General features: G+C 64.9%; 60 protein-coding genes (1 of these 60 running past the window's edge). 28 read left to right on the top strand and 32 right to left on the bottom strand.

Annotated elements, in window-relative coordinates:
• The coding region (locus ACV4UZ_RS10920; protein WP_491600861.1) for a protein kinase family protein at nt 1-1618 on the top strand (1618 nt) is incomplete at its 5' end.
• Between the two features lie 12 nt (nt 1619-1630).
• On the opposite strand, the gene ACV4UZ_RS10925 is transcribed toward ACV4UZ_RS10920, so the two are convergent.
• A complete protein-coding gene (locus tag ACV4UZ_RS10925; protein WP_491600862.1) occupies nt 1631-1912 on the bottom strand; it encodes a hypothetical protein in 282 nt (93 codons plus the stop codon).
• A gap of 154 nt (nt 1913-2066) precedes the next feature.
• Between ACV4UZ_RS10925 and ACV4UZ_RS10930 the strand changes: the two genes are divergently transcribed.
• The gene (locus ACV4UZ_RS10930; RefSeq protein ID WP_491600863.1) at nt 2067-2732 is read left to right on the top strand and encodes a recombinase family protein; all 666 of its coding nucleotides are present in this window, start codon (nt 2067-2069) and stop codon (nt 2730-2732) included.
• Nucleotides 2733-2804: 72 nt separating this feature from the next.
• Here ACV4UZ_RS10930 and ACV4UZ_RS10935 read toward each other — a convergent pair whose 3' ends face one another.
• From ACV4UZ_RS10935 to ACV4UZ_RS10950, 4 genes are all read right to left on the bottom strand, one after another.
• Nucleotides 2805-2972, bottom strand: a complete 168-nt coding sequence (locus ACV4UZ_RS10935) for a hypothetical protein (protein ID WP_491600864.1) — start codon at nt 2970-2972, stop codon at nt 2805-2807.
• Nucleotides 2973-3296: 324 nt separating this feature from the next.
• Nucleotides 3297-3587 carry a hypothetical protein gene (locus tag ACV4UZ_RS10940; RefSeq protein ID WP_491600865.1) on the bottom strand — a complete coding sequence of 97 codons (291 nt, stop codon included), beginning with the start codon at nt 3585-3587 and terminating at the stop codon, nt 3297-3299.
• 439 nt (nt 3588-4026) lie between these two features.
• A complete protein-coding gene (locus tag ACV4UZ_RS10945; protein WP_491600866.1) occupies nt 4027-4545 on the bottom strand; it encodes a phospholipase D family nuclease in 519 nt (172 codons plus the stop codon).
• A gap of 91 nt (nt 4546-4636) precedes the next feature.
• Nucleotides 4637-4834 carry a hypothetical protein gene (locus ACV4UZ_RS10950; protein ID WP_491600867.1) on the bottom strand — a complete coding sequence of 66 codons (198 nt, stop codon included), beginning with the start codon at nt 4832-4834 and terminating at the stop codon, nt 4637-4639.
• Between the two features lie 147 nt (nt 4835-4981).
• On the opposite strand from ACV4UZ_RS10950, the gene ACV4UZ_RS10955 reads away from it, so the two are divergent.
• Nucleotides 4982-6058 (top strand): acyltransferase family protein, encoded by a 1077-nt coding sequence (locus tag ACV4UZ_RS10955; protein WP_491600868.1) that lies wholly within the window; start codon nt 4982-4984, stop codon nt 6056-6058.
• Here ACV4UZ_RS10955 and ACV4UZ_RS10960 read toward each other — a convergent pair.
• The gene (locus tag ACV4UZ_RS10960; protein WP_491600869.1) at nt 6055-6591 is read right to left on the bottom strand and encodes a hypothetical protein; all 537 of its coding nucleotides are present in this window, start codon (nt 6589-6591) and stop codon (nt 6055-6057) included. The genes ACV4UZ_RS10955 and ACV4UZ_RS10960 overlap by 4 nt on opposite strands.
• Before the next feature lie 115 nt (nt 6592-6706).
• On the opposite strand from ACV4UZ_RS10960, the gene ACV4UZ_RS10965 reads away from it, so the two are divergent.
• Complete coding sequence (locus ACV4UZ_RS10965; RefSeq protein WP_491600870.1) at nt 6707-7687, top strand: mitochondrial fission ELM1 family protein; 981 nt, start codon at nt 6707-6709, stop codon at nt 7685-7687.
• Nucleotides 7684-8475, top strand: coding sequence for a trypsin-like serine peptidase (locus ACV4UZ_RS10970; RefSeq protein ID WP_491600871.1), 792 nt, complete (start codon nt 7684-7686; stop codon nt 8473-8475). Before ACV4UZ_RS10965 ends, ACV4UZ_RS10970 begins: the two co-directional genes overlap by 4 nt.
• 61 nt (nt 8476-8536) lie before the next feature.
• On the opposite strand, the gene ACV4UZ_RS10975 is transcribed toward ACV4UZ_RS10970, so the two are convergent.
• The 9 genes from ACV4UZ_RS10975 to ACV4UZ_RS11015 form a co-directional block, all read right to left on the bottom strand.
• Nucleotides 8537-8998, bottom strand: a complete 462-nt coding sequence (locus ACV4UZ_RS10975; protein WP_491600872.1) for a VOC family protein — start codon at nt 8996-8998, stop codon at nt 8537-8539.
• The gene (locus ACV4UZ_RS10980; protein WP_491600873.1) at nt 8998-10224 is read right to left on the bottom strand and encodes a hypothetical protein; all 1227 of its coding nucleotides are present in this window, start codon (nt 10222-10224) and stop codon (nt 8998-9000) included. Before ACV4UZ_RS10980 ends, ACV4UZ_RS10975 begins: the two co-directional genes overlap by 1 nt.
• A 286-nt stretch (nt 10225-10510) precedes the next feature.
• Nucleotides 10511-11230 (bottom strand): SDR family NAD(P)-dependent oxidoreductase, encoded by a 720-nt coding sequence (locus tag ACV4UZ_RS10985; protein WP_491600874.1) that lies wholly within the window; start codon nt 11228-11230, stop codon nt 10511-10513.
• Nucleotides 11230-12690, bottom strand: coding sequence for an amidophosphoribosyltransferase (gene purF / locus ACV4UZ_RS10990; RefSeq protein ID WP_491600875.1), 1461 nt, complete (start codon nt 12688-12690; stop codon nt 11230-11232). Before purF ends, ACV4UZ_RS10985 begins: the two co-directional genes overlap by 1 nt.
• Nucleotides 12691-12701: 11 nt before the next feature.
• Nucleotides 12702-13421 carry a CvpA family protein gene (locus ACV4UZ_RS10995; RefSeq protein ID WP_491600876.1) on the bottom strand — a complete coding sequence of 240 codons (720 nt, stop codon included), beginning with the start codon at nt 13419-13421 and terminating at the stop codon, nt 12702-12704.
• Between the two features lie 21 nt (nt 13422-13442).
• Entirely contained in the window at nt 13443-14825 is a 1383-nt protein-coding gene (radA, locus tag ACV4UZ_RS11000) for a DNA repair protein RadA (RefSeq protein WP_491600877.1), read from the bottom strand.
• Between the two features lie 4 nt (nt 14826-14829).
• Entirely contained in the window at nt 14830-15144 is a 315-nt protein-coding gene (locus ACV4UZ_RS11005; protein WP_491600878.1) for a helix-turn-helix domain-containing transcriptional regulator, read from the bottom strand.
• A complete protein-coding gene (locus tag ACV4UZ_RS11010) occupies nt 15141-15467 on the bottom strand; it encodes a type II toxin-antitoxin system RelE/ParE family toxin (protein ID WP_491600879.1) in 327 nt (108 codons plus the stop codon). Before ACV4UZ_RS11010 ends, ACV4UZ_RS11005 begins: the two co-directional genes overlap by 4 nt.
• Before the next feature lie 6 nt (nt 15468-15473).
• Nucleotides 15474-16547, bottom strand: a complete 1074-nt coding sequence (locus ACV4UZ_RS11015; protein WP_491600880.1) for a pentapeptide repeat-containing protein — start codon at nt 16545-16547, stop codon at nt 15474-15476.
• A gap of 372 nt (nt 16548-16919) precedes the next feature.
• Here ACV4UZ_RS11015 and ACV4UZ_RS11020 point away from each other — a divergent pair, with 372 nt between their 5' ends.
• A complete protein-coding gene (locus ACV4UZ_RS11020) occupies nt 16920-18164 on the top strand; it encodes an ISL3 family transposase (protein WP_491599533.1) in 1245 nt (414 codons plus the stop codon).
• Nucleotides 18165-18312: 148 nt separating this feature from the next.
• On the opposite strand, the gene ACV4UZ_RS11025 is transcribed toward ACV4UZ_RS11020, so the two are convergent.
• From ACV4UZ_RS11025 to ACV4UZ_RS11065, 9 genes are all read right to left on the bottom strand, one after another.
• Complete coding sequence (locus ACV4UZ_RS11025) at nt 18313-19086, bottom strand: ABC transporter ATP-binding protein (protein WP_491600881.1); 774 nt, start codon at nt 19084-19086, stop codon at nt 18313-18315.
• A gap of 2 nt (nt 19087-19088) precedes the next feature.
• A complete protein-coding gene (locus tag ACV4UZ_RS11030; protein ID WP_491600882.1) occupies nt 19089-19865 on the bottom strand; it encodes an MlaE family ABC transporter permease in 777 nt (258 codons plus the stop codon).
• Nucleotides 19862-20980, bottom strand: a complete 1119-nt coding sequence (gene alr / locus ACV4UZ_RS11035; RefSeq protein ID WP_491600883.1) for an alanine racemase — start codon at nt 20978-20980, stop codon at nt 19862-19864. Before alr ends, ACV4UZ_RS11030 begins: the two co-directional genes overlap by 4 nt.
• 111 nt (nt 20981-21091) lie before the next feature.
• Nucleotides 21092-22609 carry a replicative DNA helicase gene (locus ACV4UZ_RS11040; RefSeq protein WP_491600884.1) on the bottom strand — a complete coding sequence of 506 codons (1518 nt, stop codon included), beginning with the start codon at nt 22607-22609 and terminating at the stop codon, nt 21092-21094.
• Between the two features lie 136 nt (nt 22610-22745).
• Entirely contained in the window at nt 22746-23291 is a 546-nt protein-coding gene (gene rplI / locus ACV4UZ_RS11045; RefSeq protein WP_491600885.1) for a 50S ribosomal protein L9, read from the bottom strand.
• 1 nt (nt 23292) lies between these two features.
• A complete protein-coding gene (locus ACV4UZ_RS11050) occupies nt 23293-24246 on the bottom strand; it encodes a DUF2232 domain-containing protein (RefSeq protein ID WP_491600886.1) in 954 nt (317 codons plus the stop codon).
• Between the two features lie 22 nt (nt 24247-24268).
• Nucleotides 24269-24541 carry a 30S ribosomal protein S18 gene (gene rpsR / locus ACV4UZ_RS11055; RefSeq protein WP_068434148.1) on the bottom strand — a complete coding sequence of 91 codons (273 nt, stop codon included), beginning with the start codon at nt 24539-24541 and terminating at the stop codon, nt 24269-24271.
• Nucleotides 24541-24975 (bottom strand): 30S ribosomal protein S6, encoded by a 435-nt coding sequence (gene rpsF, locus ACV4UZ_RS11060; RefSeq protein WP_491600887.1) that lies wholly within the window; start codon nt 24973-24975, stop codon nt 24541-24543. Before rpsF ends, rpsR begins: the two co-directional genes overlap by 1 nt.
• Before the next feature lie 153 nt (nt 24976-25128).
• Nucleotides 25129-27294: a methyl-accepting chemotaxis protein gene (locus ACV4UZ_RS11065; RefSeq protein ID WP_491600888.1), complete on the bottom strand. Its 2166-nt coding sequence runs from the start codon at nt 27292-27294 to the stop codon at nt 25129-25131.
• Nucleotides 27295-27566: 272 nt separating this feature from the next.
• Here ACV4UZ_RS11065 and fabD point away from each other — a divergent pair, with 272 nt between their 5' ends.
• The 8 genes from fabD to ACV4UZ_RS11105 all read left to right on the top strand — a co-directional run bounded on the left by fabD (nt 27567) and on the right by ACV4UZ_RS11105 (nt 34145).
• Nucleotides 27567-28508, top strand: coding sequence for an ACP S-malonyltransferase (gene fabD, locus ACV4UZ_RS11070; RefSeq protein ID WP_491600889.1), 942 nt, complete (start codon nt 27567-27569; stop codon nt 28506-28508).
• Nucleotides 28509-28606: 98 nt separating this feature from the next.
• Nucleotides 28607-29344: a 3-oxoacyl-[acyl-carrier-protein] reductase gene (fabG, locus tag ACV4UZ_RS11075; RefSeq protein WP_491600890.1), complete on the top strand. Its 738-nt coding sequence runs from the start codon at nt 28607-28609 to the stop codon at nt 29342-29344.
• Between the two features lie 297 nt (nt 29345-29641).
• A complete protein-coding gene (locus ACV4UZ_RS11080; RefSeq protein WP_008615764.1) occupies nt 29642-29875 on the top strand; it encodes an acyl carrier protein in 234 nt (77 codons plus the stop codon).
• 80 nt (nt 29876-29955) lie between these two features.
• Nucleotides 29956-31209: a beta-ketoacyl-ACP synthase II gene (gene fabF / locus ACV4UZ_RS11085; RefSeq protein WP_491600891.1), complete on the top strand. Its 1254-nt coding sequence runs from the start codon at nt 29956-29958 to the stop codon at nt 31207-31209.
• A gap of 77 nt (nt 31210-31286) precedes the next feature.
• Complete coding sequence (mltG, locus tag ACV4UZ_RS11090; protein ID WP_491600892.1) at nt 31287-32261, top strand: endolytic transglycosylase MltG; 975 nt, start codon at nt 31287-31289, stop codon at nt 32259-32261.
• A 225-nt stretch (nt 32262-32486) separates the two neighbouring features.
• Complete coding sequence (locus ACV4UZ_RS11095) at nt 32487-32906, top strand: putative toxin-antitoxin system toxin component, PIN family (protein ID WP_491600893.1); 420 nt, start codon at nt 32487-32489, stop codon at nt 32904-32906.
• Entirely contained in the window at nt 32903-33130 is a 228-nt protein-coding gene (locus ACV4UZ_RS11100; RefSeq protein ID WP_491600894.1) for a ribbon-helix-helix protein, CopG family, read from the top strand. Before ACV4UZ_RS11095 ends, ACV4UZ_RS11100 begins: the two co-directional genes overlap by 4 nt.
• A gap of 100 nt (nt 33131-33230) precedes the next feature.
• Nucleotides 33231-34145 carry an HNH endonuclease gene (locus ACV4UZ_RS11105; protein ID WP_491600895.1) on the top strand — a complete coding sequence of 305 codons (915 nt, stop codon included), beginning with the start codon at nt 33231-33233 and terminating at the stop codon, nt 34143-34145.
• Nucleotides 34146-34517: 372 nt separating this feature from the next.
• On the opposite strand, the gene glgC is transcribed toward ACV4UZ_RS11105, so the two are convergent.
• Nucleotides 34518-35807, bottom strand: coding sequence for a glucose-1-phosphate adenylyltransferase (glgC, locus tag ACV4UZ_RS11110; protein ID WP_491600896.1), 1290 nt, complete (start codon nt 35805-35807; stop codon nt 34518-34520).
• A 174-nt stretch (nt 35808-35981) separates the two neighbouring features.
• On the opposite strand from glgC, the gene glgA reads away from it, so the two are divergent.
• From glgA to ACV4UZ_RS11135, 5 genes are all read left to right on the top strand, one after another.
• Nucleotides 35982-37460: a glycogen synthase GlgA gene (glgA, locus tag ACV4UZ_RS11115; protein WP_491600897.1), complete on the top strand. Its 1479-nt coding sequence runs from the start codon at nt 35982-35984 to the stop codon at nt 37458-37460.
• Complete coding sequence (gene glk, locus ACV4UZ_RS11120; protein ID WP_491600898.1) at nt 37457-38413, top strand: glucokinase; 957 nt, start codon at nt 37457-37459, stop codon at nt 38411-38413. The genes glgA and glk overlap by 4 nt, the downstream gene beginning before the upstream one ends.
• A gap of 62 nt (nt 38414-38475) precedes the next feature.
• Complete coding sequence (locus ACV4UZ_RS11125; RefSeq protein ID WP_491600899.1) at nt 38476-42081, top strand: CHAT domain-containing protein; 3606 nt, start codon at nt 38476-38478, stop codon at nt 42079-42081.
• Between the two features lie 100 nt (nt 42082-42181).
• The gene (locus ACV4UZ_RS11130) at nt 42182-42721 is read left to right on the top strand and encodes a hypothetical protein (RefSeq protein ID WP_491600900.1); all 540 of its coding nucleotides are present in this window, start codon (nt 42182-42184) and stop codon (nt 42719-42721) included.
• 112 nt (nt 42722-42833) lie between these two features.
• Entirely contained in the window at nt 42834-43004 is a 171-nt protein-coding gene (locus ACV4UZ_RS11135; protein WP_491600901.1) for a hypothetical protein, read from the top strand.
• A 59-nt stretch (nt 43005-43063) separates the two neighbouring features.
• On the opposite strand, the gene ACV4UZ_RS11140 is transcribed toward ACV4UZ_RS11135, so the two are convergent.
• Nucleotides 43064-44140: an IS5 family transposase gene (locus ACV4UZ_RS11140; protein WP_491598929.1), complete on the bottom strand. Its 1077-nt coding sequence runs from the start codon at nt 44138-44140 to the stop codon at nt 43064-43066.
• 77 nt (nt 44141-44217) lie between these two features.
• On the opposite strand from ACV4UZ_RS11140, the gene ACV4UZ_RS11145 reads away from it, so the two are divergent.
• The 6 genes from ACV4UZ_RS11145 to purL all read left to right on the top strand — a co-directional run bounded on the left by ACV4UZ_RS11145 (nt 44218) and on the right by purL (nt 48323).
• Complete coding sequence (locus ACV4UZ_RS11145; RefSeq protein WP_491600926.1) at nt 44218-44487, top strand: RebB family R body protein; 270 nt, start codon at nt 44218-44220, stop codon at nt 44485-44487.
• Between the two features lie 10 nt (nt 44488-44497).
• Nucleotides 44498-44767, top strand: a complete 270-nt coding sequence (locus ACV4UZ_RS11150) for a RebB family R body protein (RefSeq protein ID WP_491600902.1) — start codon at nt 44498-44500, stop codon at nt 44765-44767.
• A gap of 36 nt (nt 44768-44803) precedes the next feature.
• Nucleotides 44804-45034 (top strand): hypothetical protein, encoded by a 231-nt coding sequence (locus ACV4UZ_RS11155; RefSeq protein WP_491600903.1) that lies wholly within the window; start codon nt 44804-44806, stop codon nt 45032-45034.
• A complete protein-coding gene (locus ACV4UZ_RS11160; RefSeq protein WP_491600904.1) occupies nt 45031-45342 on the top strand; it encodes a hypothetical protein in 312 nt (103 codons plus the stop codon). Before ACV4UZ_RS11155 ends, ACV4UZ_RS11160 begins: the two co-directional genes overlap by 4 nt.
• Nucleotides 45343-45432: 90 nt before the next feature.
• Nucleotides 45433-46122, top strand: a complete 690-nt coding sequence (gene purQ, locus ACV4UZ_RS11165) for a phosphoribosylformylglycinamidine synthase subunit PurQ (protein ID WP_491600905.1) — start codon at nt 45433-45435, stop codon at nt 46120-46122.
• Nucleotides 46119-48323: a phosphoribosylformylglycinamidine synthase subunit PurL gene (gene purL / locus ACV4UZ_RS11170; protein WP_491600906.1), complete on the top strand. Its 2205-nt coding sequence runs from the start codon at nt 46119-46121 to the stop codon at nt 48321-48323. Before purQ ends, purL begins: the two co-directional genes overlap by 4 nt.
• A gap of 115 nt (nt 48324-48438) precedes the next feature.
• Here purL and ACV4UZ_RS11175 read toward each other — a convergent pair whose 3' ends face one another.
• The 3 genes from ACV4UZ_RS11175 to ACV4UZ_RS11185 all read right to left on the bottom strand — a co-directional run bounded on the left by ACV4UZ_RS11175 (nt 48439) and on the right by ACV4UZ_RS11185 (nt 50429).
• The gene (locus ACV4UZ_RS11175) at nt 48439-48684 is read right to left on the bottom strand and encodes a hypothetical protein (RefSeq protein ID WP_491600907.1); all 246 of its coding nucleotides are present in this window, start codon (nt 48682-48684) and stop codon (nt 48439-48441) included.
• A 244-nt stretch (nt 48685-48928) separates the two neighbouring features.
• Nucleotides 48929-49204: a hypothetical protein gene (locus ACV4UZ_RS11180; RefSeq protein ID WP_491600908.1), complete on the bottom strand. Its 276-nt coding sequence runs from the start codon at nt 49202-49204 to the stop codon at nt 48929-48931.
• A 166-nt stretch (nt 49205-49370) separates the two neighbouring features.
• The gene (locus tag ACV4UZ_RS11185; RefSeq protein WP_491600909.1) at nt 49371-50429 is read right to left on the bottom strand and encodes a hypothetical protein; all 1059 of its coding nucleotides are present in this window, start codon (nt 50427-50429) and stop codon (nt 49371-49373) included.
• 283 nt (nt 50430-50712) lie between these two features.
• Here ACV4UZ_RS11185 and ACV4UZ_RS11190 point away from each other — a divergent pair, with 283 nt between their 5' ends.
• Both ACV4UZ_RS11190 and grxD read left to right on the top strand, forming a co-directional pair.
• The gene (locus tag ACV4UZ_RS11190) at nt 50713-50970 is read left to right on the top strand and encodes a BolA family protein (protein ID WP_491600910.1); all 258 of its coding nucleotides are present in this window, start codon (nt 50713-50715) and stop codon (nt 50968-50970) included.
• Between the two features lie 82 nt (nt 50971-51052).
• Complete coding sequence (gene grxD / locus ACV4UZ_RS11195) at nt 51053-51382, top strand: Grx4 family monothiol glutaredoxin (protein ID WP_491600911.1); 330 nt, start codon at nt 51053-51055, stop codon at nt 51380-51382.
• Between the two features lie 541 nt (nt 51383-51923).
• Here grxD and ACV4UZ_RS11200 read toward each other — a convergent pair.
• The 3 genes from ACV4UZ_RS11200 to ACV4UZ_RS11210 all read right to left on the bottom strand — a co-directional run bounded on the left by ACV4UZ_RS11200 (nt 51924) and on the right by ACV4UZ_RS11210 (nt 53807).
• Complete coding sequence (locus ACV4UZ_RS11200; protein WP_491600912.1) at nt 51924-52337, bottom strand: response regulator; 414 nt, start codon at nt 52335-52337, stop codon at nt 51924-51926.
• A gap of 266 nt (nt 52338-52603) precedes the next feature.
• Entirely contained in the window at nt 52604-53047 is a 444-nt protein-coding gene (locus ACV4UZ_RS11205; protein WP_491600913.1) for a hypothetical protein, read from the bottom strand.
• Nucleotides 53048-53528: 481 nt separating this feature from the next.
• Nucleotides 53529-53807, bottom strand: coding sequence for a DUF6626 family protein (locus ACV4UZ_RS11210; protein ID WP_491600914.1), 279 nt, complete (start codon nt 53805-53807; stop codon nt 53529-53531).
• 228 nt (nt 53808-54035) lie between these two features.
• Between ACV4UZ_RS11210 and ACV4UZ_RS11215 the strand changes: the two genes are divergently transcribed.
• Nucleotides 54036-54128, top strand: the 5' end (the start) of a protein-coding gene (locus ACV4UZ_RS11215; protein WP_491600915.1) for a hypothetical protein. It continues 777 nt past the right edge of the window; the window shows 93 of its 870 coding nt (coding positions 1-93); its start codon is at nt 54036-54038; its stop codon lies beyond the right edge, outside the window.

Raw genomic sequence — 54128 nt, forward strand, 5'->3', positions numbered from 1 at the left:
CGCGTCCAACGCCTTCGGCCTTCCCATCGCATTGGGTGGCGGGTTCGCCCTGACCTACACGGTGACCAGCGGCGGCAAGAAGTACGCCGTCCGCTGCTTCCACAAGGAGGCGAAGGGCCTTCAGGACCGCTACTCGAAGATCAGCTCGACACTCTCCTCGCTGCCCAGCGGCCATTTCGTCGGCTTCCAGTACCAGCCGCAGGGTGTTCGCGTTGACGGCACCCCGTATCCCGTCGTGCGGATGGACTGGGCCGAGGGCGAGACCCTCGGTATCTGGCTGGAGAGCAACTACAAGAACAAGGCTGCCATCACCAAGTTGATAGCCAGCTTCCGCAGCCTGGAGCAGTTCCTGCGGGACAAGGGCATTGCCCACGGCGACCTGCAGAATGGTAACGTCCTCGTGGATGGCGGCACCGTCCGGCTGATCGACTACGACGGCCTGTTCGTACCCGGCCTCCCGACTGGCCAGGGGAACGAACTCGGGCACAAGCACTTCCAGCACCCCAAGCGGCTGGGAACCGACTTCGGCCCCCAGATGGATCGCTTCTCCTTCATCGCCATTGACCTGAGCTTGCGGGCACTGGTCGAGAAGCCAGCCCTTTTCGAGCGCCACTCCAACGGCGAGAACATCCTGTTCTCGGCTGCGGACTACCTTGACCCGGCATCTTCGGCGGTGTTCGCTGACGTCCGCGCCATTCCCGGCCTACTGCAGGACGCGGACGGCTTCGCACGCATCTGCCGGGCGCCGATTGCCAACGTGCCATCCCTCAGCGACTTCCTGGCTGGCCGGAACATCCCCGCGACCGTCATCGCGTTCCCCGCTCCGGGGCAACGACCGACGGCGACCGGCCCGGCGATCTACGTCGGCGCCTACGACGTCATCGACGCCCGAGACTACATGGCCGCCTTACGCCGTGTCGGCGACCGTGTGGAACTGGTGGGCCAGATAGTCGAGGTGAAGGAGGACAAGACCAAGTACGGGCGGCCCTACGTCTTCATTAACTTCGGCCCCTGGCGGGGCGAGATCGTCAAGCTCTCGATCTGGTCCGACGGATTGAAGAAGCTGACCAGCAAGCCCAACCAGTCGTGGGTCGGTAAGTGGATCGCCGTCTCCGGCCTCCTGGAGCCGCCCTTCGAGAGCAAGCGATACCACTACTCCCACATCAGCATCACCATCGAGGAAGCGAACCAGTACCGCTTCATTGATGCCGTCGAAGCCCAACGGCGCCTGCACTCCATCGGCAAGAGCGCAGGCGCCACGCCCTCCGCCCACGGCGGCAACCAAGCTATCTTGGCGACGTTGAAGGGAGGCGGGGAGCCGACATCTGGGCGCGGAAAGAAAAAGGGCAAGAGCCCGGCGGCACCGACCGCTCCCACATCTCCGTTGTCCTCGAACCAGCAGCTCTTGGCCCAGATCAACCGTCAGGCCGGCACGGGGGCGGCTGCAACCACACCTGCATCGCCGCCATCGAGATGGACGCCAGCCGGTCGGCAGCAGTCGCCACCTCCGTCCTCACCGCCCAAGTCGAAGCACGCATCCTCGGGAAATGGAGGGATGGGCTGCCTAGTCTTCATCGGCTTTATCGTGCTCTGGGTGTTCCTGAAGGGCTTGCGCTAGGCCCTTTGCGCCTCACCTCGGTGCCGTGACACCCGGCACCTTATCATAGGTGGGCCGCCCGAGATCGGGCCAGAACCGAAAGCCGCCGGTCCCGTCCGGCACCAGCCGCCCTTGGCGCTCCCATCCCCTGTAGACCTCATAGGTTCCGTCCTGGCGACCGCTGGGCCGGACCTCGGCCCGTGGCTCATGCCTGAACAGGTCGGGCACCACCGGCTTGGGCCTGTCCTCGGCCATGACGCCGGACGACATCGACAGCACCAGCATGGAGACGAAGATCATCCTCAAGGTATCCATGTAGACCTCCATAAGCAGCTCCGCGCCATGATCGCTCCAGACTACAGGTATACGCAAGACTAACCGCAATCATAGCGGGTTCCAAGCGGGGAAAATACCTGCCATACAAACAGTCAACGAGCGTTGATAGTTTGTATGACCAAGGAGAACGAAGATGGCGACCGGCAAATTCATTGCTTACTACCGCGTCTCGACCGACAAGCAGGGCAAGTCTGGTCTGGGTCTTGAAGCTCAACAGGCCGCCGTCCGCGCCTACCTCAACGGCGGTGATTGGGATCTGCTGGCCGAATACACCGAGATCGAGAGCGGCAAGCGTGCCGACCGGCCTCAGCTCGCCCAGGCGCTCAAGGCCGCCAAGAAGGCCGGGGCCGTGCTGGTCATCGCCAAGCTGGATCGCCTCGCCCGCAACGTCGCGTTCATCGCCAACATGATGGAGGCCGGTGTGGACTTCGTGGCCTGCGACAACCCGCACGCCAACCGCCTTACCCTTCACATCCTGGCGGCGGTGGCCGAGGACGAGGCTCGGCGCATCTCTGAGCGCACTGTTGCCGCTCTCCAGGCCGCCAAAGCTCGCGGCAAGGCTCTTGGAGGCCGTCGTACTGAAGGCCAGTACGAGGCCAGCGCCGCAACGCGCATGGCTGCTGCTGATCTTCTGGCCGCGAACGTGAGGCCCATCATCTCCAGCATCCAGGCGTCCGGCGTCACGTCCTATGCGGCCATCGCCGATGCGCTGAACAACAGGGGCATCAAGACGGCCCGTGGCGGAGCGTGGCACGCCTCCAGCGTCCGCAACGTTGTTCTCCGCAGCGCCACAGCCTAGAAAGCGAAAGGCCGCCGGAGCGTCCCCCGGCGGCCTGCTGCATGCTGAGGGGTCAACCCCAGGTCAACCGGGTCAACCCGCGCTGTCGCCCTCGACGATGCGCAGGCCCGACACATGCCTATCGCTCAAGTCGAGAGTTCCGGCCTTGAGCATGTCGAGCAGCAGCGCCACACGCTCCTCGCTGGTCAAGGTCATGTCGTCGAACCGGCTGTCGTTGAAGGTAATGGCGTAGCTGTTCATATTGGCCTCTCTAAGAGTAAGTCGTTGTTGTGAGCAACAGCTTCTATAGATGATCAAGCATCACGTCAATTAGAAAATGCTTATACTAAGCACTTACTTAGTATTCGACTTCAGCTTGTCTTGCTCATGTTGCGCGTTGTCGCTTCGAGCGTTCATGCATGAGCGAGCTGGCCGCAAGGTCGCGGACGAGCCCGAGCATCCCCGTCCTTCCGTGAGGGCCATGAGGATAAAAAAAATGGGGTGGGCCGGTACCGTGAGGGTGGTCCTCTCATAGCCCGGCCCTTGCGAAAAAGGGTCAACCTACGACAGCGGAAATGAAGATGACTATCTAAACTGCAATACTCTGATTGCTTCCTCTAGTTCATCTATCTTTCCGTCAAGTTCGGACAAGTCTGATTTTAACTCCTCGATCTCGCTCTCATGCTGAACTAGCATGTCTTCAGCCTCGGACGAGGTGCGCCTAATTTTATCTTCCAGCCTATTAATTGCGTGAGCCTCATAAAGAACAACACATGCCAATAAAGCTACAAACCACGTATTTAGCGGAGCGGCTCGCACACGAAGAAAAAGCTCCTTCAGGCGAGATTTAAGGGTGACGCTGTAGATATCGATCATATCGCCCTCCGCCTCTAGCAAATAAGACGATCTGGGTATCTATAATCAACAACAACCCATGAGTTATTCGCCTCATCACGCTTAGTAATGTAACTAAGCATACAGCCGCCCTTCATGCCATATGGAGAGCCAGATGAACTCTCTCCCCATTGGAATTGGAAAACTCGTCGACCGTCGCCCATATCGAAGGAGTTATATGGCTTGCCGTGTTCGATGAATACTTCGCGTATATCCTTGCCCACATATTGCTTCATCACCGATGAAGCGCATCCGCCTAAGAGCAGAACGGACACCACCGCGATTGCTAGAGATCGCATACCCCCTCCCCACGACTAGTTAGCCCATAGACACGATTCGACGCGAATTGGCGCAATCCCCCCCCAAGACGAAACGTTGCCATAGTTAGCTGAGTTGATCCACCGTCAAGCGACCAGCACCTCTACCGCCCCTCGTGCCGCTCCGCGTGCCCGGCATGCCGCCGCCAGTTCTCAGCATAGGCCCGCGCCACGTCCTCACCGGCCAGGATCACGACGTTCTCCGCGTTGCGCTCCTGGGCGGCCTTGGTGAAGTTGAAGCTCCCCGTCAGCACCCGGCGCCCGTCCAGCACCATGACCTTGTTGTGAGCGATGGCGTGGGCGTCATCGACCAGCACCGGCACCTTCGCGATCACCAGCGTGTCGGCGGCCACCTGTCCCTTCTTCTGACCGAGCTGGCTGCTGTCGAGGATCACGCGCACGTCCACGCCACGTCGCCGGGCGTCCGCCAGTGCCTTGGTGATTTCCGGCGACGTGAAGCTGTACGCCTGGACCAGCACCTCTCGTCGGGCCTGACCGACCTCGCGGACGATCATGCCGGTGCAGTCCTCGCCAGGGGTGAAGCACACCCCGGCGACCTCGCCAGCCAGAGCCTCGGCCATGCCCGCCGCCAGCACCACACCCACCACCAGGATCGACCGCATTTTGCCCCCCTATGCCAAGCTCCAGACGCCGGATGGAGATGATGCGCCTAACTCATTGAAATTGCTCAACTTGATTTTCGACGCAGCAACTCTATAATGAGACACAGCAGCTTCGAGCTGCAAAGGCGTCCCTTTGCGGAATGGCGGCCCCCAGCAGCAATTCCAGCAACTCGTAGTCGGGAAGGGCCTCCGGAGCCTCGAGGAAACGGTTGCGCAGGCGCTCCCGGTGGCCCTTGTGTTCCCCGACCGGTTGACCCGTCGAGGGAGATGCCCCGGCGAGTTTCGTCATGCTGCTTTCTCCCAACCGAAGGATACTCTCAACGAATATCCATAAAGCGAAGGATGCACAAGCCATCCCCGCCTGGATTTGAGTGTTGACGGCCTTTCCTGGAACTGGTGTGTTTCCCGCCGAACCCTGTCTTTGCCGGGGATGGCTGTGGCGCCCGTCTTCACTGTCGTTGAAAAGCCCGGATTCTCGGCGCTTCTGGATCATGTGCGCTGGTTGTCGGCCTTCGCCGTCCTGTGCGGCCACGCCCGCAACGCGCTGTTCCAGCCCTATGCCGCACAGGAAGATCTCGGTCTGGCGGGGCGGGCGTTCTACGCCCTGACCAATCTGCAGAACGAAGCCGTCGTCTGCTTCTTCGTCATCAGCGGCCTGTTGGTCGGCGGCAAGCTGCTCGATTATGCCGGGCGTCCGGTCTTTCCTGTCCGGCGGTACGTGACCGACCGGTTGGCACGGCTTTACGTGGTGCTTCTGCCCGCCCTGGCGTTGAGTTTCGGCGTGGCGCTGCTTGGCGCCTGCGACCGGGGCGGCGCCGTGGTCTGGCTGGGGGCGGCCCTTCATCTCCAGCACATCCTGGTGCCGAACACGGCCTGCAACCTCCCCCTCTGGAGCCTGGCCAACGAATTCTGGTACTACGCCATCGGCCTGGTGGCCGTATTGTCATGGCGCGGAAGCCGCTTGGCCCTCGGGGTATTGGCCGCCATGGCGGCCTTGCTGCTGGCCGCCGATCCCTGGACGAGCCAGAACGTGCTGCTCTATCTGCCATTCTGGATTTTGGGGACGGCGGTATTCTGGTGGCGGCGGCCGCTATTGGGGCCGTGGCCGGCCTTTGGCCTGTTCGTCGCCGCGCTGCTGGTTTCGCGCAGCCATTTCCTGGATGGGGTGTTCTGGCTGCGCGATGCCCTCATTGCTCTCGGGCTTACCGGCTTCCTTGCGGCGGCGTCATCGGCATCCATTGCCGTTCGGCTGGCGGGATTGGGGCGGTGGCTGGCGGGATTTTCCTTCACCCTCTACCTGACCCATTGGCCGCTTCTGCTGCTGGGTATCGACTGGCTGGGCTCCGGTAGCCTGTACGCCCTTTATCCCCTGGACCCGCGACGGGTGGAATCCTACGGTCTGTACGCGGCGGCGGTGGGATTCTGCCTTGTGTTCGCGGCGCTGCTCGCCCGCGTGACCGAGGCGAAGACCGCCAAGGTGCGGGCGTTTCTCGACGCGCGATTCGGGGCTTAGAGGCGGGCGCGGAAGTCTTCCAGCCAGGCCAGCCGGCTTTCCAGCAAGGCGATGTCGTGGTCCAGCCACGCCGCCAGCGCGCTTCCCCCCTCGCCATCGCTGCCGCGCAGATCGTCGAGGCGGGCCAGCTCGCTGTCCACGCCTTCGATCAGCAGGTCGATCTGGTGGGCGCGCTCGTCGGCGTCCAGCAGGTCGAGGAAGCGCATTTTCAGCGCCACCACCAGCTTGGACAGGTCGGAGCCGGGGCGCAGCCGGGCGGTCAGCAGGGTCTGCAGCTCGCGCCGTCCCGCCGCCGAGATGGTCAACATGGAATCGTCTTCCATGCCCTGGCCATCGGTGGCTTCCACCAGCCCCTCGTAGCGCAGCAGCTCGATGGAGATCCCCATCAGTTCCAGGCTGGGCCCCATGATCCGGCTGGTGAAGTGCCGCACCGATCCGGCCAGTTCGCTGTAGCGCATGGGCCGGGACGCGATGGTTCCCAGCGCGCACAGGCGCACCGCTTCCTTGGGGGTCAATGTGTTGTCGGCGAACATGGGCAGCCTATCCGATCACCATCCATTCCGCCAAATATAGGGGGTAACGGGTTAACAGTCCACAAATACGACGGGAGGTCTTGCAAACACCTTCGTATTGGCGGAGCTTGTCGCCATGAACGCGACGACGAGCGAAGCCGACGAGATCTGGGTGCTGGCCGACGACCGGGCCGGCAACGTCGCCCAATGCCTGGGCGTCGCCGAGGCGCTGGGCAGGCCATTCACGGTCAAGACCATCGCCTACGACCGGCTGGCCCGCCTGCCCAATGTCCTGCGCGGCGCCGGGCTGACCGGCGTGACGACCGAGAGCCGCGCGACGCTCCATGCGCCCTGGCCCCGTCTGGTGATCGCCGCCGGGCGACGTACCGCTCCCGTCGCCCGCTGGATCAAGAGGCAATGCGGCGCCCGGCTGGTGCAGATCATGGATCCCGGCTTTCCCGGGCGGGATGACTTCGACCTGATCGTCTCACCCGCCCACGATTGTCCCAAAGCCGGCGGCAACGTGCTGGAGGTTCTGGGAGCGCCGCACCGGGTGACGCCTGAACGCCTGGCCCAGGAGGCGGAGAAATGGCGTCCGGCCTTCGCCCATCTGCCGCGCCCCTGGGTGGCGGTGATCGTCGGCGGCGCCACCAAGAACCGGCCCTTTCCGGTGGAGATGGCCCGGGGCCTGGGGGAAAACGTCGCCCGGCTGGCTGCCGGCCTGGGCGGCTCGCTGCTGCTGACCACCAGCCGCCGCACCGGAGTGGAGCAAGAGGCGGCGTTGGCCGCCGGGCTGCCCGAGCCCCGGTGGCTGCACCTATTCTCCAAGGGCGGCGACAACCCCTATTTCGGCTTTCTGGCCCTGGCCGACGCCGTCGTCGTCACCGGCGATTCGGTGTCCATGTGCTGCGAGGCCTGCGCGTCGGCGGCGCCGGTGTTCATCTGGGCCCCCGAGGGCTGGGCCGCTCCCAAGCATGCCCGCCTTCATGCCCAGCTTTACCGGGCCGGGCTGGCGCGGCCGCTGGAGGGCGCCGTCGGTCTCGAGGCCTGGGAGCGTCCCCGCCTCAACGCCGCTCTCGAGGTCGCCCGAGTCATCGCCGAGCGTCTGCTGCCATGAGGCGGCTTGCCATCGTGCTGATGCTGCTTGCCGCGCCCGCCGCCGCCGAGCCGCGCCAGCTGCACGGCATCAAGGGCGAGGACCAGCGCCTGCGCATGGCGGCGCGGGAATTCCCGTGGAGCGCCATGGGCCGCCTCAACTTCTTCAGCGGCCATTGCAGCGCCACCCTGATCGGACCCAGGCTGATCGCCACCGCCGCCCATTGCCTGTGGAACCGCCGGACCCAGCGGCCGTTTCCCGCCTCATCCTTCACCTTCGTGGCCGGCTGGGATCGGGGCGAGTATCTGCGAGCCTCGAAGGTGGTCGCGGTGCACGCCGCTCCCAACTGGCCTCTCGACGGCCAGGAGCGGGGATTGGCCAGCCGGGCCGACGACTGGGCGCTGATGGAGCTGGAGGAGCCGCTGGGCGACGAGATCGGCTGGATCGGCCTGGGCGCGTCCCGGGTGGGCATGAAGGTCGCCGTGGCCGGCTATGGCCGCGACAAGGCGCAGGTGCCGCTGGCCCATGTGGGATGCCGCCTGACCCGCCAGGCCCTGCCGGGCGTGTTCATCCACGATTGCGACGCGGTACAGGGGGAATCGGGCGGTCCGGTCTTCGGCTGGAGCGAGGGCGAGGTTCGCCTGGTGGCGGTGAACGTGGCGGTGATCCCGTCGCAGGGCGAGGCCGGGGTGGCGGCGGGCGTGGAGGCCCTGCGTCCGCTGGCGGAAAGCCTGGGGGCGGCCAGGACCACCAGGGCGGGGCCGGTCTCCCATCCCGCCGGTATGGACCTGGGTCAGTCCCTGAGGTAAAGCGCCTCGCGGTGGGCTTCGATGCTGTCGGCCTCGACGATCCGCATCCTGGTGTCGGGCATCAACGGAACTCCGGCTGCTCCAGCCCGTACTGGCACAATTCGATGATGGCGCCATCGGGGTCGCGAACGTAGCACATGCGCTTACCGCCCCGGACGATGTCCTTGGGCACTTCGACCGCGGCGACCGACTGGCCGAACTGCTCCTCCAGGATGGCGAGGCAATGGTCGAGGTCGTTCACCCGCAAGGCCACATGGCGGAGGCCGGGAGTGGAGGGCAGGGCGGGCTGGGCCGTGGCCGGACGCTCGAACTGCAGCAGCTCGATACGGCAGCTTCCGTCCGGGGCGGCCAGGATGACGCAGCGCGCCCGGGCTCCGGCAAGACCGGTCACCCGGTCGAACCAGTCGCCCTCCAACGGCCGGTCCATGATGATGCGAAGGCCGAGCAGGGTGGCGTAGAAGCGGATGGACCGCTCCATGTCGGTGACCACCACGTTGACGTGGTCGTGACCGGCGGACGCCATCAGCCGCCCAGCTGCAGCACGAATTCGGTGAGGAAGGGGGCGTTGCGCCGCCGTTCGGAATCGGTGCGGCCGAAATTGGCCAGCAGCTTGCGCATCCAGGTGGCGTCCAGGCGGTCGAATTCGAAATGGGCCTTCATGGCCAGATGTTCGCCGACGTAATCGGGCAGCTTGGCGGTCCATTTCATCAGGCCATCGCGGAAGGCGCCTTCCCGCGCCTGGTCCATGCGGCCCGAGGGAGAGAATTCCTGGGTGTAAAGCTGGGTCAGCTCGCGCCAGCACTTGGCCATGACGTCGGCTTCGAAGCGGATCAGGTCCTGCAGCAGGATCAGGTTGTCCTCGTTGGGGGGCTCGTAATTGGCCCGCGTCGCATCCTCGCGCAGCAGCGGCCAGGGGTTGTCCTCGGGCTTTTGCTGCGGCGGCTTCTTGCCCTTGGCGGCCTTGCCGGTGCGGAACGAGGCCCAGCGGGCGTCCCAGTTGTGCAGGATGGGATTGTTGACCTCGCTGCCCTGCATGATCTCGATCAGCTTCTCGCCGCCGACTTCGGCCCAGTTGTAGCTGTGGGCCAGGGTCTGCATGTGCCGGGTCTGACGCATCTGGGGCAGGATGAACTTGGTCAGCACCTCGCGGTAGACCACGCCGAACTCGGGCGCCAGCAGGAACGGCAGGCGGATGCCCCTGGACGGTTGGGTGATGCGGAAGATGCTGAGAATCTTTTCGGTATAGGCGCAGATGGTGTCGTCGAACAGGGTGGGGAAATCGGTGAAAGGCTTGTCCGGCTCGTTGCCGCCGCTGGTGGGGGCGCCGGGCAGGGGGGTCTGGAACTTGGGCATCATCTTGCCCATGCGGTCCCCGGCCGAGCCCAGCTGGGCGGCGAACAGGGGCGGCGGCTCGCGCACCGGGGCCTGGGTGCGGATGGTGCGGGTGGGAGCGGCGACGGCGCCACGGGCCAGCAGGGCCTGGAATCCGGCCTGGGCGCTTTCCGCCTCGGTCATCTGGGGCGGGCCCAGCATCTGCGTGGCGATGTCGGCCAGGACCCGCAAATCCTCTTCCCGGCCATCGCCGGGCGGCAGCAGGGACTGGAAGTTGCGTTCCCGCGCCTCCTTCAGCCTGGCCATGCCATAGCGTTCGATGGACTTGGTCAGGATCACCGAGAACACCACGTTGAGCTGCTTCTCGTTGGCCCATTTGCGGGCCTCGGGGTCCTTCAGGGTCATGCGGCGCAGCATGAGAATCTGGGGGACTTCCAGGTGGCGCGTGGCCGCAATGAGACTGGCAACCTTCGTTTCGAAGGTCTTCGCCCCCTCTCGCGGATCGGAACCCGTCATGCGCCTGTCGCCGGCCTTGGCGGCCGCCCCTTCCCAAACGTCGTAAACGAGACCATCCTCCCCAGGACGATCTCCATCAGACCCCAACCCCATGGGGATAGCTCATGACCGGCCACACGCGCAAGTCCGTTCCGTCGGGCGCGTGACCGAATGTGACAAAGGATGGGATGGTCGTAGGGACTAGACCTTACGGAGTAATCCGGACGACCTCGCCATGGCGGGTGCAGCCAGGCAGGCAAAGGTCGAGAAAGGCCCCGGAAACATCTTCAGGTTGTGCCAGTCCGGACGGGTCCTCGCCGGGAAAGGCAATGGTGCGCAGCCGCGTGGCGACCACGCCGGGATCGAGCAGGTTGGCCTTCACCGCCGAGACATTGGCGATTTCGGCGGCCCAGGTGCGAACCATGGTTTCCAGCGCCGCCTTGCTGGCGGCATAGGCGCCCCAGAACGGTTCGGCGCCGCCCGCCTGGCTCGCCGTGGTGAACACCGCCCGCCCGGCCGGGGCCATGCGCAGCAGCGGATCACAGGCGCGGATCAATCGCCAGTTGGCGGTGACGTTGACGGCGAAAGCTTCCTCCCAATCGTCGGGAGCATGATGGGCGACGGGGGTGAGGCCCCCGCCGATGGCGCCGGCATTGCCCACCAGGATGTCCAGGCGGCCGAAGCGCTGGAAGATGGCGGCGGCCACCTGTTCGATCAGGCCGGGCTTGCAAAGGTCTTCGGGCACCAGCACCAGGGGCTTGCCGCCCTTGGCCCTGATCTCGTCGTCCAGCTCCTCCAGCGCGCCCTGGGTGCGGGCAACGGCGACGATCTCGGCCCCCTCGGCGGCGAAGCGACGGGCGATGGCGGCGCCGATCCCCCGCGAGGCGCCGGTGACCAGCGCCACCCGCCCGTCGAGCAAGCCGGCCATCAGGGGGTGTCCTCGGTCAGCAGGGACAGCTGCTTGGTGTCGGCCTTGGCGCCGTTGTAATCGGTGGGATCCACCGGATAGTCCCCGGTGAAGCAGGCGTCGCAGAATTGCGGTTCGGCGCTGTCGCGGCCCTTTTCCCCCACCGCCCGGTACAAGCCGTCGATGGAGATGAAGGCCAGGGAATCCACGCCGATCAGCTTGGCCATGCCTTCGACGTCATAGCGGGCGGCCAGCAGCTTCTCGCGCTCGGGCGTGTCGATGCCGAAATAGCAGGAATGGGTGGTCGGCGGGCTGGAGATCCGCATATGGACCTCGGTGGCGCCGGCCTGGCGAACCATCTCGACGATCTTGCGGCTGGTGGTGCCGCGCACGATGGAATCGTCGACCAGGATGACCCGCTTGCCGGCCAGCATGGGGCGGTTGGCGTTGTGCTTCATCTTGACGCCGGTGTGACGGATGTTGTCGGTCGGCTGGATGAAGGTACGGCCCACATAGTGGTTGCGGATGATGCCCAGTTCAAAGGGAATGCCGGCTTCGGCGGCGAAGCCGATGGCGGCGGGAACGCCCGAATCGGGCACCGGCACCACCACGTCGGCCGCAACCAGGCTTTCGCGGGCCAGTTCGCTGCCGATGCGCTTTCTGGCCTCATAGACGCTGGTGCCTTCCACCACCGAATCGGGGCGGGCGAAGTAGATGTATTCGAAGATACAGAAGCGGCTGGCGCGCTTGACGAAGGGCTTGACCGAGCGGATACCGTCGGCCGACAGCACCACGATCTCGCCCGGCTCCACGTCGCGGACGAACTCGGCGCCGATGATGTCCAGCGCGCAGGATTCGGAGGCCAGAATCCACGCCTTGTCCAGGCGGCCCAGGCACAGCGGACGGATGCCCAGCGGATCGCGCACCCCGAAGATGGTGTCCTTGGTGGCGGCCACCAGCGAGTAGGCGCCCTCGATCTGGCGCAGTGCGTCGATCAGGCGGTCCTCGACCGTGGAATACAGGCTGATGGCGATCAGATGGATGATCACCTCGGTGTCGGTGGTCGACTGGAACAGACAGCCGCGCCGCACCAGCTGGCGGCGCAGCGCCATGGCGTTGGTCAGGTTGCCGTTATGGCCCAGCGCCAGACCGCCGAACTCCATCTCGGCGAACAGGGGCTGGACGTTGCGCAGAAGGGTCTCGCCGGTGGTGGAATAGCGCACATGCCCCACCGCATGGGCGCCCTTCAGCTTGCCGATCACCGAGGCGTTGCCAAAATTATCCTCCACATGGCCCAGGCCACGATGGTTGTGGAAGTGGGCCCCGTCGAAGGCGACGATGCCCGCCGCCTCCTGACCGCGATGCTGCAGGGCGTGCAGCCCCAGCGCCACGTGGGCGGCGGCTTCGGGATGGCCGAAGATGCCGAACACACCGCATTCCTCGCGGAGATGGTCGTCGTCGAAGGGGTCGGTGGTCAGCATGGGGTTCGGTCCTACTGGTTGCTGCGGATCAGCCGTTCCATCTGGGTACGGCTCTCGCTGTCGTAGCTCTGGTCTGGCTTGGCACCGACCTTGGGATCGGCCTTGCCCTTGCCGTCGGGGGACGGGCGGGCCGAGGTCGCGGCCGGTTGCGGTGAAACGAATTTCTGGAAGGTCTTCTCGGCTTCCATCAGCTGGCGGGCCTCGGCCGAGGCTTCGCGGGCCTTGCCCTCGGCCTTGCCCAGCCCGGCCGGGGCCAGCCCCTGCAGCATGTCGGCGCCGCGCATCAGCCAGGGGCGCGACCGGCTCTGGGCCAGCCACTCAGGCTGTTGTTCGGGGCTGTCGAACAGCCAGGCGGCCGACATGTAGGCCAGCGACACCAGCACCGCGCCGCGCGCCAGGCCGAACACGAAGCCCAGCGACGAATCCACCGAGTTGAGCGCGCTTCTCCTCACCGTGTCCGACACCCGCTTGGTCACCAGCGACAGCACCAGCAGGGTGAGCAGGAACAAGGTGGCGCCGGCGGCGATGTCGGCCACCAGGGCGCTGCCGATCTGGGAGCGGAAGAACGGCTGGGCATGGGGGAAGCCGTAGAGGGCGGCGAACACCGCGCCCACCCACGAGGTGATGGACAGCACCTCCTGCACGAAGCCGCGCAGGAAGGCGAACCCCGCCGAGCCGAGCAGCACCACGGCGACCACAACGTCAACGGCGGTGATGTTGAGGTTCCCCATTGCCTCGTCCAGTTAGGGTGGTCACTCGTGCCGGAACAGCCCCAGCACGTCCTGCAAATGGCCGATGGAGCGGATGGCGAGCGGCGACCCCGCGCCGGCTGCTCCACCGCCCTTGTCCTTGCGCGGCCGGGCCGGCACCAGCGCCTGATCGAAGCCGAGCTTGGCGGCCTCCTTCAGGCGGGTGTCGGCCTGGGCCACCGCCCGGACCTCGCCGGACAGCCCGATCTCGCCGAACACGACCATGTCGGCGGGGACGGGCACGTCGGACGCGGACGACACCAGGGCCGCGGCGACGGCAAGGTCGGCGGCCGGCTCGGCGATCCGCAATCCTCCGGCGACGTTCAAATAAACGTCATTGCCCGACAAAGCAAGCCCACAGCGGGCGTCGAGCACCGCCAGCACCATGGAGAGCCGGTTGGTGTCCCAGCCGACCACGGCGCGGCGCGGCGAGGACAGCGACGAGGGCGCCACCAGGGCCTGGATTTCCACCAGCATGGGCCGGGTGCCCTCCATGCCGGCGAAGACGCAGGATCCCGACACGTTGCCCCGCCGCTCGGCCAGGAACAAGGCGGACGGGTTGGCCACCTCGGCCAGCCCGCCCTCGGTCATCTCGAACACCCCGATCTCGTCGGTGGCGCCGAAGCGGTTCTTCACGGCGCGCAGGATGCGGAACTGATGGCCCCGGTCGCCCTCGAAGTATAGGACGGTGTCGACCATGTGCTCCAGCACCCGTGGCCCCGCGATGGTGCCCTCCTTGGTGACGTGGCCGACCAGGAACAGGACGAAACCGCGCCGCTTGGCCAGGCGGATCAGCTCGGCGGCACAGGCGCGCACCTGACTGACTGTGCCGGGCGCCGATTCGATGTTGTCGGCATAGACGGTCTGGATGGAATCGATCACCACCACCTGCGGCGCGTCGGGGCCGTCCAGCGAGGCCAGGATGTCGCGCAAGCTGCCGGCCGAGGCCAGGGCAACCTTGGCCTTGGCGTAGCCCAGGCGGGCGGCGCGCATGCGCACCTGATCCACCGCCTCCTCGCCCGAGATGTAGGCCACCGAGACCTGGGCCGAAAGGCGCGCCGTGGCCTGGAGCAGCAGGGTGGACTTGCCGATGCCGGGATCGCCGCCCACCAGCAGGCACGAGCCGGGCACCAGTCCGCCGCCGCACACCCGGTCCAGCTCGCCGATGCCGGTCAGCCAGCGCGACAGCGGCTCGGCATTGCCTTCCAGGCCCACGAACTCGATGCGCTTGCCCTTGCCCCCCGACAGGCCCTTGGGCACCTCCTCGCGCGCCGCCTCCTCGGTGATGGAGTTCCAGGCGCCGCAGGATTCGCACTTGCCCGCCCACTTGCGCGTGACGGCGCCGCATTCCTGGCAGACGAACTGGGAGGAGGGGGACTTGGCCATGGAATCAGGCCGAACCGCCGCTCATGTGTTCCCGCTGCCGGATGAAGGCGATCACTGGCAGGATGCTCTTGGCCTGGGGATTGCCGCGCGGCCCCAGCATGCGGATCAGGCTCTTGGACGGCGTCCCCACCGCCTGGGCCAGCCCCTCGAAGCCGATGGTGGCGTTGATGTAATCGCGCAAAATGGCCTTGGCCGTGGTGAAGTCGTTGTTGAGCAGGCATTCCTGCGCCTCGGCTACCAGTGCCTTGCGGAACTCCGGGTCGCGCTCGGCGCGCGCCTTGACGGTGTCCTTGAAGTCTCGGGTGAGGGCCATGCTCATGTCACCTTCTTGCGTCGCTTGTAGTCCTGCCAGAGCGTCTTGGCCTTGGCGATGTCGCTGGGCTGGGTGGACTTGTCGCCGCCCAGTAGCAACAGGATCAACCGCTTGCCGTCCTGGCCGAAATAGACCCGATACCCAGGGCCGAAATCAATGCGGTACTCGGCAACACCCTCGCCCACTGGTTTGACGTTGCCCATATGTCCGGCAGCCAACTTGACCCGCGCCACCGCCACCTTGGCCGCCGCCCGGGCGTCGAGGTGCTCGAACCATCGGCCGAAGGGGCTGTGCCCATCTTCGTCCAGATATTCGGCGACGTCAATCATGGTAACTTATGGGTTACTGGATGGTTGCGAGGCTTCTGTGTTTGGGCGGCGGATGCTTTCCGAGATTCGTTCACAGATAGCGAGGGCGACATCTTCGCCGCCTTTCTCCAGCCCACGACCGACCCCTTTCGAAAGCTGGATGATAACCATTCCCGCCGCTACCAGGAATATGCCGGCCATAATGGTACGCGGCTTTCCTCCCTTAACCAGGAGGCGAACGACGCTGCCGACGGAAAAGCCATTTCCCAGGAGGGATGGTCCGAGGTCTTCCACGGGATTGCGGATGCCGACGATGGCATAGTCATCGGCGATGGTTTTGGTGATGGCCGCGAGGAGTTTGGCTGAATGTTTCGCGAAATCATCGACAAGAAGTGCTTTCAAGGCCGATTCGAAGGATTCCGTGACGGGGAACAGAAGGTCAGTGTCTGGATCCTGCCCCAGGATTTCGGTCAGATCAAAGCTGTTGCATCTTTGATCTATGGTTGGCAATCGCATAAACAATGAATAAATAGATATATTAAATTTGCCAATTGGCGTTATTGTTGTAATAGTTTGAGCGGCAGTCGAGGCGGGCGGGTCTAGTTGACGCTTATGACCGTGTTTCCCGCTTCCATCGAGTAGTTCTACCGCTCCGAGAAGTAGTAGTGTTTCGCGTAATTCATGAGGTATTATTCCGTTGATAATGGCGCCATAAAAATTTGCACCTTCAAAGTGGGCGCCAGTGAAGTTTGCACCGACAAGAGTTGCAAATTCGAGATTTGTGTTGCGCAGACTTGCTCCAATGAGGCTTGCCCCAGTTAGATTGGCATTCTTAAGATTTGCACCATTTATGGACGCGTCATTTAATATAGTTCCGTGTAGGTTTGAATTTTCAAGGTTGGCTGTGACGAGGTCTGCGTCACTTAAATTTGAATTTACTATGCGGGCATTTAATAAATTTGCCCGCCTTAGTTTTACGCCCTTGAGTGAAGCGCCATCAACACCAGCTCCGGATTTCCAGTCATATTCTGGATGGCGGTGCAGCCATTGATGCCACGCATCAACGCCGCGCCGGAGAACTCGTAATACATCGTCCTGCATGTGCGATTCACAGTTTATATGTTTCCATAAGGAATAGTATTAAATAAATAGTTGCGGCGCAAGGGCGCCAAGAGGGCGAAGTGGGGGGTGCAATTCCTGCTTCATCCCGACCAAGCATTGCTGCCTCTTCGACGTTGGAAGTGGAATTGCGCCGGTTCCGGCGTGAGCGCCCTGCCTACCTGTAGCTGAATATCCCCTTGTTCGATTAATCCGCTGACCATCCCCTCGTCCCGACCTGCCGTCTGGCAGGCCATCGAGCGGAGCGGTGGTCAGGGATGGCCGCAGGCCACCGCGTCAGCGGCGTGGGACGCGTCCTTGACCGGCGTGAGCACGATGGCACTCTGCGGTGGTCTGGGAGGAGAGGAGATCGACGTGGACGCCAATACGATCATGGCTTTGGGGCTGGGCGTTTCCCCGCCGTGGAAACTGGTCGAGCAGCGACTGGACACGACGGTTCATCCGCACGTGCTGCACCTGGAGATTGCGGTCGATCGCGGCACCATGTTTGCCTGTCCCCAGTGTGGCCGAGCCTGCAAGGCGCACGACTTCGCGGAGTTCACCTGGCGGCACCTCAACTTCTTCCAGCACCATTGCCACATCACCGCCAAGGTGCCGCGCACCGACTGTCCGGAGCATGGTGTGCTTCGGATCGGCGTGCCGTGGGCGAGAGAAGGCAGTCAGTTCACTCTGCTGTTCGAGCAGGTGGCGCTGGTTCTGGTCCGCGAGATGCCGGTGCTGGCGGCGGCTCGCATCATCGAGGTCACTGACAACCGTCTATGGCGGATCGTTCATCATTATGTCCGCAAGGCGGTGGAGCGCCTCGACCTGTCCAAGCTCGCCGCCGTCGGCCTTGATGAAACCGCCGCCAAGCGCGGCCATACCTATGTCACCGTGTTCATCGATCTCGACCGCAAGGACAAGCCGGTGGTCTTCGTCACCCCCGGCCGGGGCAAGGAGACCGTCACCCGGTTCAAGGCGTTCATGATGGACCATGGCGGCCAGCCGGGCCGCGTCGTCGAGGTGGTCTGCGACATGAGCCCCGCCTTCATCGCCGCCATCGGGGAAACCTTCCCCAACGCCGCCGTCACCGTGGACTGGTTCCATGTGGTCCAGTTGTTCACCAAGGCCCTCGACGAGGTCCGACGCGCCGAAGCCAGGAGCAACAAGCTGCCCAAGGCGCTGCGCTGGGCCATCCTGAAGAAGGCCGACGGCAAGATGACCGAGGCACAGGCAGAGGCTCTGGCCGAACTGGAAGCCTCCGACCTGTTGACCGCCATCGCATGGCGGCTCAAGGAGAAACTCCGCTGGGTGCGCAAGGCCGACACCGTCCAGGCTGCCCGCTGGCGGATCACCAACTTTCTGCGCCATGCACTCGAGGTGATCGGCGACAACACCATCCTCGATCCCGTCCGCAAGGCGTTGGGAACCGTCGAGCACCACCGCCAACGCATCCTCGAACGCTGGACATCAACCCACAGCAACGCCCGACTGGAGGGCTTCAACGGCCTCTTCCAGGCGGCACGCGCTCGCGCCAGGGGCTACCGCAATACCACAACCTTCGCGACCATGATCTACCTGATCGCCGCCCCACTCGGGGATCTCTTCAAATCCATTTGAGGCGTCGAAGAACCGCATTGCTTAAGGCGATGGGCAAGGTGGCTTCGGAAACATGGATGCAGGGTCCGGTCCGGCATTACGCGAATGGGACATTGGACCAGGGATGCGCGAAGGGACGAGTCCCTTCGCCCCCTTCCTTCAAAGGGCCTTAAGCCCGCAATTCCATCGTAATCGGCCCCACGGCGCGGCCGTGGATGAACTGGTCCACGTATTCGTTGCCGGAATTGTCGATGTCACGCGCCGAGCCGACCCAGATCAGCTTGCCCTTGTACAGCATGGCGATGCGGTCGGAAATCTTGCGGGCCGAGGCCATGTCGTGGGTGATGGACAGCGCGGTCGCCCCCACTTCCTTGCAGCATTTGACGATCAGGTCGTTGATGACGTCGGCCATGATGGGGTCGAGGCCAGTGGTGGGCTCGTCGAAGAAGATGATTTCCGGGCTGGTGGCGATGGCGCGGGCGAGTGAGACGCGCTTTTGCATGCCGCCCGACAGTTCCGAGGGGAACAGGTCGCCGGCCGAGGCGGCAAGGCCCACCTGGGCCAGTTTCTCGATGGCGATGTCGCGGGCCTTGGCGCGTTCCATCTTCTGGCCCTGGATCAGGCCGAAAGCGACGTTTTCCCACACCTTCAGGGAATCGAACAGGGCACCGCCCTGGAACAGCATGCCGAACTTGCGCATGATGCGGTCGCGGTCCTTGGCCCCCATGCCGACCACTTCCTCGCCGTCGATTCGGATGGAGCCGGTCTCGGGGCGCAGCAGGCCCAGGATGCATTTCAGCATCACCGATTTGCCGGTGCCCGATCCGCCGATCACCACCACGGATTCGCCCCGGGCGACGGAAAGGTCGATGCCGTCCAGCACCACCTTGGGGCCGAAGGCCTTGTGCACGCCCGTCAGTTGGATCTTCGGCACGCTGTTCATGGTCATTTCCCGAAGAACATGGCGGTGATCAGGTAGTTGAACACCAGGATCATGATGGCCGCCGAGACCACCGCGTTGGTGGTGGCCGCGCCGACGCCCTGGGCTCCGCCCTTGGAGTAGTAGCCGTTGTAGCAGCCCATCAGGGTGATCAGGAAGCCGAACACGGCGGCCTTGGTCAGGCCCGAAATCACGTCCAGCGGCTCGAGGAACTCCCAGGTGCGCGAGATGTAGGTGGCCGAGTTGAAGCCCAGCTTGTAGACGCCGACGATATAGCCGCCGAACACGCCGATGATGTCGGCGATCAGCACCAGGAAGGGCAGCATCAGGGTGCCGGCCAGGATACGCGGCGCCACCAGATACTTGAAGGGATTGGTCGACAGCGTGGTCAGGGCGTCGATCTGCTCGGTGACCCGCATGGTGCCGATCTCGGCGGCCATGGAGGCGCCGATGCGCCCCGCCACCATCAGACCTGCCAGCACGGGGCCCAGCTCGCGGGTCATGGACAGCACCACCACGGTGGCGACGGCGCCCTCGGCCGAGAAGCGGGCGAAGCCGGTATAGCTCTGCAGCGCCAGCACCATGCCGGAGAAGATGGCGGTCAAGCCCACCACCGGCAGCGAGAAATAGCCGATCTCGATCACCGAGCGCAGGATCAGGCGGGGATAGAATGGCGGGCGCACCGTGTGCGACACCGCCATGGCGGTGAAGGCAGACAGGCGCCCGACATGGGCCAGAAAGGCCAGGAACACCCGGCCGATGGTCGCCAGGAAGTTGGTCATGACGCGGCGGTCCCCTCGGTGCCGATCCAGCGGCGGTGGTGGCGGCGCCCCAGGGCGGTCAGAACTTCGTAGCCGATGGTGTCGGCTTCCGCCGCCACGCTGTCGGGGCCATGGCCGGGGCCGATCAATTCGATCAGCCCGCCGGGATGAGCGTGCTCCACCGGAACGTCGGTGACGTCGAAGGTGGTCAAATCCATGGAAACCCGTCCGACCACCGGCACCTTTATTCCCCCGACCATGCCATGCCCGCGATTGGAGAGGGACCGGAACCAGCCATCGGCATAGCCGACCGCCACGACCGCCAGCCTGCGCTTGCCCTCGACGCGGTGGGTGGCACCATAGCCAACGGTCATGGGGCTGTCAACGTCACGGACCTGCAGGATTTTTCCTTGCAGTCTAACCACTTGGCTCATGGGATTGGGGCGGCCGGGCATGGGGTTCAGCCCATAGAGCGCGGCGCCGGGGCGGACCATGGCGAGGTGGAACCCGCGTCCCAGGAAGATGCCCGAAGAGGCCGCCACCGATTGCGGCAGGGCCGGCAGGTGCGAGGCCAGGCGGCGCAGGGTGGTCAGCTGCCGGGCGTTCATGGGAGAATCGCTGTCGTCGGCGCAGGCCAGATGGCTCATCACCAGGATGGGGCGCATGGCGGCCAGGATCTCGGGCTTGGCGGCCAGACGCTCCAGCTCCGGCTCGGACAGGCCCAGCCGGTTCATGCCGGTGTCGATGTGGAGCGCCACGGCGGGGGCGCCGCTGCCCTTCTTGGCGAAGCTGGCCCAGCCGGTGATCTGGGCCAGGGAATTCAGCACCGGAATCAGGTTGTGGACGGCGAAATCGCCCTCGTCGCCGCCGGTGGGGCCGCTCAGCACGTGGATGACCGCCCCGGGCACCAACCGGCGGAGAAGGATGCCCTCATCGACGCAGGCGACGAAGAACGAACGGCAGCCGGCGGCGAACAGGGCGGGGGCGATATGCTCCATTCCCAGACCGTAGCAATCGGCCTTGACCACGGCGGCGGCCTCGGCGGGAGCCACCAGGGCGGACAGCCGCTTCCAGTTGGCGACGATGGCCGCCACGTCGATGGTCAGCAGGGCGGTGGCGCGGGCGAGGTCGGTCATCGGGGGGCGGGGTCTTTCCATGGTCTGGTCAGCGACCGGTATCGGGCGTCACAGTATGGCGACCGGGATACTTTGTGAAGGGGTTTGGGACGGTTATGCCCCTGCCGTGGATCAGAAGCCCGGCTCTTCGTAATGGTCGGAGGCGGCCAGATTGCCGAACTTGGTGTACTCGCCGTGGAAGGCGAGGCGCACGGTGCCGACGGGGCCGTGACGCTGCTTGGCGATGATCACCTCGGCGGTGTTCCACACCTGCTCGCAGCGTTCCTGCCACTTGGCGTGGCGTTCGTTGAATTTTTCCTGGGATTCCTCGGGCCGCTGGCCGGGCTCGGCGCGTTCCAGGTAGTACTGTTCGCGGAACACGAACATCACCACGTCGGCGTCCTGCTCGATGGAGCCGGATTCGCGCAGGTCGGCCAGCTGGGGGCGCTTGTCCTCGCGCTGCTCGACGGCGCGCGACAGCTGGGAGAGCGCGATCACCGGCACGGACAGCTCCTTGGCCAGCGCCTTCAGGCCGCGGGTGATCTCCGAGACTTCCTGCACGCGGTTCTCGGAATTGGAGGACGAGCCCCTGAGCAGCTGCAGGTAGTCGATGACGATCAGTCCCAGCCCGTGCTGGCGCTGCAGCCGGCGCGCCCGGGTGCGCACCGCCGAGATGGACAGCGCCGGGGTGTCGTCGATGAACAGCGGCAGGCGGTGCAGGTTCTGGGCGGCGACCACCAGGCGCTCGAACTCGTCGTTGGACATCTCGCCCTGGCGGATCTTGTGGCTGGCGATTTCCGCCTGCTCGGCCAGGATGCGGGTGGCCAGCTGCTCCGCCGACATTTCCAGCGAGAAGAAGGCGGTGACCGCGCCGTCCACCGCCTTCTTGCGCCCGAGTGCGTCCACCTCTTCCTTGTAGGCGTAGGCGGCGTTGAAGGCGATGTTGGTGGCCAGCGAGGTCTTGCCCATGGAGGGGCGGCCGGCCAGGATGATCAGGTCGGATTCGTGCAGGCCGCCCAGCTTGGTGTCCATGTCGATCAGGCCGGTGGGCACGCCCGACAGCTTGCCCTGGCGCTTGTGGGCGGCCTCGGCGGCGCTGACGGCACCGATCAGCACGGTACGGAAATCCTCGAACCCGCCTTCGGTCTGGCCGGTGGTGGCCAGATCATAAAGCCTGGCCTCGGCCTTGCCGATCTGGTCCATGGCGGGGGTGTCGAGATCGGCGGCGAAGGCGTCGTTGACCATGTCCTCGCCCATGCCGATCAGCGAACGGCGCAGGTGCAGGTCGAAGATCAGCTTGCCGTAATCCTCGGCGTTGATCACCGAGACCACGGCATTGGCCAGCTGGGCCAGGTAATTGGTGCCGCCGATCTCGGCCAGGCCACCATCATTCTCGAAATAGGTCTTCAGCGTCACCGGGTTGGCCATCTGGCCGCGCTCGATCAGCTTGCCGCAGGTGGCGAAGATGCGGCCGTGCACCGGGTCGGCGAAGTGCTCGGCCTTAAGAAATTCCGAGACGCGCTCATAGGCGCGGTTGGACAGCAGGATGGCACCCAGCAGGGCCTGCTCCGCCTCGTAATTATGGGGCGGAACGCGAAAGCCGATCCCCTCGGCGGGGGCGGCTGGGTGGTCGGGGGGAAAGGAGTTCATGACCCGGGCATCCTAGCAGAAGCGCTGCCTCCGCGCGGGCTTATCCGCCTGTGGATAGCGGGGATATCGGGGGCAAAAGAAAACGGCGGCCGGACGAAGTGGTCCGGCCGCCGTATTCCCAAAGGGAACCCGAAGCTTAGGCCTCGGCGGCTTCCTCGGTCGCCTCGGCGGCGGCCTCTTCCTCGGCCGGAGCCTCGGCTTCCTCAGCCTCGGCGGCGGCGGCGCGCTCGGCTTCCTCGGCGGAGCGGGCGACGTTGATGGTCACCGTCACCGAGACTTCCGGATGCAGCGAGATGCGCACGCCATAGGAGCCGAGCGTCTTGATCGGCTGGTCCAGGTTGACCATGCGGCGTTCGATGGTGAAGCCGGCGGCCTTCACCGCGTCGGCCACGTCCTTGCCCGACACCGAGCCGTAGAGCATGCCGCTCTCGCCCGCCTGGCGGACCATCAGGACGGACAGGCCGGCCATCTTGTCGGCCACGGCCTGGGCTTCCTCGCGGCGCTTGAGGTTCAGGGCCTCGAGCTGGACGCGCTGCTTCTCGAAGAAGGCCAGGTTGTCCTTGGAGGCGCGCAGCGCCTTCTTCTGGGGCAGCAGAAAATTACGGGCGAAGCCGGGCTTGACGTTGACCACGTCGCCCATCTGGCCCAGCTTCTCGATTCGCTCGAGCAGGATGACTTCCATCTTATTCCTCCTTGCCGCCGCCGCTTGACTCGGCGCGGCGGAATCTCGTCATGAACCTCACCAGTCCCAGGCCGGCCACGGGAATGAACGCCCAAGCCGAGGCCAGGAACAGACCTCCATACACGCCTGCGAGGAGCAACCTCGCATTAGGCCGGCCAGCGGCCCAACCGTGAACCGTCGCAAGCCCCAGAAGGGCGAACGGTATCAGCGTCACCACCACCGCGCTGCGGGCCACGTAGCCGAGGTCGCCCTCGGCCAAGGCCCCGGTCGCCGCCGCGGCTGCCAGCACCACTCCCAGCCACAGCGGAAGCTCGAGCCCCCGATAGGAAGGAGTGGGCCGCCGGTTCCTGCCGAGCCGGACCAGGAACCCCTGGGCCGCCACGGCGTTCACCACCGCCATCGCCAACCATGAACTGGCGACCATGGCCGGGAAGAACGGCACCCACCAGTCGGAGACAGCCTTGCGCTGCTCGCTGGTCAGGCTGGGGGCCACCAGTTCCAGGGTGCGGCCGATGGTGTCGGTCACCCAGAACTGCAGCCCGCCGCTCTCCACGCCGTCCGGTCGGTCCGGAACCAGAAGCGCGCCGATCATGATCAGCGCCAACCCGATTCCGGTCAGCCAGCCCAGCACCAGGCCCGGCGGATACCATTCGACATTGCCGTCGGCGCCCTCGCGCCACAGCAACGCCCGATGGACCACCACCAGGCTCGGCAGCAAGGCCACCACGGCGAAGGGCAGGGGGGCGAACCCACCCGCCGTCAACGCCACGGCAGCCATCGCGGCCAGACCCGCCACCAGGGCCGCTCCGTTTCCCAGGGCCAGCCCCACCATCATCAGAGGCAGGGGTGCCAGGTAGGAGAGCAGCATTCCGGCGGCAAAGCCTTTTGCCAGCGACAGGAACAGGATCGAAGAGATCAGTCCTGCCGCCAGCGGAACGCCAAACGACCTGGTCACGGCGACCCGGCCGAACCCGAACTCACTTCACCACGTAGGGCAGCAGACCCAGGAAGCGGGCGCGCTTGATGGCCTGGGCCAGTTCACGCTGCTTCTTGGCCGACACCGCGGTGATGCGAGAGGGGACGATCTTGCCGCGCTCGGAGATGAACCGCGACAGCAGCTTGATGTCCTTGTAGTCGATCTTCGGCGCGCCCTCGCCCGAGAACGGGCAGGTCTTGCGGCGGCGGAAGAACGGACGGCGCGGGGCTCCGCCAGCGGCGGGGCGGGGACGCTCGGTCTTGACCTCGGTCATTATTCGCCTCCTTCCATACGGCGGGGTTCACGGTCGCGGCGCGGACGATCCTCGCGGTCGCCGCGCGGGGGACGGTCGTCGCCCTCGCCACGACGCGGACGGTCGTCACGGGACTTGGACTGCATCATGGCCGACGGACCCTCTTCGAGTTCCTCGACGCGGATGGTCAGGGTGCGCAGCACGTCCTCATTGATCGACATCTGGCGCTCCATCTCCTTGACGGCGGCGGACGGCGCATCGATGTTCAGCAGGACGTAGTGGCCCTTGCGGTTCTTCTTCACCCGGTAGGCGATGTTGCGCAGACCCCAGTACTCCTTCTTGGAGACCGAGCCGCCGCCCTGGGTGATGATGTTGGAGAGTTCCTCGGTCAGGGCTTCCACCTGGGGGGTGGAGATATCCTGGCGCGCGATGAACACGCATTCGTACAAAGACATTCGAAAACCCCTTATGGCTTTTCTCTTCCCATATCGTCCCCAATGGACGAACAGGCATAGCCGACACCCCCTTTCGGGATGCCGGCAAGGGTTGGAAGGGGCGCACTATACACAAAACGATTCCGGATGCAAGCGCTCCCCGGCGGTGGCGGCTCAGGCCGGCTGCAGCGCGGCGTCCAGGGACGTTTCCCCGGCTGCGTCCTGGCGGGCCGGTGCCGAATGGGTGAAGGCGGCCCGCGCCTGCGGTCCCAGCCGGGGCTCGTGGCGGCGGTCCACCTCGGGGGCGGCGGTGCGCACCACCCGGTTCAGCACCTGGCCCAACTCGCTTACCTGGGCCGCCATGCCGGCCAGCAGGGAGGTTACGGCGCTGGCCTCGGCGCCACTGCGCCGCGCCTCGTCGGCCACCAGGATGATGCGTTCGGTCACTTCGCGCGCCGCCTCGGCCGATTGGGTGACGCTGCGGGCGATCTCCTTGGTGGCGGCGTCCTGCTCCTCCACGGCGGCCGCCACCGAACCGGCGATGGCCTCCACCTTGCGGATCACCTGGACGGTGGCGGCGATGGCCTCGCCCACATGGGCGGCCATGGCCTTCAATTCCTCGATGCGGGTGGCGATCTCCTCGGTCTGGCCGCCGGTCTGGTCGGCCAGGCGCTTGACCTCGGAGGCCACCACGGCGAAGCCCTTGCCCGCCTCGCCGGCCCGGGCCGATTCGATGGTGGCGTTGAGCGCCAGCAGGCGGGTCTGGCCGGCGATGGCGGCGATCATCGCCACCACGCCGTCGATTCGGGCCACCGAGTCCAACAAGGTGCCCACCGTCTGGTCGGCGTCGCCGGCGGCCACCACCGCCTCGGCCACCAGGGTGGAGGAGGACGACACCTGGGCCGAGATCTCGCGGATGGAAGACGTCAGCTCCTCGGCGGCGCCGGCCACGGTCTGGGCATTGGCCAGGCTCTGTTCGGCGGCGGCGGCGACGCGCTGGGAATTGTCCTCGACCCGAAGGGCGGACGAGGCCATCTCCTCGGCGGCGCTCACCGCCCGGCGGCTGCCGTCCTCGACCTTGGCGACCACCTGTCCCGTCTCGCTCTCGATGGTTTCGGCCATGGCCCGCAGCGCGGCGCGGCGTTCGGCCTCGGCCTGGTCGCGCAGGCGCTCCTGTTCGGCCTCCATGCGGGCCACGGCGATGGCGTTGTCCTTGAACACCGCGACGGCGCGGACCATGGCGCCGATCTCGTCCCTGCGCTCGCCGCCCTCGATTTCGACGGCGAGGTCACGGTCGGCCAGACGCAGCATGACGCCGGTCAGGCTGGCCACCGGGCGGGTGATGGAGCGGGTCAGCGTGACCACGATCAGCGCGCCGGCCACCAGGGCGAGGGCGAGGGCGGCGGTGATGGCGGCGGCGGTGCGGGCGGCGGCGGCCCGGATGGCACTGATGCCGGCGGAAAGGTCGGCGGCCAGGGAATCCTCGACGCCCTTCATCAGGTCGATCCGCCGGGTGGCGGCGGCGAACCAGCGCTCGGCGGTCAGGTCGGCGGTGTTGGCCGTCAGCACCTGCTTGCGCAAGGTGGCGAATTCGGCGGAGGCCGGAGTCTCCAGCACCGTTTGCAGGGCGCGGCGCTGGGTCGGCGTGGCGCGGACCGCATAGGCCCGCACATGGGCGTCCTGCACGGCGGCCAGGGCGGCGATGCGCTGGCGAACGCCCTCGTCCATCCCCACGGCGAGGCCGCTCGCTCCGGTGGCCCGCTCGATGCCGGCGCTTTCCTTGGCACGCATCAGTTCCAGGTAGGCGGCGATCAGATTGCCGGTGTCCTGGTCGGTTTCGGTGGCGGTCAGCTTCTCGGCAGCCCCCAGCAGGGATTCGATGATGGCCGAATAGCGGGAGACGGTCTGCGGACCGGTGATCTCCAGGCGTTCCACCCCGGCGCGCAGCGCGGCCAGCCCGGCCAGTTCGCGCCCGGCCTTGTCGATGCTCCAGGCCAGTTCCTCGCCGATGCCGTCCCCCAGGCCGGCCATGGCCGCTGACAAGGTCTTGAGGCGGGGATCGGTGGCGTCCAGCTGCCTGGTTCTTTCAGTCCCCATGCGGGCGCCCTTGGAGGCGGCGAAGGCCGAGGACAGGCCGCGTTCCTTCTGCAGTTCATGGACCGCCGCGCCGATTTCCATGGTCAGTCCCGCCAGCCGTCCGGTGCGCTCGGCCTTGTCCATCTCGCGGACCTTGTCCAGGTCGATGATGGCGGCGGAAATCACCGCCGCCAGGGCCGGCAGCAGGATGGCCAGCCACACGCGTTGGCCGATCTTCAGATTGGACATCATCGCCGCGATCATGGCGTCTCCCCCCGTTGGATTGATCCTCCGGGCAAGCCTCCCCGCCGCCCGGCGGCCGTCGCACGATCCGTCTGCGCCCTCCGTATTGGCTGAGTGGACCGGTCGGTCAGGCGCGGGGCGGAGAGTAGCATCGCCAATAGGGGTATGGAAATATCCCCTTTGTTTATGGAGTCCCTGACCGGCCTGGATCGGCCGTTTTCCACGGATCGCTTGACAGGCGGCGACGTCTCGCCTTTCTTCTCGCCCAGCAATTCGCCTCGAGGGAGTTCTCCATGACCCGCGCGTTCGTCTTCCCCGGCCAGGGGTCCCAGGCTGTCGGCATGGGCCGCGAACTGGCCGAAGCCTTTCCGGTGGCCCGCCAGCTGTTCCAGGAAGTGGACGACGCCCTGTCGCAGAAGCTCTCCGCCCTGATGTTCGAGGGCCCCGAGGACCAGTTGACGCTCACCGAGAACGCCCAGCCCGCCCTGATGGCGGTGTCCATGGCGGTGGTCCGCGTGCTGGAGGCCGAGGGCAAGCTCGACCTCGCCCAGGCCGCCACCTTCGTGGCCGGGCATTCCCTGGGTGAATATTCCGCCCTGGCCGCCGCCGGCACCTTCAGCGTGGCCGACACCGCCCGGCTGCTGAAGATCCGCGGCCAGGCCATGCAGAAGGCCGTGCCGGTGGGCGTCGGCGCCATGGCCGCCCTGCTGGGCTCCGAGCTGGAGCAGGCCCGCGAGATCGCCGCCCTGGCCGCCGAGGGCGAGGTCTGCGAGGCCGCCAACGACAACGGCGGCTCCCAGGTGGTGCTCTCCGGGCACAAGACCGCCGTGGACCGCGCCATCAGGATCGCCGCCGAAAAGGGCATCAAGCGCGCCATTCCGCTGCCCGTTTCCGCCCCCTTCCATTGCGCCCTGATGCAGCCCGCCGCCGATGCCATGGCCGAGGCCCTGGCCAAGGTCGACATGAAGGCCCCCAAGGTCGCCCTGGTGGCCAACGTCACCGCGTCCAAGGTCACCGACCCCGCCGCCATCCGCGACCTGCTGGTCCGCCAGGTGACCGGCACGGTGCGCTGGCGCGAAAGCGTGCTGTTCATGAAGGCCGAGGGCGTGACCTCGCTGGTGGAACTGGGCGCCGGCAAGGTGCTGGGCGGTCTGGCCAAGCGCATCGACAAGGAACTGTCGGGCACCTCGGTGGGCACGCCCGCCGACATCGAATCCTTTCTGAAGACTCTTTGATTGCCCATTTATCGTCATTGCCGGGCTTGACCCGGCGATCCATGGGATGCCCGGATCAGGTCCGGGCATGACGAGTTCAGGAATATAGGGAGGAACCCATGTTCGATCTGACCGGCAAGACCGCCCTGGTGACCGGCGCCTCGGGCGGCATCGGCGGCGCCATCGCTCGTGCCCTGCACGCCCGTGGCGCCATCGTCGGCCTGCACGGCACCCGCAGGGAGGCGCTCGACGCCCTGGCCGCCGAGCTGGGCGAGCGCGTCCACGTGCTCCCCGCCAACCTGTCGGACGCGGCGGCCGTCGAGCAGCTGGCCAAGGATGCCGAGGCGGCCATGGGCTCCATCGACATCCTGGTCAACAATGCCGGCCTGACCAAGGACGGTCTGGTGCTGCGCATGAAGGACGAGGACTGGCAGACGGTGATCGACGTCAACCTGACCGCCGCCTTCCGCCTGAGCCGCGCCGCCGTGAAGGGGCAGATGAAGCGCCGCTGGGGCCGCATCATCAACATCACTTCCATCGTGGGCGTCACCGGCAATCCCGGCCAGGTCAACTACGCCGCCTCCAAGGCCGGCATGATCGGCATGAGCAAGGCCCTGGCCCAGGAAGTGGCCAGCCGCAACATCACCGTCAACTGCGTGGCGCCGGGCTTCATCGCCTCGGCCATGACCGACGTGCTGTCGGACGAGCAGAAGGCCAAGCTGAACGCCGGCATTCCCGCCGGCCGCATGGGCACCTCGGAGGAGATCGCGGCGGCCGTGGTCTACCTCGCCAGTGCCGAGGCCGCCTACGTGACGGGGCAGACCCTGCACGTCAACGGCGGTATGGCCATGATCTGACATCTAGCCCCGATGAGTCCGCTCATCGGGGCTGGCTAGGCCCAAGGGGCCGCGCGCCCGCCCGCTGTGCGGGCAGACATATGGAAGCACGCCTGCGCGTGCGGTGGCGCGGGAGGCAAGGGCGCTCGCGCTCGCCCGCCGCCTGAGGCGAATTAAAAGGTGTCAAAAATAAGGCCGCCGATGCTGGCAATGGCCTAAAAAGTATGGTACAGACGGGCACTTTCCGCCTGTCGGGGCCTGGGCGCCGCGGCGCGTTAAACAGTTTTCCCATAGACGAGACTTTTCGAGGATTCGCAAATGAGTGACGTGGCTGAACGGGTTAAGAAGATCGTCGTCGAGCATCTGGGCGTCGAAGAAGCCAAGGTGACCGAGAACGCCTCCTTCATCGATGACCTGGGCGCCGACAGCCTCGACACCGTCGAGCTGGTGATGGCCTTCGAAGAAGAATTCTCCGTCGAGATCCCCGATGACGCCGCCGAGAAGATTCTCACGGTGAAGGACGCCATCGACTTCATCACGGCGAATTCCTAAGTGATTAAGGACGCCGGGCCGCAATGCGCGGCCCGGCGTCCCGTCATCTGTCCCATACACTTTCCGAAAGCCAGGGTTCCATGAGACGTGTCGTCGTCACCGGCCTCGGCCTGACCACTCCGCTCGGCAATGGTGTCAAGGTCAACTGGGAGCGTCTGATCGCCGCCCAGTCCGGCATCCGCCGTATCGATCATTTCGATGTTTCCGATCTCGCCGCCCAGATCGCCGGTGTCATTCCGCGCGGTACCAATCCGGGCGAGCTTGATCTCGATGCCGTGGTTCCCGCCAAGGACCGGCGCCGCATGGACGATTTCATCGTCTATGGCCTGGCCGCCGCCGCCGAAGCCGTGGAGGATTCCGGCTGGACTCCCTCCGACGCGGAATCGCTGGAACGTACCGGCGTGATGATCGGGTCGGGCATCGGTGGTCTGCCCAACATCGCCGACGGCGCCCTGACGCTGGAGAAATCCGGTCCGCGCCGCATCAGCCCCTTCTTCATTCCCGCCGCGCTGATCAACCTGGTCTCGGGCCATCTGTCGATCAAGTACGGGTTCAAGGGACCGAACCACGCGGTGGTCACCGCCTGCGCCACCGGCGCCCACGCCATCGGCGACGCCGCCCGCATCATCCAGTTCGATGATGCCGACGTCATGGTGGCCGGCGGCGCCGAAGCCGCCATTCACCGCCTCGGCATCGCCGGCTTCGCCGCCGCCAAGGCGCTGTGCACCAGCTACAACGACCGCCCGACCGAGGCCTCGCGCCCCTGGGACCGCGACCGTGACGGCTTCGTCATGGGCGAGGGCGCCGGCGTCGTGGTGCTCGAGGAACTGGAGCACGCCAAGAAGCGCGGCGCCAAGATCTATGGCGAGATCATCGGCTACGGCATGTCGGGCGACGCCCACCACATCACCGCCCCGGCCGAGGACGGCAACGGCGCCGTGCGCGCCATGCGGGCCGCCATCAAGCGGGCCGGCATCGCGGTCGAGGACATCGACTACGTCAACGCCCACGGCACCGCCACCATGGGTGACACCATCGAGCTGGGCGCGGTCAAGCAGGTGTTCGGCGACCACGCCTACAAGATCAGCATGTCGTCCACCAAGTCGGCCATCGGCCACCTGCTGGGCGCGGCGGGCGCGGTGGAAGCCATCTACTCGCTGCTGGCCATCAACAACGGCATCGCGCCGCCCACCCTCAACCTCCACAATCCGGACGAGGGATGCGACATCGATCTGGTGCCGCTGAAGGCCAAGGAGCGTAAGATCAGGGTGGCGCTGTCCAACTCGTTCGGGTTCGGCGGCACCAACGCCTCGCTGGTTGTCCGCGGGTTCTGAGCGGCCTGATCCGCTGTTTTAAGGCAAGGCCCCCGCGTCAGGCGGGGGCCTTTGTCCTGTCTGGAGGATAGCGCGGGATGAAGCCCTGGATGAAGATCGCCGCCGGCCTGATGGCCGTCCTCGCCCTGGTGGCCGTCGGGCTCGCCTGGGAAGGCCATCGCCGCTTCACCGGGCCGGGGCCGCTGGCCAGGCCGGTCACTGTGATCATTCCCAAGGGCTCGGGCACCGAATTGATCGCCCAGTCGCTGGAGGGCGCCGGGGTGATCTCGTCGCGGCTCGTCTTCGCCATCGGCGTCAAGCTGCGCCGCGCCACCCTGAAGGCCGGCGAATACGCCTTTCCCGCCCACGTCTCGCCGGAAGAGGCCATGCGCATCATCGCCGAGGGCAAGGTGGTGATCCACAAGCTGACGGTGGCCGAGGGACTGACCGTGCGTCAGGTCCTCGATCTGGTGAAGGCGGCGGAATTCCTCGCCGGCCCCATCACCAGGAAGCCGCCGGAAGGCCGCCTGCTGCCCGAGACCTGGCACATGGTCCGGGACGAAACCCGCGACGACGTCATCGCCCGCATGGAAAGGGCCATGGCCCAGACCCTCGACGTGCTGTGGGTGGCCCGCGCCCCCGGCCTGCCGCTCAAAAGCAAGGACGAGGCCCTCATCCTCGCCTCCATGGTCGAACGCGAGACCGGCGTCGACGCCGAACGCGCCAGGGTCGCCGGCGTGTTCTACAACCGCCTCGCCAAGGGCATGCGCCTGCAATCGGACCCCACGGTGATCTACGGAATCTCCGACGGCCTGGGGGAGCTGGACCACCCGCTGACCCGCGCCGAGCTCCAGACCAGCCATCCCTGGAACACCTACACCATCGACGGCCTCCCCAAGACCCCCATCGCCAATCCCGGCCGCGCCTCGCTGGAAGCCGTGCTCCACCCTGCGAAAACCGACGCCCTCTACTTCGTCGCCGACGGCACCGGCGGCCACGCCTTCGCCCGTACCCTCGACGAGCACAACGCCAACGTGGCCAAGTGGCGCAAGATCGAGAAGGCGGGGAAGTAGGGGGCGGTCACCGCCCCCAATGTCATCCTGAGGCCCCGCCGAAGGATCTTTCAGTCCCGGCACCGGCCGGTTGTGCCGCGATGACGGCTCCGCCGATCCCGCGGGCTCCGCCCGCACCCGCCAAAGGGCGCGGCCCTTTGGGAACCGGAATGTGAGGCCGGCTTTCGCAAATGGGGGGCGTGAATCTCTATTGAGACCTGCTCTGACAGCACATATGCTGTCATTATGGTTCCGCTCGTTATCGACACCAACGTTTTTGTTGCCGCCCTACGCTCCGGTGGTGGAGCGTCACGTCAGGTCTTGCGGCATTGTCTGGAAGGCCGCTATCGGCCGTTGTTCTCCAATGCCCTGTGGTTGGAGTACGAGGACTTACTGGCGCGGCCGGTCTGGACGGATCAAACCACGGCGGAAGAGCGCCGTCAGGTCCTGGCGGCTCTTGCCGCCGCCGGGCAATGGATCAAGATCTATTATGGTTGGCGCCCCAATCTGCGGGACGAGGGCGACAATCACTTGATTGAATTGGCCGTCGCTGGTTCCGCACGAGCGATCGTCACTCACAATATCCGCGATGTGCGTCGCGGCGAGCTGCGCTGGAATGGCCTGCTTGTTCTGTCCCCTTCGCAATGCCTGGAGCAGTTGAGATGAGCACCTTGACCATCCGCCTTCCCGACGACACCGCCCAGCGCCTGAAGCAACTGGCGGCGTCCCGAGGCGTCAGCCTCAACAAGCTGATGGAGGAACTGGGCACCACGGCCCTGGCCGCCCACGACGCCGAAACCCGCTTCCGCGCGGCGGCGGCAGGCGCTGACCGGCAAAAGGCACTTGATATTCTGGCGCGTCTGGACGGGGAAGACGGGTCATCCCACTGAGGCGGCGGGGGCGGCAATGGCTCCCTCTCCCTCCGGGAGAGGGGTGAGTGAAAATGGGCTCTGCCCCCGTTTCCCACCGGAGAAGTAAGGAGCAGGTCAGATGGAGTCGACTGATCAGCGGGCGTTCGAATTGGATGAGCCAGCCGCAAAAAGCCATACGCCACAAGGTTGGCCGATTCAAGTTATTGAAATTAAACCGAGTGGCAAGGCCCCCAAGAAATACGGTCCGACCACCTATCGATTTGCTGCTTCGATGACGCTCAGCGTCATTCTTCCGAGGCGAGGATGGACACTCGTCAAGAAGACTAAGAACTACGTCTACCTCATTCCACCGGCGGATCAGATTGCGCCACCATTTCACATCTCCATCGCCGTACCTACGCGCGAGCAATGCCTGGAGATAGCGGGCAGAAGTTATGCGCGAGGGCAGTCATGGATGGGGCAGTTGGGCGAATGGCCAGCTTGGTATCTTCACGAACGCAATACCGATATGCAGGAGATGTGGAGAGACCCTGCAACAGGCAATATGGTGTCGCGTCTTCATAAAAGCCCTCCGGAATCGAGTCTGGCGATTGGAGAGTGGGGCGCTTGGAATATGTGCGTGGCCGGGGTTGCTGGCCGATTTTCTCTGGGAGGATTTGCGTTAGACCAAGTTAACGACGAAGACCGCGGATCGCCCCTAGATCCGGGACACGTTGAAGGCGCCATTAGGGCCGTCGAGCTGACCGTCTTTGAACGGAATACTGAGGCTCGCCGTCAATGTCTCGAACACTACGGCGTGAGCTGCCAAGCGTGCGGGATGACCTATGAAGGCAAGTACGGGGGGATCGGCGTCGGCCTCATTCATGTCCACCATGTGGTCCCGCTGGCCGAGATTCGAGTGGAATATCAGGTCGATCCTGTGCGTGATTTGGTGCCGCTTTGCGCGAGTTGCCACCACGTCGCGCATCGACGCTCTCCACCCTACACGGTGGCGGAGCTCCGGGATGCCATCGAGCGACAAACGATGAGATAATATGGGGTGAAGCCGCCCCTCTTTCTGCCACCTGGGCTGGTCAGGCGAGTGACCGCTCTCGGGATCGCGAAGCATCGCTCTGGATGACGTCGATGGGGGACCAAATAGATACGCTTCTCCTGGCCTCTTATGCGCATCGGCCTTTGAATTGACCGGCCTTATCATCCTGACGCCCAAAGGGCGGAAGGATCTTTCTGCGGCATGCGGAGCCGCTTGTCCCTGAAAGATGCTTCGGCTTCACCTTCGTATGACAGGTCCGTTCATTGGCCGGTTGGAATAGTCGTCTGCCAAGGAAGAGAGGCCCATTATCGATGGCCCCTGACTGGAAGTTACGGCATCGCACGGGGTTAACCTTGAAGGCCTGATTCCCCCTCACGCCCCCAGCAACTTCACCCTCTCCGCCGTCACCAAAGTGATGCCCTTTTCCGTGCGGTGGAAGCGCTTGGCGTCCTGGGCGGGGTCTTCGCCCACCACCAGTCCCGGCGGCACCACCACGCCCTGGTCGACGATGCAGCGCCTGAGGCGCGCGTGGCGGCCGATGTCGACGTTGGGGAGGATGACGGCGTCCTCGACCACGCAATAGGAATTGACCCGGACGTTGGAGAACAGCATGGAGCGCCGCACCACGGCGCCCGAGATGATGCAGCCGCCCGACACCAGGGAATCCACCGCCATGCCGCGCCGGTTGTCGGAATCGAACACGAATTTGGCGGGCGGCGATTGCGGCTGGTCGGTCCAGATGGGCCAGCTCTCGTCATAGAGGTTCAACGCCGGCGTCACCGTGGTGAGGTCCATGTTGGCCTCCCAATAGGCGTCGATGGTGCCGACGTCGCGCCAGTAATGTTCCCGCGCGCCATCGTGCATGACGCAGGAATCCTGGAAGTGGTGGGCGATCACCCGGTGGGTGCCGACCAGGGCCGGAATCAGGTCCTTGCCGAAATCGTGGCTGGTCCCTGCGGCTGTGGAATCCTTCTGCAGCATGTCGAACAGCAGATTGGCGTTGAAGATGTAGATGCCCATGCTGGCCATGGCCTTGTCCGGATGGCCGGGCATGGGCTGCGGGTTGGCGGGCTTCTCGTCGAAGCGGATGATGCGGTCGTCGTCGTCCACCGCCATGACGCCGAAGCCCTTGGCGGCTTCCAGCGGCACCTCGATGCAGGCCACGGTCACGTCGGCCCCGGCGGCCAGATGATGGGCCAACATGCGGCCGTAATGCATCTTGTAGACATGGTCGCCGGCCAGGATCAGCACGTGCTCGGGCCGGTGGGCGCGGACGATGTCGAGGTTCTGGAACACGGCGTCGGCGGTGCCCTTGTACCAGTTCTCGCCCTGGGTGCGCTGCTGGGCGGGGAGAAGCTCGATGAACTCGTTGAATTCGCCCCGCAGGAAGCCCCAGCCGCGCTGGATGTGCTGCAGCAGGGAATGGGCCTTGTACTGGGTCAGCACGCCGATGCGGCGGATGCCGGAATTGATGCAGTTGGACAGGGTGAAATCGACGATGCGGAACTTGCCGGCGAAGGGAATGGCCGGCTTGGCGTGCCAGTCGGTGAGGTCCATCAGCCGCGAGCCGCGCCCGCCCGCCAGGATCAGCGCCAGGGTCTTGCGCAGGCGGTCGTTGACCTCGATGTCGATGGCGGCGCCCCGATCGGTGGGATCGTACATTCATCACCCCTTGGACGTTTTCTCGTTGTCCGATGACGGTGCCACAATCGCCGCGACCGTACAATCGCGGGGGGCGGGAGGCGGCCATGTGGCGGCACGGCCTCTCTCGACGGCGGCGGTAATCCGGGATAGGCTGAAGGTAGGAGTGCTTCAACCTCCGAGACGGGGTCCCAGATGCGCGTGCTGTTCGCTTCCTCAGAAGTGTTTCCGCTGGTCAAGACCGGGGGGCTGGCCGATGTGTCCGGTGCTCTGCCCGCCGCCTTGGCCGGGGCCGGCGTGGATGTCCGCATCCTGCTGCCCGGCTATCCCGATGCCATCAAGGTCGCCGGCGCGAAAAAGGTCGCCGGCGTGCTGGGCGATCCCTTCGGCCTGGGGGCCGAGGCGGTGCTGCTGTCCGGCAAGCTGCCCGACAGCGGCGTCCCGGTCTGGCTGGTGGACTGTCCCGCGCTGTTCGAGCGGGTCGGCGGACCCTATCAGGACCCCCAGGGCCGCGACTGGCCCGACAATGCGCTGCGCTTCGCCCTGCTGTCGTGGACGGCGGCCCATCTCTGTACCGACGGCAGCCCGGTCAAGTGGCGGCCCCAGGTACTGCACGCCAACGACTGGCAGACCGGTCTGGCGGCGGCCTATCTGCAGGCCTGGAACGTGGTCCATCGTCCGGCGACGGTGTTCACCATCCACAACATCGCCTATCAGGGCCAGTTCTCGGCGGACATGGTGGCGCGCCTGGGATTTCCTCCCGAGATGTATGCCATGGAGGGGTTCGAGTATTACGACACCCTGTCCTTCCTCAAGGCCGGGCTGTTCTATTCCGACCGCATCACCACGGTCAGCCCGCGCTACGCCAAGGAGATCCAGACTCCCGCCTTCGGCTGCGGCATGGACGGGCTGCTCACTCATCGTGCCGCAGACCTCGCCGGCATTCTCAACGGCGCCGATTACGGCGTGTGGAATCCGGCCGAGGATTCCCATCTCGCCCATCCCTACGCCCCCGGCGACGCGGCCGGCAAGGCGCGCAACAAGGCGGCGCTGCAGGCGGAGCTGGGCCTGGCCCAGAACCCGGACGCGCCGCTGATGGTGATCGTCAGCCGCCTTAACGACCACAAGGGCATGGATCTGGTGCTGGCGGCGCTGCCCAACATCCTGAAGCTGGGCGCCCAGGTGGCGGTGGTGGGGACCGGCGACAAGCCGCTGGAGGACGGTTTCCGGGCGGCGGCGGCGGCCCATCCCACCCAGGTGGCGGCGCGCATCGGCTATTCCGAGCCCCTGGCGCATCGCATGATGGCGGGCGGCGACATGCTGCTGATGCCGTCCAGGTTCGAGCCCTGCGGCCTGACCCAGTTCTACGCCTTCCGCTACGGCACCGTGCCGGTGGCCCACGCCACCGGCGGGCTGGCCGACACCCTGGTGGACAGCGGCTACGACACCCTGATGACCGGCAAGGCCAACGGCTTCGTGTTCGAGCATTCCAATGTCGGCGCCTTCCAGTGGGCGGTGGAGCGCGCCGTCGGTCTTCATGCCCGCAAGGACCAGTGGGCGAAGATCGTCAAGGCCTGCATCGCCCAGGACTTCTCGTGGGGGCGCTCGGCCGCGCTGTACCGTGACCTCTACAAATCGCTGTCCGGCAACGGCAAGGGAAAGAAGAAGGCATGAGCGAGTCCGTGCTGGTCGCCGATATCGGCGGCACCCATGCCCGTTTCGCCCTGGTGGGCGCCGATGGCGAGGCGGTCAACCCCATCGTCCTGCGCTGCGCCGATTACGAGGGGCCGGCCCCGGCCATCAAGGCCTATCTCGCCGATCAGGGGGGAGGGGCGGCACCCCGGCGCGGCGCCTTCGCCGTGGCCTCGGTGATCGACGGCGACCGCATCGAGCTGACCAATTCCCCCTGGCGCTTCTCCATCGAGGCCACGCGGCAGGCGGTGGGGCTGGAGCGCCTCGAGGTGGTCAACGACTTCACCGCCGTGGCCCTGTCGGTCCGTCATTTGAAGCCGGAGCATCTGGTCGCCATCGGCGGCGGAGCGGCCCTGGCCGGACGCCCCATCGCCGTCCTGGGGCCGGGCACCGGGCTGGGCGTGTCGGCCCTGATCCCCTCGGCCTCCGGTCAATGGACCCCGCTGGACACCGAGGGCGGCCACGTCACCATGGCCGCCGCCACCGAGCGCGAGGCCCGCATCCTCGACCGCCTGCGCACCCAGTTCGACCACGTCTCGGCCGAGCGGGTGCTGTCGGGGCAGGGGCTGGTCAACCTCTATCAGGCCATCGCCGCCCTGTCGGGGCATCAGGCGGTGTTCTCAACCCCCGACGTGATCAGCAAGCGGGGCCTGGACGGGTCGTGCCCGGTCAGCCGCGAGGCGGTGGAGACCTTCTTCGCCATGATGGGCACCGTGGCGGGCAATCTGGCCCTGTCGCTGGGGGCCAAGGGCGGCGTGTTCATCGCCGGCGGCATCCTGCCGCGCATGGCCGAGGCTTTCCGCCTGTCCTCCTTCCGCACCCGTTTCGAGGCCCATGGGCGGTTCCAGCCCTATCTGGCCGGCATTCCCACCAGTTTGATCATTCATCCGCTGCCGGCCTTCCTGGGGCTGGCCGCATTGGTGCGGCCGGCGTGATTTTCCGCCCTTGAGTGCATCGCCGCTTGCCCTTACCCTCGAAGGAGTGGGGAGGGCAGGGCATGACACCCGTTCGCTTGATTCAGACCCAGCGCGGCACCGACGATCCCGAGCTGTTCGACGTGCGCGTCGAATACGACGGCGCCTCGGTCCAGGTGGAGGTGCGGCTGGGCCTCACCGCCCGCGACCGCGAGGACATCCGCTGGTACCTGGAGGATTACGCCGCCAATCCCACCCCTCCCGCCCCCGCCGTGGCGGCGCGGGTCGAGGCGCGCATGGCCGAATTGGGCGAGGCCCTGTTCAAGGCCACCTTCCAGGGCAATGACGACGCCCGCGACCTGTGGGCAAGGCTGCGCGACCATCTGCCTCATACCCGGGTGGAGATCGCCACCGGAGTGGCGGGCGCCACCGCCCTGCCCTGGGAATTGCTGCGCGATCCCCGCACCAAGCGGCCGCTGGCCCTCGATGCCGCCGAATTCGTCCGGGTGCCGGTGCAGGCGGCGCGGATGGCCCTGCGCCCCGAGATGAAGGAGGGCGAGCCCATCCGCATCCTGCTGGTGATCTGCCGGCCGGGGCAGGGGGCCGACGTGCCCTACCGCTCGGTGGCGGGCCGGCTGGTCAAGGGCCTGACCGAACAGGGGCGCGGGCGGGTGCGCCTGGAGGTGCTGCGCCCGCCCACCTTCGCCCGGCTGGCCGAGGTGCTGCGCGCCGCCCAGGGGCGGGGCGAGCCCTATCACGTGGTGCATTTCGACGGCCACGGCACCTATCTCGACCTGGAGCAGGAAGAGGCCGCCAACCGGCCGGCCGCCGGTTTCGATGCCCGTCTGTACGAGGGGGCCAAAGGCGGTGCCCACGGCTATCTGGTGTTCGAACACCCCGATCAGGACGACCGCATGCAGCTGGTGCGGGGCAATACCCTGGGCGGCCTGCTGTACGAGGCTCAGGTGCCGGTGCTGGTGCTCAACGCCTGCCGCTCGGCCTTCGCCGAGCCGCCGGCGGACAACCGCCCCGACGATCGGGCGCCGCGCGATCACCAGGCGATGATCGAGGCCTACGGCACCCTGGCGCAGGAGATCATGGACCAGGGGGTGGCCGGGGTGGTGGCGTGGCGCTACAGCGTCTATGTGGTCACCGCCGCCCGCTTCATGGCCGACCTGTACAAGGTACTGGCCGAGGGGCACAGCCTGGGCCACGCCGTCACGCGGGGGCGCAAGGCGCTGGGCGACGATCCTGCCCGGGTGGTGGACGTGGACCCGGTCGAGCTGCAGGATTGGCCGGTGCCGGTGGTCTACGAGGCGCGGCCGCTGTCGCTGTTTCCGCCCAAGGCCGAGCCGGCGGCGGGGGAGATGTTCAGCATCGACCTGGGGCGGGTCCGGGCGGCGGCGAACGAAGGCGGCCTGCCGGCCCCGCCCGATCTCGGCTTCTTCGGCCGCGACGAGATTCTGCTGGCCCTCGACCGCGCCTTCGACCGCCACGGCGTGGCACTGCTGCACGCCTATGCCGGCAGCGGCAAGACCACCACCGCCGGCGAATTCGCCCGCTGGTACCGCGACACCGGCGGGCTGGGCGAGGGGGGGCAGGTGCTGTTCGACAGCTTCCAGCACCATCGCCCCCTGGCCCGCCTACTGGACGGTTTCGGGCAGACCTTCGGCCCGTCGTTGGTGGCTCGGGGCATTCAATGGCTCGCCCTGGGCGAGGATCGGCGCCGCGCCCTGGCCCTGGACATCCTGAAACAGGTGCCGGTGCTGTGGATCTGGGACAATGTGGAGCCGGTGGCGGGCTTCCCCGCCGGCACCCCCAGCGCGTGGAGCGTGGAAGAACAGCGGGAATTGAAAGACTTCCTGCGCGACCTGTCGCGCACCCGGGCCAAGGTGTTGCTGACCTCGCGTCGCGACGAGCGGGGCTGGCTGGGCGACCTGCCCACCCGCATCGCCATGGGCGGGCTGCGCCCCTGGGAATCCCGCGCCATGGCCGAGGAAATCCTGCATCGCCACCGCCGCGATCCCCGTTCGGTGCGGCGGCTGCAGCCGCTGCTGGACTTCGCCGCCGGCAATCCCATGGCGGTGGGCATCCTGGTCAACCAGGCCCTGCGCGACGGGCACGATTCCGGGGCGGGAATCGAGGATTTCGTCGCCGCCCTGCGCGCCGGGGCGGCGGAGTTCGATGACGACCGGGGGGAGGAACGCTCCCAATCCCTGGGCGCCTCCCTGGCCTATGGCCTGGCCCATGCCTTCACGCCCGAGGACCAGCGCCGCCTCGCCCTGCTGCATCTGTTCCAGGGGGTGGTGCAGGCCCAGGTGCTGGCCGTGGTGGCGGAGGTGAGCGACGAACAGGCCGAAACCCTGCTGTCCCGCGCCGCCGAGATCGGAATGCTGCAAGGCATCGGCACCGGCTGGTACGCCATCCACCCCGCTTTGCCGTGGTTTCTGCGCCACCGCTTCGAGGCCGCCTTTCCCACCGGCGAGCCCTGGGCCGAGACTCCGGCTGGCCGTGCCACACGCGGCTATGCCGCAGCGGTGGCGGATTGGGGCAATGAGTTGCAGCGGCACTTCGTCGCCGGTCACCATCAGGTGGTCGAACTGCTGGCGGCGGAGGAACACAATCTGCTGCATGCCCGCCGCCTCGGCCTCGCCCACCTTTGGCCGGACACGGTGATCATGGCCATGCAGGGGCTGCACATCCTCTATGCCACCCAGGGGCGTTGGCCCGCCTGGTCGCGTCTGGTGGCCGAGATCGTGCCCCTGGTCGCCGACGCGGCGGATCGGCCCCGTCCCGGCTGGGAGGAGGAGTGGGGCGTTGTCATGGAGTACCGCGCCGAACTGGCGGAAATGGCCCATGACGCGGCCGAGCAATTGCGGCTGTTGCGCCTGTTGGTCGCGGTGGGCGAGGGGCGGTCCGAACCGCTGTCGGCCCGCGACCCCGGTTCCCTGGATGATGGGGAGCGCAATACTCTGCGCTCCCTGGCATCCGCTCGCCAGCGCCTGGGGAGCGCCCTGATGGAGGCGGGGGATGCCGCCGCCGTGGCCGAGTTGCAGGCCGCCCGTGACCTTTTTCGCCGCATCGGGGATCGGGGGGGCGAGGCCATTGCCGTCTACAATCTCGGCCATGCGTATCTCGATATTCCCGCCCTGCGTGATCTCCCCAAGGCCGCATCCTGTTATGGCGACAGCCTGGAATTGCGCGAGGAGCACGATGCCGTGGGGCGTTCCCGCTGCCTTGCCGAGTTGGGGCGGGTGGTGTTGGAACGCTTCATGGAGGAGAGGGCTAAGCCGGATTCCGATCGGGACGGTTATCTCAACGAGGCCGCGACATTCTATCATCAGGCCCTCGACCTGACTCCCGCCGCCGCCCTGGCCGAGCGGGCCATTACCCATCATCAGCTTTCCATCATCTACGGCCATGCCGGCATGGTTACCGAGGTGATCAAGCATGCGACGGAGGCCATCCGATTGCAGGACCAGGGGCATGATCCCTTCGGGGCGGCCCAGAGTCGTTTCAATCTGGCGGTCAACATGCTCCGCTTCGGCCGTTTTTCCGACGCCCTGGCCTATGCCGGCGCCGCCCGCGGCGGCTTCGCTGGCTTCGGCCCGGCGGGGGAGAAAATGGTGGCCAAGTGCGATCGCCTGATCGCCGCCATCGAGGCGGAGAGGGCCAAGGGCGGCGCCTGACCTCCCTTCCCCGCGCATGGGGCCATTCCGTGTCCGCCCTTGTAATGCGGTGCAACATGCGCGATATCTGAACTATCGATGTATGTTCACGGGCCCCTTCATGTTGGTTTCCCCGTTCAAGGTCGGCGAGTTCGACGGCATGGCGCCCCGTGGGGACGCCGCCGTGCTGCGCATCTGCGATCCCACCGACGACTGGAAGGCCGAGGGGCGGGGGCTGGCCCGGGCCGGGTGGGGCGCGACCCTGACGCTGGCCTTCTGGGACATGGATTCCTCGGCGCTGGGGGTGAAGGGGCATCTGATCACCCGGCTGTGGGGGCGCAACCGCGCCCTGTTCGAGGCGCTGGCCGGGCGGCTGTTCGGCTCCGACATTCCCTGGCGGCCGTTCATCGCCGCCGACGCAGCCGCCATCGCCGCCTTCGCCGACGGGCTGGCCGACAAGGGCATCCGCGAGGTGCTGGTGGTCTGCCGCCAGGGGCGGGGCCGTTCCGGTACCGTCGGCCGCTGGCTGGCCCGGCGCCTGGGGGCCCGCTTCAACGCCGGCGGCGACGACCGGCAGTCGGGTCATATCCGCGAGACCCTCGACCGGGTGGCGGGCAGCGTCGCCTTGCGGGTCGAGCCCAGCTTCACCCGTGCCGCCTGAGCGCATTGGTTGCTGACATATTTTATCTCTACAGTATTGAGCGTCTTCGTGGTCTAATCACGCGCGTAGGGTGATCGATCCGGTTGCCCCCGCGCCAGACACGGAGGACGGCATGGCTGACAGTACCACGGTCAATCCCCAGATCACCGACGCGGTGACCCAGGCCAACGTGAAGGTGGACGCCTCCGGAAACTCGATTTCTGACGTGGACGCCTCCGGAAACTCGATTTCTGACGTTCAGAGACGGTCGGCGTGGGCGCGTTCCGGCCTGGCCGTGATCTGAAGAGGAACTTTTGGTCCAATTCTGAGGTTGAATTGCCTCGGCATTCCCCTTCCTTGGGGTCATGCGGCGGCCGTTTTCTCCAGCCAGCACCACCGTTTCATATTGTAGGCAATATTGACCAGGGTGATCGTCGCCTCGGCCCTGGCCTTGCCGATGGTTCGGATGAAAAGCCCCATGCGGTCCTTCTGCTCGGCAAAGACGTGCTCGACGCGGGCGCGGATTTTGGATTTGACCGCATTGGCTCTCGCCGTGGCCTTGGCCATTGGTTTGCCTCTCGGCTTCTTGCGGTGGATGTGGCTGACGCGGCCATGGTCGGCCAGGAAATCGTCGTTGGCCTGGGAGCGGTAGGCGGTATCGGCCCACACCGGTGAGGCGGTATTGTTCGGATCGATCAGCCCCTCCCGCAGTCGGGCACCGTCCGCCGCCGCCGCGTCGGTCACAATGCAGCGGCGGATGATGCCGTGCAGGCGGTCGATGGAGATATGGCTCTTGTAGCCGAAGACCGGAATGGCGATGTCGATCTGCGGCTTGCCATCCGCCGTCGGCTTAGCCTTGGCGAATTTCACCGTCCAGCGGGCATCTCGATCCTTTTGCCGCAGCTTGGCCGGCTTGTCCGTCCACGCCTCGGGGATCTGACCGGCCTTGATCGCCTCCTTCTCGCCATCGCTGTTGCGCTGCTTGGGCGCCGCTACCAGGGTGGCGTCGATGATCTGGCCGCCCATGGCCAAATAGCCGGCAGCGGAAATCGCCTGGTCGAGCGTGTTGAACAGCCGGTCCAGCGCCTTGGTCTTGATCAGCGCCTCGCGGAAATCCCACAGCGTGTTGGCGTCGGGCACCGCGTCTCCGGGGCGCAGGCCGCAGAACCGCAGCCAGGTCAGGCGATCCCGCACCTGAAACGCCGTCTGCTGCAACGACAGGCCATACAGCCCTTGCAGGACCAGCATCTTGAATTTTAGCACCACGTCGAACCCGGGCCGGCCGCCCTTCGACGGATCGGAGCGCCGAACCGCCTTGGTCAGCGCCGGGCGAAATTGCTCGAAGCGAACCGTCCGCTCCAGTTGCTCCAGCGGATCGCCTTCCGCCGACAGAGCCTCAAGGCTGTGCTCGAAATCCCAGAAACCGGCTTGCCCCTTCATCTCGACCTCCCGGTGATCCCAGGGAGAATCGAATCACAAAACCGTCAGAACCGCCAGTTTCCGGAGGCGTCCAGGTCCTGGGCGAGGCGCCGGCCATGGCCCTGGGCAGCATCTACCAGAGTCTGGCCCATGCCACCGGCCTGATGTACCAGAGCGCGGTGACGGCCCAGAACAACCAGAACATCCTGGCCCAGGCGGCCACCACCCAGGGGGTCATGCAGCTGTTGAGCATCGGCGCCGCTTCCGATGCCGCGGCGGTCAAGGCCCTGGGCCAAAGCGACGTTCCCGATACCCTGCTGGCCCTGCTGACCGCCTTGAAGGCGGTGCAGACGTCATCTGTCAGCTGAGGCCATGCCCATGGCCTTTCCCACCGCCGTCAACAGCCAGATCACCGATTCCGTCACCCAGGCCAACGTGAAGGTGCTGGGCGAGGCGCCGGCCATGGCTCTGGGCAATCTCTATCAGAGCACCGCCCAGGCCCTGGCCAATGCCGCCCACAACGCCACCAACGCCCAGCAGCAGAGCTACGTCACCATGCAGGCGGCCACCACCTCGGGCGTGGCGACGCTCTACAGCATCGACACGGCCAGCACTGGCGTGGCCGCGAAGCAGATCCTCGGTACCTGAAACGCCACCGTCCGTGGCACAAGCGGAGTGACCCGCATGGATGAACCGATCGCATCTTCCGCAAACCCGTCCCTCGACCCCCTGGCCGCCGCCGAGAGTTCCATGCTGACGGCGCTGCACGCCATGGCCCATGCCGCCGGCCTTGCCATGATGGCCGGGCCCCAGACCCAGGCCAACGCCCGCAATCTGGCCATCGCGCAGCTGACCCGCACCGTGATGGTGCTGGTGGGCTCCCATTCTTCCGTCGAGACCGAGGGGCAGGCATGAGCGACGAATCCCCCATTCCGCCGGTTCCGACCTGTGCCCAGGCGGTCGGCGACGCCACCCGGGTCATCGCCCAGACCGAGATCGCCCAGACCATGGCCATGGCGGTGCAGGATGCCTCGGACCATCTGCGCGATGCCTTCGCCGTGGCGCTGGCCGCCCAGGGCTCGCTCCTCGCCCGCCTGGTGAGGACCGGGAGTGCCGACGGGGCCGACACCCTGGCCGCCATCCAGCTGGTGGTGGACCAGGCCCAGGCCAATCTGGAGCGGGTGACCACCCTGGCCCGCCAGGTGCTGGGCGGCATGCGCTGATAGCGGAGCGGCGGCGGCAGCGGGGACTGGAATCCGAATCGGTTCCGGGGTACACAAGGCCTCCGTCTCCCTTGCGTGAAGGCAACGCCCTTGAAAGCCGCCGTCATCGTTTTCCCCGGCTCCAACTGCGACCGCGACGTCGCCGTGGCGCTGGAAGCCAGCATGGGCTCCAAGCCCCTCATGGTGTGGCACCGCGACACCCAACTGCCCGACCTGGACCTGATCGTGGTTCCCGGCGGCTTCTCCTATGGCGACTACCTGCGCTGCGGCGCCATGGCGGCCCATTCGCCGATCATGCGCGAGGTGAAGGCCCAGGCGGAGAAGGGCACCAGGGTGCTGGGCATCTGCAACGGCTTCCAGATCCTGACGGAAACCGGCCTGCTGCCCGGCGTCCTGATGCGCAACCGCAATCTCAAGTTCATCTGCCGGGACGTGTACCTGCGGGTCGAGAACGCGGGCACCGACTTCACCAGGAAGCACAAGGCGGGCGACGTGGTGCGCTATCCCATCGCCCATGCCGAGGGCAACTACTTCGTCGAGGCCGAGACCTTCCGCGCCATGGAGGGCAACGGCCAGGTGGCGTTCCGCTACTGCTCCAAGGCGGGTGAGGTGTCCGACGCCTTCAATCCCAACGGGGCGCTGTCCAACGTGGCCGGTGTCTACAACGAGACCAAGACGGTGCTGGGCCTGATGCCCCACCCCGAGCGTCTGGCCGAGGACCTGCTGGGCGGGTCCGACGGCAAGAAGATGTTCGATTCCCTGGTGGAGGCGCTGCGATGAGCCAGATTACCCCCGAGATCATCGCCCAACACGGCATCAAGCCGGACGAATACGCCAAGATCCTCGAGATCATGGGCCGCGAGCCCAATCTGACCGAGCTCGGCATCTTCTCGGTGATGTGGTCCGAGCACTGCTCGTACAAGTCGTCGAAGAAGTGGCTGAAGACCCTGCCGACCAAGGCGCCGTGGGTGATCTGCGGCCCCGGCGAGAATGCCGGCATCATCGATATCGGCGACGGCCAGGCCATCGTCTTCAAGATGGAAAGCCACAACCACCCCAGCTTCATCGAGCCCTACCAGGGCGCGGCCACCGGCGTGGGCGGCATTCTCAGGGACGTGTTCACCATGGGCGCGCGTCCCATCGCCAACATGAACGCGCTGCGCTTCGGCGATCCCTCCCACCCCAAGACCCGCCATCTGGTGGCGGGCGTGGTGGCCGGCATCGGCGGCTACGGCAATTGCGTCGGCGTGCCCACCGTGGGCGGCGAGACCAATTTCCACCCCAGCTACAACGGCAACATCCTGGTCAACGCCATGACCGTGGGTCTGGCCGACAAGGACAAGATCTTCTATTCGGCCGCCGCCGGCATCGGCAATCCCGTGGTCTATTTCGGCTCGAAGACCGGCCGTGACGGTATCCACGGCGCCACCATGGCCTCGGCCGAGTTCGACGAGAAGTCGGAGGAGAAGCGCCCCACCGTGCAGGTGGGCGACCCCTTCACCGAGAAGCTGCTGATCGAGGCCTGCCTGGAGCTGATGGCCACCGACGCCATCGTCGCCATCCAGGACATGGGCGCCGCCGGCCTGACCTCGTCCTCCTTCGAGATGGCGTCCAAGGGCGGCCTGGGCATCGAGATGGACCTCGACGCCGTGCCCATGCGCGAGGAGGGCATGAGCGCCTACGAGATCATGCTGTCCGAATCCCAGGAACGCATGCTGATGGTCCTGAAGCCCGGCCGCGAGGCCCTGGCCAAGGCCATCATGGACAAGTGGGAGCTGGACTTCGCCGTGGTGGGCGTGCTCACCGATACCGGCCGCATGGTGCTGAAGCGCCATGGCGCGGTGGTGGCGGACCTGCCCATCGACCCGCTGGCGCTGGCCTCGCCCGAATACGACCGCCCCTGGACCGCTCCGGCCAAGCGCCCGGTGGTGGACGCCAAGGACGTGCCCCAGATCTGCGTCGCCGAGGCGCTGAAGACTCTGGTGGCCTGTCCCGATCTGGCGTCGAAGCGCTGGATCTACTCCCAGTACGACCACATGGTGATGGGCGACACGGTGGGCCGTCCCGGCGGCGACGCCGCCGTGGTGCGCATCCACGGCACGGACAAGGCGGTGGGCATCACCACCGACGTGACGCCGCGCTACGTGCTGGCCGATCCCTACGAGGGCGGCCGTCAGGCGGTGGCCGAGGCCTATCGCAACCTGTCGGCGGTGGGCGCGCTGCCCATGGCCATCACCGACAACCTGAATTTCGGCAATCCGGAAAAGCCCGAGATCATGGGCCAGATCGTCGAGGCCATCCGCGGCATGGGTCAGGCCTGCCGCGAGCTGGACTTCCCCGTGGTGTCGGGCAACGTCTCGCTCTACAACGAGACCCAAGGCAACGCCATCCTGCCCACCCCGGCGGTGGGCGGCGTCGGCCTGCTGGAGGACGTCACCAAGTCCGCCACGGTGGCCTTCAAGCGCGAGGGCTCGTCCATCGTGCTGATCGGCGAGACCAAGGGCTGGCTGGGCTCGTCGCTCTACCTGCGCGAGATCTGCAAGCGGGAAGACGGCGCTCCGCCGCCCGTGGCGCTGCATCGCGAGCGCCGCGCCGGTGAACTGGTCCGCCAGCTGATCGGCGACGGTCTGGTGCTGGCCTGCCACGACGTCTCGGACGGCGGCCTGCTGGTGGCGGTGGCCGAGATGGCCATGGCGTCCGAGGACAGGATCGGCGCCAAGCTGGATGCCCCCCATAACCTGCCGCTGCACGCCTGGTGCTTCGGCGAGGACCAGGGGCGCTACGTGCTGGAAGTCTCCGACAACGACCTGGCCAGCGTGCTGGAAGAGGCGGCGGAGCACGACACCACCGCCCGCGTCATCGGCAAGACCGGCGGTTCGGTGATCAGCGTCGGCGGTCGCGCCGTGCCGGTCTTCGAACTGGCCGAAGCCAACGAAGCCTGGCTGCCCGCCTATATGGGCGAGGAAATGTCGGGGCATTGAGGTACCCTGCGGAACGCGGTTGATTCGTTCCGATCGGCATGGCCGGGAGGCATCGCCTCCCGGTCAGGGATCGGGGCGCACGCCCCGAAGAATTAAACGGGCTCCGTATCAGGGGCTAGACGGAAAACTGTGCGGCGTATACGCCGTGGTCACTGATGGTGCCTGGGGCGAATAGCGTGAGAAGGCTTCCCCCGGCCATGGCCTGGGTGGGAGTGAGATTGGAGATGATCCAATCCAATCCTTCCGCCTTGTGGTACAGATTGCAGCTGTTGACGGTTGCCGCTCCCCCGAATGGCGTGTACTGCGTGGAATCCAGGTTGAAGTCACCGGCCAGGATGAACCTGTCCGTGGGGATCTTCATGTTCGCGGTTACAAATCCCTCCACCAATTTGGCGTATTTCTGCCGTTCCGCCACATCCGGAACGTCAATTTGATTGGGGCCATGGTAGTTGAAAATATGAACCTGGGTATGACCGTAAGCGACGCAGCCACTCGTCAGCTTTCGTTGCCAACCGCTCCCATTATATATGTCGTAGTCGAGAAGGCTTACATAATTTATAAGCTTTGATGCCGTAATCTGTCCCTCGGACTTCCAGAATATAATGTCATCCGTAAATCGAATTGTCTCCTGAATATTGTTGTATCCATTTGATTTTAATATTTTTAATACATTTTTCTGTATTTCTACCTTGCTTTTGCTCCATGCTTTTTTGCAGCGCAACCTCCTGCGCGCAAATGATGTCGATATCCGTCACGCCGAACGGCTTCAAGGGCTGAGTCGCGATACGAGAGAAGAATGAGGTCAGGTTGCTGTTATAATTGGGGCGGTAGGTGTCGTGGCCATATGCTTGATTCCAGGTAGCGATGCTGATGGTGCCCATGATGATCACCTCTGAAGGCGAGTGGTTGGAATTAACCAGGATTCGAAGTTGGACGCTTTGGTGTCGAACCGCCTGAAAAACCAGGTTCGATTCCTGATCAATGTATTGGGACATGCCCATGCACCTGGTCGACGCCTGCAGGGCGTCAACCAGATGTCATCGAACCCTAATGGGCTGCTGCGAGGAGGCGGACCGTATGGCGTCCGGCCAGCTGGCTCGGCGTATCTTTCGTTGTGCTGGAGCAGATAAGGCTGGTGGAAAATGTTATGTTGCCGAGTTCGCCCCCGTTTGGTGATTCGGCAATAACTTCGATGGCGTATTCCATTCCTTCCTTCATTTTTGCGGAAAAAATAATTCTGAATTCCTTATCTTTTTTTGTGTCTGACTTTTTGAACATGATTGTTCGCGTAAGGGTGCTTTCGCCTGTCGCGTAAAAGATATCATTTTCATCAACTTTGTTTTTTTCTTCCGCAAGTTGGCAGATGGTGAATTTCGTGCCCTCTGCTGCCCCGCGTCCGTGAATGACGAAGGTGCCGTCGTGTTCCGTTGTCTTGGTGGAGTGGTCGCTATGCGGGGTGTGCGTGAAGTAATAAATAATGGAATGCTTGGTGATTGCGCCTTGCTCATGCTTCACGTTCCGTGTGCCGATATTCGGGTGTTTGGTAATCCAGCTTGTGTATTCGGCCGTGGATGCGAATTCATGAGGAAGCGTCGGGTTTGCCTTCGTGCTTGCCAGCATGACGAAGCAGCAATGCTCTGCGACGCCCTTGGTATCGATTCTGAATGGGCCTGCGACGCCAATGGAATTGGCTGGAATTGAAATCTGATGAATATGTTCCTCGGCGTTGATTTCGTCTTCGGTCGGGTCGTAAAGTGATTCGCTGTCAATATTTGGTAGTGTTCCTCTGTTATTCAGAAGGGCGTTTCGCTCAAGTTGTACGGTTGCTGCCATGAAGAATATGCATACATTGGCGGTGAGCGTGGACTTGGACGTGTTCTTAACGCGGACAAGAGCGTAGTAGTATCGCTCTCCGCGCTTTAAAATATTGACGTTGTGGTCACGATTCCAGTCATCCTTGCTGCCGAAGCTAGTTCTTGTCTTTTCGATATTGCTCAGGCTGTCGAGAATCAGGACGTCTGGCGATTCGCACAGGAACTGCGTACGAGTGGTTGAACCCTCGTCGCTGAGGTCGTCGCGGATGAGCAGATAATCGTCATCGTTCATGGCTCTGCACCCTATGATTGTTAGTATGAATTTATAAACGCTTAAAAAATTAATATATGCGATATTGCATCCTATAAAGAATTAAAAAATTATAAAATTAGTCAAAAAGTGGTTATGTGCCGAGGCGTGCGGATTGCTGGTGTCGGATTGGGTTTCGGTCCATGTGCCGGCCATTGCGCGCGTGAGGAAGGCCCTTCATCCCCTGGGGCCATAGCGCTGTTGCGGGCGCGAAGTGCGCCCCGTATTGTGGGGGGTGGAAGGGGATCATTAGGAAAGATACGCCATGCCCATGGAAGCCAGTGAGATCGAAGCCCTGATTCGCCAGGGGATTCCCGACGCCAAGGTGATCATCGAGGATCTGCGCGGCGACGGCGATCACTACTCGGCCCTGGTGATTTCCGAGGCGTTTCGCGGCAAGAGCCGCGTTGCCCAGCACCAGATGGTCTTCGCCGCCATGCAGGGCAAGATGGGCGGCCAGCTGCACGCCATGGCGCTGCAGACCGCCACGCCCGATAACGCCCCCGATTTCGCCAAGGACTAGGCTGGCGCGCTTGCGCCCCGGCGCCGTGCTGCCTACATCTCAACCACGATCCGTCACGATCATTTCCAAGGAATTTCGACCGATGAACAATCCCGTTTTCGACCGCATCCGCCAGGACCTTGCCGAGAATGATGTGGTCCTCTACATGAAGGGCACGCCCATGTTCCCGCAGTGCGGCTTCTCCGCCGCCGTGGTGCAGGTGCTGACCAATCTGGGCGTCAAGTTCAAGGGCATCGATATCCTGGTCGATCCTTCCTTGCGCGAAGGCATCAAGCAGTTCACCAACTGGCCGACCCTGCCGCAGCTCTACGTCAAGGGTGAGTTCGTCGGCGGCTGCGACATCGTGCGCGAGATGGCCGAATCGGGCGAGCTGAAGCAGCTGATGGCCGACAAGGGCGTCGCCACCGCCTAATTCTGTCCGCCCGATAGAACCGACTGGTCATGTCATCCTGAGGCAAAGCCCACGGCTGTCCGGATTACTTCGGCCAGCACCGGTCTCTTGCCTTGCCCAGGGTTGGTTTGAGATGGCTCCACCGGAATGGGGATACGGAAAAAGCCTCTTCAACCACCAAGACACCAAGGACACCAGGAGGACAGAGCGGATCGCCCCGCCCAACCTCACCGTCATGGCCGGGCATCGTCCCGGCCATCCACGCGGATCCGCTGGAATGCCTCATGAAACAATAGTCCCTGCGGATGGGCGTGGATGCCCGGAACAAGTCCGGGCACGACGCACCTGGAATGTCCTCTTGGTGTCCTTGGTGTCTTGGTGGTGAAAAAACCGTCCGCCAGCACCCAGGCAATTGAACCAGACAGCAGTGGGCAAGGCCGAAGGATCTTTCACGCGATCGCGGCAGCCACTTCAGGCTGAAAGATCCTTCCTTCCTGTGGTCGTCAGGATGACGAATCCATTCAAAACGCGGCCCGGAAGGCGACTTCCGGGCCGCTTTGCCTTAGGAAACGTCCCTGGCATAGGCCTCGAGCGCCGACAGGCCGCTCTCCAGGTCTTCCACCTCCAGGCATTTCTGCATGACGGAATCCGCTCCCTGGGCGATCCAGCCCTGATGCTTGCCGGGGTCCTGTGACCCGGTCATGATGATGACCGGAACGTCCCTCAGCAGCGTGTCCAGCTTCATGTAGATCAGCAGCTCAGAGGCGTCCTCGGACCCCACCTGGCCGTCCAGCAGGACCACGTCGGTGTCGGCGCCGCCGGTCCGTTCGATTCCTTGGTTGAAATGATCCACCGCCCCGTCGATGGAATCGACCCAGGTCACGGCGCAATCGAACACCTGCGCCCCCAGCGCGAATTGCTGCAACCGGGCGTCGGCCACATTGTCTTCGACGATCAGCACCTTGAGGTGTCGCACGATTGCCTTCGCCGGGAGCCCGCTGGGGAATCAATTATAGCGGAAACCACTTGTACGGGAAAGTTTGCCGCCTTACGCACAAAGAACAACGGCCCGGAGTTTCCTCCGGGCCGTGTCGTGTCGCCGGTGGGCGAACCTTAGCGCGAATAGTGCAGCGAATGCGAGTATTGCGCTGTTTCTACTACACTATTTGCGCCAAACAAAGCGGTATGCACTAAATCAGTTATACGCCTTAAGTATCGTCGTCCGCTATCACTCATTTACCGTCAGCCTTTCCGCAGCATGACCAAGCGATCCTTTTTTGCAATGGCCAGGGCCTTGTCCAGCTCGCCCACCTGCACAGCTTCCATCAGCGTTTCAATAACGCTCGCAAGCTGCTCCATCGTGCCAGCCACCACCGCAGTGTTCTCGCCGCTCAACTTCAATGGCCGATTACCATAGCGCAATTCCAGCAGCCAGTTACCGTCAGTGTCCTGCCAAAACCACTGGCGCAGCCGCTTGCTGCGCTCGTATCCAACACGCTCGCCGTTCTCGTCCGTCTTGTATCGCGTCTGCTTCACCGTAAACGCCGTGCCGTCCAGCATGGCCTTAACCAAGCCAAGCTGTTCCGCCAAGTTTCCCAGCACCCGTTGCCGCGCATACTGTTCCGCGCTCAAATTTTCCGTCTTGCGCGTTGCAGTGGTCAGTTTCAATTTCGCAAATGCAGTCATGTCCTATACTCCAAGCTGTTCGCTTGCAATACAGTAATGTCTGTGTTGTGCTATCGGTGACCAATATATCTTTAAGTTGCTGTAATCGTTGTCCTATGCAGCGCATTTTAATATAATGTAGTTGTGCCCAATCTGATCAGTTTTTCGGCGGTCGGTTTGTATTATTTCAACCGCCAAGCTCCGCTCGTCGTCACACAGCGCAGTTTCAACTGCGCTGTGTGCATGTAGCTCCCCAAGTTGCTTTGCTGCTGTAATGGGCGTTTCCGACGTGATGCGCGGATCAAAGCGGAGGAGGGAAGTGCAATGCGTTTTTCTGATCGCGCCCCAACTTACGTCACGTAAGTTCGCCCCTATGCCGTTCAGCACCAGCGAAGTGTCGTGTTACACGACAACATCGGCGAACATACAGCATGTATGTTCGCCCCAATGCCGTTCACTGAAGTGTCGGTTTACACGACAACATGCTGGACGTGGACGCAAATCAGCACCGTCCCACCATCACGCTGTCCCAAATTCGCCCACTCAGTTTCTCCAATATCGCCGCGTCCTTGCCGCGCTGTTCCGCCTTCGCCCTGACCAATGCCTTCGTCAAATTTCCAGCCAATGTCAGCATCGTCCGCAGCCCCGCTTGCCGTTGCCGCGCTTTCATGCTGCCATAATAGCTCCGATCACGTCCAAGCCACTTTCTGCTAAAGTCGTATTGACCTTCGGTTAAGTTGTTGGTTTTTAAGATTATATATGCGTTTTGTAATGCGTTCATAATTCCTCCAAATATATTTTTGAATTACCGATATTATTTATGCCAAAGATCATAAATACCGCTGCGCATGTAGCGCGGTTCAAAGAAGGAGTATTGAAAATGGAACGCAATTATTATGTAAATGTGGGATTTAACGGAGAGTTTGTGCATATAACGCAGCTTGCCCTTTATGCCATTCAAGCCACGCTGCGCTGTTCCGCAGTTCGCCGCGTCCAATAGCGTGTCGCCATGTCCGTCCTCCAGCACGTCACCAAAGAAGATCTAAAATACCGATTTGTGGACAAAGTGGGCGATCACGCTGTCAGCAAAATCCGCCAGCGT

The sequence above is a fragment of the Paramagnetospirillum sp. genome (genome assembly GCF_058402745.1).

Excerpts from the sequence above, each read along its gene's own strand:
- ACV4UZ_RS10925 (WP_491600862.1), bottom strand. The coding sequence starts at position 1,912 with ATGGATACCTTGAGGATGATCTTCGTCTCCATGCTGGTGCTGTCGATG.
- ACV4UZ_RS10930 (WP_491600863.1), top strand. The coding sequence starts at position 2,067 with ATGGCGACCGGCAAATTCATTGCTTACTACCGCGTCTCGACCGACAAG.
- ACV4UZ_RS10935 (WP_491600864.1), bottom strand. The coding sequence starts at position 2,972 with ATGAACAGCTACGCCATTACCTTCAACGACAGCCGGTTCGACGACATG.
- ACV4UZ_RS10940 (WP_491600865.1), bottom strand. The coding sequence starts at position 3,587 with ATGATCGATATCTACAGCGTCACCCTTAAATCTCGCCTGAAGGAGCTT.
- ACV4UZ_RS10945 (WP_491600866.1), bottom strand. The coding sequence starts at position 4,545 with ATGCGGTCGATCCTGGTGGTGGGTGTGGTGCTGGCGGCGGGCATGGCC.
- ACV4UZ_RS10950 (WP_491600867.1), bottom strand. The coding sequence starts at position 4,834 with ATGACGAAACTCGCCGGGGCATCTCCCTCGACGGGTCAACCGGTCGGG.
- ACV4UZ_RS10960 (WP_491600869.1), bottom strand. The coding sequence starts at position 6,591 with ATGTTCGCCGACAACACATTGACCCCCAAGGAAGCGGTGCGCCTGTGC.
- ACV4UZ_RS10965 (WP_491600870.1), top strand. The coding sequence starts at position 6,707 with ATGAACGCGACGACGAGCGAAGCCGACGAGATCTGGGTGCTGGCCGAC.
- ACV4UZ_RS10970 (WP_491600871.1), top strand. The coding sequence starts at position 7,684 with ATGAGGCGGCTTGCCATCGTGCTGATGCTGCTTGCCGCGCCCGCCGCC.
- ACV4UZ_RS10975 (WP_491600872.1), bottom strand. The coding sequence starts at position 8,998 with ATGGCGTCCGCCGGTCACGACCACGTCAACGTGGTGGTCACCGACATG.
- ACV4UZ_RS10980 (WP_491600873.1), bottom strand. The coding sequence starts at position 10,224 with ATGCTGCGCCGCATGACCCTGAAGGACCCCGAGGCCCGCAAATGGGCC.
- ACV4UZ_RS10985 (WP_491600874.1), bottom strand. The coding sequence starts at position 11,230 with ATGGCCGGCTTGCTCGACGGGCGGGTGGCGCTGGTCACCGGCGCCTCG.
- purF (WP_491600875.1), bottom strand. The coding sequence starts at position 12,690 with ATGCTGACCACCGACCCCTTCGACGACGACCATCTCCGCGAGGAATGC.
- ACV4UZ_RS10995 (WP_491600876.1), bottom strand. The coding sequence starts at position 13,421 with ATGGGGAACCTCAACATCACCGCCGTTGACGTTGTGGTCGCCGTGGTG.
- radA (WP_491600877.1), bottom strand. The coding sequence starts at position 14,825 with ATGGCCAAGTCCCCCTCCTCCCAGTTCGTCTGCCAGGAATGCGGCGCC.
- ACV4UZ_RS11005 (WP_491600878.1), bottom strand. The coding sequence starts at position 15,144 with ATGAGCATGGCCCTCACCCGAGACTTCAAGGACACCGTCAAGGCGCGC.
- ACV4UZ_RS11010 (WP_491600879.1), bottom strand. The coding sequence starts at position 15,467 with ATGATTGACGTCGCCGAATATCTGGACGAAGATGGGCACAGCCCCTTC.
- ACV4UZ_RS11015 (WP_491600880.1), bottom strand. The coding sequence starts at position 16,547 with ATGCAGGACGATGTATTACGAGTTCTCCGGCGCGGCGTTGATGCGTGG.
- ACV4UZ_RS11025 (WP_491600881.1), bottom strand. The coding sequence starts at position 19,086 with ATGAACAGCGTGCCGAAGATCCAACTGACGGGCGTGCACAAGGCCTTC.
- ACV4UZ_RS11030 (WP_491600882.1), bottom strand. The coding sequence starts at position 19,865 with ATGACCAACTTCCTGGCGACCATCGGCCGGGTGTTCCTGGCCTTTCTG.
- alr (WP_491600883.1), bottom strand. The coding sequence starts at position 20,980 with ATGACCGACCTCGCCCGCGCCACCGCCCTGCTGACCATCGACGTGGCG.
- ACV4UZ_RS11040 (WP_491600884.1), bottom strand. The coding sequence starts at position 22,609 with ATGAACTCCTTTCCCCCCGACCACCCAGCCGCCCCCGCCGAGGGGATC.
- rplI (WP_491600885.1), bottom strand. The coding sequence starts at position 23,291 with ATGGAAGTCATCCTGCTCGAGCGAATCGAGAAGCTGGGCCAGATGGGC.
- rpsR (WP_068434148.1), bottom strand. The coding sequence starts at position 24,541 with ATGACCGAGGTCAAGACCGAGCGTCCCCGCCCCGCCGCTGGCGGAGCC.
- rpsF (WP_491600887.1), bottom strand. The coding sequence starts at position 24,975 with ATGTCTTTGTACGAATGCGTGTTCATCGCGCGCCAGGATATCTCCACC.
- ACV4UZ_RS11065 (WP_491600888.1), bottom strand. The coding sequence starts at position 27,294 with ATGATCGCGGCGATGATGTCCAATCTGAAGATCGGCCAACGCGTGTGG.
- fabD (WP_491600889.1), top strand. The coding sequence starts at position 27,567 with ATGACCCGCGCGTTCGTCTTCCCCGGCCAGGGGTCCCAGGCTGTCGGC.
- fabG (WP_491600890.1), top strand. The coding sequence starts at position 28,607 with ATGTTCGATCTGACCGGCAAGACCGCCCTGGTGACCGGCGCCTCGGGC.
- ACV4UZ_RS11080 (WP_008615764.1), top strand. The coding sequence starts at position 29,642 with ATGAGTGACGTGGCTGAACGGGTTAAGAAGATCGTCGTCGAGCATCTG.
- fabF (WP_491600891.1), top strand. The coding sequence starts at position 29,956 with ATGAGACGTGTCGTCGTCACCGGCCTCGGCCTGACCACTCCGCTCGGC.
- mltG (WP_491600892.1), top strand. The coding sequence starts at position 31,287 with ATGAAGCCCTGGATGAAGATCGCCGCCGGCCTGATGGCCGTCCTCGCC.
- ACV4UZ_RS11095 (WP_491600893.1), top strand. The coding sequence starts at position 32,487 with ATGGTTCCGCTCGTTATCGACACCAACGTTTTTGTTGCCGCCCTACGC.
- ACV4UZ_RS11100 (WP_491600894.1), top strand. The coding sequence starts at position 32,903 with ATGAGCACCTTGACCATCCGCCTTCCCGACGACACCGCCCAGCGCCTG.
- ACV4UZ_RS11105 (WP_491600895.1), top strand. The coding sequence starts at position 33,231 with ATGGAGTCGACTGATCAGCGGGCGTTCGAATTGGATGAGCCAGCCGCA.
- glgC (WP_491600896.1), bottom strand. The coding sequence starts at position 35,807 with ATGTACGATCCCACCGATCGGGGCGCCGCCATCGACATCGAGGTCAAC.
- glgA (WP_491600897.1), top strand. The coding sequence starts at position 35,982 with ATGCGCGTGCTGTTCGCTTCCTCAGAAGTGTTTCCGCTGGTCAAGACC.
- glk (WP_491600898.1), top strand. The coding sequence starts at position 37,457 with ATGAGCGAGTCCGTGCTGGTCGCCGATATCGGCGGCACCCATGCCCGT.
- ACV4UZ_RS11125 (WP_491600899.1), top strand. The coding sequence starts at position 38,476 with ATGACACCCGTTCGCTTGATTCAGACCCAGCGCGGCACCGACGATCCC.
- ACV4UZ_RS11130 (WP_491600900.1), top strand. The coding sequence starts at position 42,182 with ATGTTGGTTTCCCCGTTCAAGGTCGGCGAGTTCGACGGCATGGCGCCC.
- ACV4UZ_RS11135 (WP_491600901.1), top strand. The coding sequence starts at position 42,834 with ATGGCTGACAGTACCACGGTCAATCCCCAGATCACCGACGCGGTGACC.
- ACV4UZ_RS11140 (WP_491598929.1), bottom strand. The coding sequence starts at position 44,140 with ATGAAGGGGCAAGCCGGTTTCTGGGATTTCGAGCACAGCCTTGAGGCT.
- ACV4UZ_RS11150 (WP_491600902.1), top strand. The coding sequence starts at position 44,498 with ATGGCCTTTCCCACCGCCGTCAACAGCCAGATCACCGATTCCGTCACC.
- ACV4UZ_RS11155 (WP_491600903.1), top strand. The coding sequence starts at position 44,804 with ATGGATGAACCGATCGCATCTTCCGCAAACCCGTCCCTCGACCCCCTG.
- ACV4UZ_RS11160 (WP_491600904.1), top strand. The coding sequence starts at position 45,031 with ATGAGCGACGAATCCCCCATTCCGCCGGTTCCGACCTGTGCCCAGGCG.
- purL (WP_491600906.1), top strand. The coding sequence starts at position 46,119 with ATGAGCCAGATTACCCCCGAGATCATCGCCCAACACGGCATCAAGCCG.
- ACV4UZ_RS11175 (WP_491600907.1), bottom strand. The coding sequence starts at position 48,684 with ATGAAGATCCCCACGGACAGGTTCATCCTGGCCGGTGACTTCAACCTG.
- ACV4UZ_RS11180 (WP_491600908.1), bottom strand. The coding sequence starts at position 49,204 with ATGGGCACCATCAGCATCGCTACCTGGAATCAAGCATATGGCCACGAC.
- ACV4UZ_RS11185 (WP_491600909.1), bottom strand. The coding sequence starts at position 50,429 with ATGAACGATGACGATTATCTGCTCATCCGCGACGACCTCAGCGACGAG.
- ACV4UZ_RS11190 (WP_491600910.1), top strand. The coding sequence starts at position 50,713 with ATGCCCATGGAAGCCAGTGAGATCGAAGCCCTGATTCGCCAGGGGATT.
- grxD (WP_491600911.1), top strand. The coding sequence starts at position 51,053 with ATGAACAATCCCGTTTTCGACCGCATCCGCCAGGACCTTGCCGAGAAT.
- ACV4UZ_RS11205 (WP_491600913.1), bottom strand. The coding sequence starts at position 53,047 with ATGACTGCATTTGCGAAATTGAAACTGACCACTGCAACGCGCAAGACG.
- ACV4UZ_RS11210 (WP_491600914.1), bottom strand. The coding sequence starts at position 53,807 with ATGAACGCATTACAAAACGCATATATAATCTTAAAAACCAACAACTTA.